We start from the raw sequence: 45,973 nt of genomic DNA, 5'->3' as shown, positions 1-45,973 counted from the left end.
GCTTATCAGTGAGCGAGGAGAATTTGGAAAACAGGGCTTTTGCAGACATCGAAAGACAGGAAAAACCCTGATTATACAGGCTGTTTCTTGATGGCGCTGTTCAATTGGTGATCATGTTTTTGCCCTGCGATGAAGAGGCACTGGAAATATATAAAGCCGACCAGTTTGAAGCTCAGCTACTGGAATCCCTGAAAAGCCCGCACATCATTGGTTTCGAAGGCTTCGAAGCCAGCGAAACACCCACTGAGTACATCACGTCATTACATATGCAGGATGGAGGAGTCAATGCAACGGAAGCCGCTAAAAGTATGGCAAACTATCTGTCAACGGCGATATTGAAACAATGGGCTGAAGATCTGGCCAGAGGCCTTGCTGTTCTTAGAAAAAACAAAGTCATGCATCGGGACATCAAGCCAGACAACCTGCTTGTTCACCCAGAAGACGGCAAGCTAAGAATCGCTGACCTGGGCAATGCCTTCGAATATAAAGATGCTTTTCCCAAGGACCCCACAGGTACAGGAATGTATGCGGCCCCAGAAACACTGAAGGGAGAGCAGCAGGGATTTGAAGCCGACATCTACTCTGCGGGAATGTCTCTGATCAGCATATTCATGGACGCCGGTTTAATCGATCTGGGCACCTGGCAGGAATTTTACAAGTGTCGTGAGGAGCAACGCCCCATTCCTTTAAAACCAGAGTATCAGAAAGACGAGACCGCCAGGCTGCTCGTAGAAACGAGCCAGCGAATGATCAGCAAAGACCCACAAAAAAGGCCCAGCGCAGACAAGCTTGTGCAAATTTTCAGTGCTGAAGGCACTGGTTCCAGCAATGATGAGTAAACAGAAAGATGTTGCATAACTGTGACAAGATCAATAAGTAGGACGAAAAAACCACCACTTCTTTATGACTTTCTTGCACGAAAGTTATGATTTCAGTATATATCTTGGTCGCGACCCCGTTGTACACCCCGTATTTTCGCCATAACAATAAAGCCCTTGGAGCCCCAGAAGTATGTTAAAGCGATTATCGATTCTTGTTTTACCCCTCCTGCTGACCGTTGGAACCGTCAACCAGGCATCAGCATCCCTCTCAATGGATAACTTTCGCCTGACCATCCTGACGGAAAACTACCCGCCCTTTAACATGAGCATCGCCGACAAAAATTTTGCGCGGGAATCGGAGATCGACGGGATTGCTACCGACATCGTTCGGGAGATGATGAAAAGAGCCAGCATTGACTACACCATGACCCTTCGTTTTCCCTGGAGCAAAGTCTACAGGCTTGGGTTGACCAACAAAGATTTTGCCGTTTTCTCCATGGCACGCCTGCCCGAGCGCGAAGATAAGTTCAAATGGGTTGGACCGCTGATCGTCAATAAATACAAAGTCTTCTCTCTGGCCAGTAAAAAAATCACCATCAAAAACGTGCAGGATCTGAATAAATACAAAGTGGCCAGCGTCAAAGGCCATGCCGTCACCAGCCTGCTTAAGCAGCAGAAAATCAATTTTGAAGAGAGCCTCAAGGAAGACGCCAACGCCAAAAAACTGGAGCGTGGACAGATTGACCTCTGGGTGACCGGTGAGTTCAGTGGCTTTTATTACGCCCAGAAAGACGGCATTCCCCCGATCAAGCCCGTCTTTGAAGTGGGCAGTACCAATGATTATCTGGCGCTGAATCCATCGGTTCCCGACGCCGTTGTCCAGAAACTCCAGGCGGCACTGGATACCATGAACAGTGATGGGACGGTTGAAGACATCATGAGTGCCTATCGCTGATCGTCACTGAGCTGGATAGAAGGCAGGCTTGTGCTCACTAAAGAGACAGCCTGCCACTGTCCTGCATCAAACATTTTCCAGAAAGCCCCCTGAGCCTGAACCACTGCCCTTCCAAATCAATGACAACCTGCTTTTGATTCTATATACCTCAGCCCACTCTTCTCTCAATAAAAAAAGTGTGTGGAGCTGTAGAAGTATGATCAGACCCTTCATGTTGCTCGCTGTGTCGCTGTTTCTATTGCCGATCCTGACGACCCCTGCCTGGGCATCAGGGCCAGAGAGCAGGCTGCAATTTACGCTGCTTACAGCCAATGCACCTCCCTACAGCATGACATCTGATCACAAAAAATTTGCCAGAGACGGGGAGATTAAAGGGATCATCGCCGATATTGTGCGGGAAATCATGGCCAGGGCGGAAGTAGACTATTCCATGACCTTGCAGCTGTCCTGGGAAAAAACGTTGAACCAGGCCATGATGAAACAGCATTACGCCGCTTTTCCTGCGGTCCGAACATCAGAACAGGCAGCCCTGTTTAAATGGATCGGTCCACTGGTTACCAATAAATACGTGGTTTTTGCCCTGAGCAGTAATCCGGTGGAGATCAGCAGTCGTGAAGACCTTAAACAGTACCGGTTGGCGGTTATAAAAGATCATGCTGTGACGACAATGGTCGACAAAGACGCACAACTGGAAGAAAGCCTGACGGAGGAGGCCAGCCTTCAAAAGCTCATCCGTGGCCAGGCCGATCTCTGGGTGACCAGCGAGGCAACCGGGTATTATGTTGCCAGAGAATTCAGCCAGCACACTTCCATTCAGCCAGTGTACACGCTTGGCAAGCTGGAGGAATACCTGGCTCTGAACCCGCTGACCTCCATACCGGAAACGCGCAGGCTGCAAAAGGCACTGATCGGAATGAAGAAAGACGGCACTGTCGACAAGATCATCGACCAGTACCGCTGAACTGAGCGCCTCTCAACCAGATTTCCTGATTGAGAGGCGCAATATCTATACGTTAAGAGCCCCCTCAGGCAAAGGCAGGAAGCTCAGCAGCTTGCTACTGAAGCCATTAGCCAGGCTTGGAAACAGGCTCTCCGGGCTCTTGGTATACCCAAACCAGGCCGCCAGTGTCGCATTGACCTGATCCGCGGCAATTTCAGGAATAATACGACCATTGTTATAGTCATATTCACTGCCAGGGTTGAGGTCGGGCCAGCGGCCATGAGCCTTATGGCCCTTTACCGCCCCACCCATCACCAGTTGATGCCCTCCCCAGCCATGATCCGTTCCCGTTTCATTGGGGATAATCCGGCGCCCAAAGTCCGACATTGTAAAGGTGGTCACCTGATCCGACAGTTTCTGTTGCTCCATATTCAACTGGAAGGCCGCCATGGCTTCTGCCAGCTGTCCCAGCAGGGATTCATGCTGCCTGGCCTGACTCTTGTGGGTATCAAAGCCACCCAGCCCCAGGAAAAAGATCTGCTTCCGATGCCCCAGGCTCTCACGAATCCGGATCATCCGGGCCACCAGCCCCAGGGTTTGCCCCAGACTGGAGTCTGGAAAATCCTGATAGTCGTCTATGGCATCCAGATACCCTTTCAGCTCCTCAAGCTCATGGTAACGGCGCTCCGATGTAGCTGAGTAGTTGGACTCAAACAGATTGCTGAACTGGGAGGTAAAATGCCTTTGCATTGCTTCATAGCGCTCGGGGGTGTCCAGGCCACTGTAATTGCCAGGCTCATCCTTGGTCATGGTCAGCTGCTCCAGGGTATCGGCCCTCAGCCACTTTGACTCACCATTAAACGAGATCACCGGCGCAATGTTATTGCTCAGCAACATCGAATCGACCATACGCCCCGCCCAGCCAAACCGCTCATCAAGGTCTGCAGAGCCTGATTGCCAGAGCGTCTGCTGATGATTGTGGGCCATCAGAAACTCCGGAAGCACAGGATTTTCCCTGCCCCCGATGACCGGCTCCACCAACTGACCCGAGTTCACCATCACAGTGGCATTGCCAGCCTGAAAGGCCGGTTTCAGTGCCGCCATGGCCGGATGCAATCCCAGGGAAACACCATTGTCGGTTTTCAGTCCAGTCTCCACCAGCTGATCCGCCGGTATGGCAATTTTCGGACGTATGCTGCGATAGAGATCGTACTCCTGGCTGCTGGTGGGAATCACCATGTTATAAGCGTCATTCCCACCAAACAGGAAAATGCAGACCAGCGCACGATAGTCATTGCCGCTGGCATGGGCATTGTTGAACCCCGTCAGCGAGGGGGCCAGCAGTGTTCCCCCCATGCAGGCACTGCCTTTTATGAATTTTCTGCGTGTTATTTTCATACCCTTATCCCTGGCATCTGAATTCCGGTGAACATTGCACGGCAAATAATGTATCCCTGATTTTTCGGTCCGTGGAATAACCGTTAGCTTCGCCGTTTTTCAACATATTGGTCAGAAACTGATTCAATGCACTGGACATCAGCCCCCCAAAGAAACGCTCATTCAGCAGGTTCAAATAAACCGGTATATCATCCACCTTCTGTTCAAACGGAGTGCGGTCCCAATGCCACTTTCTCGACGAACTGCCGTTATGGCGATAAATCACTTCCCACATGCGGTTACTCATGGTCCGTGCCACCCCCATGCTGATGATTTTGAACTCCGGAGCTACCAGTTGAAGGTCATAAATTTCGCCCTTGGGGGCATAATCCGGCTCGTAAAAATTGAAGACACTGTTTGCACGAAGGGGGGACTGACCAAAGTTATTGCCGTACCAAAGCCCAGGGAAATCCCACCAACGTTTTGAATCATTGCTTTTCACGTCGAGCGCCCGGGCCAGATTGGCCATGGCGATCACCGGCTCCTTCAACTTGCCAAAATTGGTGGAGGAGCGACCCGTCTTCTGGTGATCCGACATACCCCGCCGTTTCAGGACATCCTCATCCAGCAGAATGGCTTTAAGTACGGCCTTGAGATCACCGCGAATCCCCTGTCCATTATCCTTGAAGGCTGCCGCAACCCGGTTGATGTAGAGGCGCCTGGGGTTACTGATGGTTAAACGACGAATCAACAGTGTTGCAACAAACTGAGGGGTATTGGGGTGGTTGAACAACATATCCATGGCCTGGGACAGATCCTGTTCCGCGGTCTGACCCGCCGGGAAAACCTCACCCAGTACCGCCTTTTCCTCCGTATCATGCCAGTTGGGAAACGCATACATGGGCTGGTAATAATCCTCTCTGCGCCAGCCGGTGAATACTCTGGCCAGCTCCTCCACATCCTGCTGGGTATAGACAGGGATTCTTTTCCCATTGGCATCCAGTTTAAGCTGGCCACTGCTGGTAAGCTTCCAGAGCCCGATGGTAAACAGCTGCATCACTTCCCGGGCATAGTTTTCATCCGGGCGTGAGTTGTTGGTTGGGTTGGCCTTACGACTGCCCTCCATAGTCAGAAAACGGCCCATGGCCGGACTGAGGGTCACCGCCTCCAGCAGGTCACGGAAGTTGCCAAAAGCGTGCTCCAGCAGCAAATCATAATAGGCGGCCAGCGCCTCTCCAGCCGGGCCTCCAGAAGGCGATACCACAAAAATCTGGCTCAGGGCGTAAGCCATTCTCTGACGCAGTTGATCCCTGGCGTACATAACACGGTGCCACCAGACACTGATTCGACCCTGCTCATTGGCGGAAATACCACTGATTTCAGCATATTCCCGATTCATGGCCAGGTGCAGTTCCGGCGGGCTTTTAAATTGCGCCTCCAGCCAGGCTTGAGGCCCCTGGGCCATCAACTGATCCACCTCACCCTCTTTCGGGCCATAAGTCCCATGATAAAGAAACCGGGCTGCCTGGCCACGGTTCTCAAAGTTCACAGTCACTTTTGTCACTCCTCATAGATACAATACATACCCAGAACAATGCACCGTTAATGACTTAAACAACCATGCATACTCTTTTCATCAGCCTTGAGCAGACAGTGCAGCTGTTCCAAAAACAGAAAAACCTGCGGCACACAAAATAAAGTCCTTAATCCAGTCATTCTGGATAACCGAACAGGCACTCCATAACTGAAAAATGGAAACACCACCTTTGGGATACATATAACGACTTCAAATGACTTTTTTTTATTTCAAAATGTGAAACTGATCAAAAAACCAACATTTATTTATGGTTACAAAAACACTGTCGTTGAAATTTATCGAAACACTAACCATACAGTCGAAACATTTAATTTAATTTCGACACCCGCCAGCATCCAATTGAAATAAAATCCCATAAAAAAATGCTAATACAGCTGAAACACAAAAATGAATTTCGACATAATCCATTTCACCCCCTTTAAACATCCGGTACGTTTTAATTAATCAACCCCCACTTCAGCCAACTTTTACCTCAAAGCAGTCTGCCTTTCCCTGTTTTTGAGTGGTACTGAGCACACTGCCGCTCTTTCACCATGGGCCTGTGTAGTGGTGCAATGGATCTTCAATGAAGAGAGCCTTTACCACTACTGGATGGACCGCAAAATCTACGGCAACCTGCCGGAGGAGTTGCAGCTCTGGGCAGAGGAAAACACCCCGGTACTGTCAGGCCTGTAGCTGGCCTGCTCAACTATGCCCTGGGAATGGTGGACTGGTATGAAGTAACCGTGGCGATCCGGGAGGCTGACTAACCCGGCATCCCAGGGAAGCGGAGCGCTTATGGCGGGATTTACGAAAATAACAACCCTTTACCGGCGGTTGTTTCTTTCGGAAAGAACCGGTTTTGTTTCGCGGCATAAAGTACGGATAAAAACCGTTTCCGGTTTTCTTCGTAAACGGTAGAGAAGGCAGGGTGTGGCCTTGGACACGGCTTACCTTATACTACAGGCCCTCAGGGCCACACGCTGCCAAGCATACCACCCGATGCGTTCTTTTGCGGACTGGGTGCGCAGGCGGCTTGTGCCGTAATGGAACGTGCCAGCCCTCGGGGTCTAAGATTGGCTTGATTGACCACAGGGTTATCTGATCAGCATAGAGGGAGAGTTCTTTGGTTTTTTTGCATTTGACGAACAACGTTATTGTGCATATATTTACCTTTAATGAACAATGATGTTATGCACACAAAACATGTATGGCAGTTGAATTCAGAGACAAATGGTTGGAGTCCTTTTATGAAAATGACAGGCAGGACAAACGGATACCAAAGAAGCTTGAATCAGCGCTGTTCAGGAAAATACAAATCCTGGATGGAGCCTGCAAAGAATCGGATTTAAGGATTCCACCGGGAAACCGCTTTGAACATTTGACCAATAATCTCAGCGAATGGTGTTCGATCCGGGTCAACAGACAATACCGACTGGTATTCAAATGGATTGATGGCGTAGCGGTAGACACGCACCTTGATCCGCACACGTACAGGGGATAAGGCTATGAGAGCAACCAAGAGGAGACCTGTATCCGTAGGTGACATGCTGAGGATCGAATTCATGGAGCCGATGGAGCTGAAGATTGTTGATCTGGCCGAGGCCATGGGTGTTCACAGAAATACAGTCGGCAATATCCTGAATGGCAGGACGGTGCTGACGGCACCACTGGCCATCAAACTGGCAGCAGCTTTAGGCAATACGCCTGAATTCTGGCTTAATATCCAGCATGCCTGCGACCTATGGGACACCAGAAACCGATTTAACGAGGAGTCGAAGACTGTCAGGCCTGTCACTGCCTTCAAAAGACAAAGTGCTTAGTCCATCAACCGGCCCCCATTGCCAAACCCGAAGCGTGGTCACCCAGAAAAAAGACCAGCGCTACCCCCAAAAGCTTCCGCCTGAGCGGGGATGACATTGCCAGCCTGAAGCAGGTCACCGAGGCGGTGAACGGCGTCAGCCACTCAAAGGTTTCAGAAACCAAGGTGGCGAAGGCGTTGCTGCAACTGGGCACGCAACTGCCGCCGAAGAAGGTGTTGAAGGCTTTAAGAGAGATACTTTAAACGTTACTTTTGTAGTGCTTTATTCGATACCTGATTCAATCAACCTTTCCAGGGGAGCAACTTGTACTGAGCGGAAACTGTCGCTGCTGGAAAAACGCTTGTCATTGAGTGACTGCACTACAACCTCCCGATGCTTTCTTACCCAGGGCGCCTGTTGTACTTTTCCATCGGTACCGGCCCAAACCCTGGATACACGCAATTGAGCAAGCCCCTGACTACCCGCCTTATGGTAAAGGATGAATACTTCAGGAACATCCCCGGCATCCTCAGCCCTTGGAGGGAAAGCATGGCCATCGTCAGCAAGCCAGTCAGAAAGAAAAGCGCTTAATTGCCCGGCGTCCTTAAATAACTCTCCTCCAGTACAGACCCATGGTTCTTGTGTGGACTGATCCCCTTCAGGCGGCTCAAGAAACTCTACAGAGAAATAGATCTTTACTTCCGGTGGCACCATAGGCTGGCCATCAATAAACACCTTATAACAGGCATCAAACTTTAAAGACCTGAGGCCATGCTCCCACTCATAATTAATCCAGTCGGTAAATTTACGCCACAGCACCCCCATCTCAGCATCAAACCTGACGGGATGGAATTTCCAGACACAGGTGATGTCATCCAACGGGTATCGAACCTTTATGGTTTTACAAACCGGACTGGTATTTTCAATATGTATCTCCGAATCAGCACCATAAGTAGCAGGAGTAAGCACTCGGTTGGCTATTTCTTTAATGTCTTTAAAGACATCTGATAGACCCTGCCTGAATACCTTTTTTTTATCAGAATTGATGACTAACCATTCCGATTTGAAGCGACCCGCTCCATCTGAAATAGCCTCAACATTCTCACCTAATTGCCGTGCAATGCTTGTAGCCTTGTGGAGAGTTGTACAACCCGCCTTCTCAATCCGCTGATACTGTCGATGAGAAACCCCTGCTTTTTCTGCAACCTGCGCTTGGGAAAGTCCGGCCTTGTCGCGATAACGTTTCAACACCATTGGGTTAACTTTGTAAGACTCCTGAGCCATGGGTCGCACCTGCTGAAGTGAATTGAGTCATTAGTTTAGACAATAATGATGTCGTTTAAAGTGACATCATACGACCTCATTAAAACCAGAACCCTACTTCAGCTTTCTCCCCATTCATCGCAGTCGTAAGCCCAAAACTTCTCCTTTATTTCCCGGCGCTCTGTACGCCAGTATTCCATCTGCCGGGCAGAACACCCTCTGTTTTTATTTTCATGGAACCATTGTACCTCAACAGCATTGATTGCAGGGGGTTATTGCATGGGGAGTAATGCTTCAGAAAAACCCGGGCAAGCAGGATAAAGCCCGCTAATAAAGCATAACTTCCAAACCACAAGACAGTTGTTTTTACTGGAAAAAACCACCAGATCGAAGAAAAAACCAACCCTCAACACCGACCCAGGAAAAAGGATAATTTATTGATCTATGCCAATACTTTCCTGGGGAAAAGCTGATTCCATGAGTTAGCCGCTTTTTGCCGAACAAAAAGTGTACTTCTGTATGCTCGCTGTATCGCAAGAGCTGTGGTTACCGATCGTTTTCCTACCCGGACATCGATCGTGACAAGGGCCGATCCAAGCCCATTATTCAGCTGGGCATGGTTTTTGCGTTTTAGCAGGAGCACCGTGCAGTGTAGGTACATGGATAGAAGTGCCTCCAGCGACAAAACCACAAACAATAAATCGTCTTTGCTTTACAACAGCTTGAGATAGCTCTGGCAGATAATTAACTGGCAAAAGACAGCATAAATAAGGGGTAGTAATGTCTTTGAAATCAACACCCGTCAAACGCCTCAAGGCTGGGTTTCTGGCGGTATCCATCGCCTTGTCCGGAACCTTCTATACCGCTCCAAACAACCTGGCCGAGGCCGCAGGAACCCTGACCATCGCCAGTATGGGCGAGCCCGCTTCCCTGGACCCCCACTTTATTTCCGGCACCTGGGAAAGTTACATTGTTGGCAACCTTTTCCTGGGGTTGACCACAGAAGCTGCCGATGGCTCCATCATTCCTGGTGCCGCTGAAAGCTGGAGTGTTTCTGACGGCGGTAAAGTCTATACCTTCAAAATCCGCGACCACCAATGGTCCGACGGGCAGCCAGTGACCGCCAGTGACTTCCTCTATGGCTTCCAGAGGATTCTCAAGCCGGAAACCGCCGCGGGTTATGCCTCACTGCTTTACACCATCAAGAGCGCTGAACAGGTCAATACCGGCAAAGCAGGTCCGGAAGCCCTCGGTGTCAAAGTGATTGATGACAACACCCTTCAGGTCACCCTTGAAGGCCCTGCACCGTATTTTATTGCCCAGCTGGCCCACTACACCGCCTACCCCGTACCCACTCACAAGATCAAAGAGCTGGGTAAGGAATGGGCTAAAGACAATAAAATGGTCAGTAATGGTGCCTACACCCTGGCTGAGTGGACTCCGAACGCCCGGATCCGACTGGAGAAAAACCCGAAATTCTACGACGCCAGCAATGTATCTCTGGATGAGCTCGTTTATTACCCACAGGAAGACCGGTCAGCGGTTCTGAAACGGGTTCGTGCCGGTGAAGTGGACATCGCCCGGGACTTTTCTTCCTCCGACCTGAAGTGGCTTCAGAAAAACATGCCGGGCTATGCCCGCATTGCCCCTTATCTGGGCGTGTACTATTACCCTCTGAACATGAACGACGAGGTCCTGAAGGACCAGCGGGTGCGTCAGGCCCTGGCCATGACCATCAACCGGGAAGTGCTCACGGACAAGGTTCTAAAGACCGGTGAAATTCCCGCCTATGGTTTTGTGCCTCCGGGGACCGGAACTTACGGCAAGCCTTCTGAAGTCAGCTGGAAGGACATGCCTTATGCCGAGCGCATCAAAGAAGCCCGGAAGCTGCTGGAAGCCGCAGGCTACAGCAAGTCCAACCCTCCCACCCTGAAGCTCAGCTACAACACCTCTGAAAACCACAAAAAAGTGGCCATTGCCGTTGCTGCCATGTGGAAGAAAGCGCTGGGGGTGAAAACCGAGCTGTATAACTCTGAAGTCAAGGTACATTACGCCAACCTGAAGACCCGTGACTTCCAGGCGGCCCGGGCTGGCTGGATCGCCGACTATAACGATCCCCAGAACTTCCTCAACCTGATGGAGAGCCGGAACACGTCCAACAACTACAGTGACTACAATAATGACCAGTTCAATACCCTGATGAAAAAAGCAGAACTGGAAGTGGATATGGACAAGCGCAACCAGTATATGCGCCAGGCTGAATCCATCGCCATGGAGGAAGTGGCCAACATTCCTATCTACTACTACGTGTCCAAAAACCTGGTCAATCCTAAAGTGAAGGGCTGGATTGACAACCCCAGCGATACCCATCGCGCCCGTTACCTGTCCATAGACTAATAACAATGGAACCCCGGCTGCCATGAGAAACGGTCTCCCCCCTCTCTGGCAGCCCTGTTCAGCCTCCAGCACTAACTACAGCGGTGGGCGGGGTTACTTCTGCCCTTTCCACCCTGATTGAGCATCAAGTGCTGGCTGGCGACGGTTCCCACAGGAAAGAGCGCAATTATCCATGTTCACCTATATTTCCAAGCGTCTGCTGACGGCAATCCCGACGCTGTTGATCATCATCACCCTTGCGTTTTTCATGATGCGCATTGCCCCCGGGGGCCCTTTTGATGCCGAGCGGCAACTGCCACCGGAAATTGAGGCCAACATCCTCAAGGCATATGACCTGGACAAACCTCTGTATCAGCAATACTTCATTTATGTGAGCAAGCTGCTTCAGTTTGACTTTGGCCCCTCCTACAAATTCCGGGATTTCAGTGTTACGGAACTGATCATGACCGGTCTTCCCGCCAGCATCCAGATAGGGGGGACCGCCATTCTTCTGGCAACCCTTATAGGAATCAGTCTCGGAACCCTGGCCGCCCTCTATCAAAACCAGAAAACGGACTACGCCATTATGGGTGTCGCCATGACGGGAATTGCCATTCCCAACTTTGTCATGGCCCCGATTCTCTCCCTGGTTTTCGGAGTGTATCTCGCCTGGCTACCCGTCGCCGGATGGGGAGAGGGTGCTGCCCGAAACCTGGTGCTGCCAGTGATTTCCCTGGCGCTGCCACAAATTGCTTATATAGCACGGCTGACCCGGGGCTCCATGGTCGAAGTGCTGCACTCCAACTACATCCGGACAGCCCGAGCTAAAGGTTTGCGGGAACGACTGGTGGTTGTCCGCCATGCCATCAAGGGCGCACTTTTGCCGGTGGTCTCTTATCTCGGCCCTGCTACGGCGGCGGTCACTACCGGTTCCGTGGTGATTGAGTCCATTTATGACATTCCCGGCGTCGGCCGCTATTTCGTCAATGCCGCCCTCAACCGGGATTACCCGCTGGTGATGGGAGTGGTGGTGTTCTATGCCACTCTGATCATTGTGATGAACCTGATCGTGGATGTGATCTACAGCTTCCTGGATCCGAAACTGAGGGTTAATGGATGAGTTCCCTGGTCAAACCCAACGATGCCCTGGCATCCATGAATACCCACCATCAGGAAGAAGTCGCTGGTCGTTCACTCTGGCAGGACGCCCGCATCCGGCTGATGCGCAACCGTGCGGCAGTGGTGTCCATGGTCATTCTGGCCATTATTACCCTGATGGCAGTTTTTGCCCCCCTGCTATCATCACACCCCTATGATGAAGTTTACTGGGACTTCATCCAGGTGGGCCCCAATTTTTCCGAAGGGTTCTGGTTCGGCACTGACGAGAATGGTCGTGACCTGTTTATCCGCACACTTTACGGTGCCCGTGTCTCCCTGATGGTAGGGCTGGTAGCCACCTCAGTGTCTCTGGTGATTGGTGTTACCTATGGTGCCGTTGCAGGCTATATGGGTGGCCGGATCGACAACCTGATGATGCGCTTTGTGGATATCCTCTACTCTCTGCCATTCATGTTTTTCGTCATCATCCTGATGGTGATTTTTGGCCGCCATATTTTCCTGATCTTCGTGGCCCTGGGGGCGGTTGAATGGCTGACCATGGCGAGAATTGTCCGGGGACAGACCCTGGCTCTCAAGAAAAAGGAGTTTATAGAGGCCGCCCACGCCAGCGGGGTATCCAATGCCAAAATCATTTTCCGGCACATTGTGCCCAACATTCTTGGACCGGTGATCGTCTATATGACGCTGACCATTCCCCAGGTGATTCTGACTGAAAGCTTCCTTTCATTTCTGGGCCTGGGTGTGCAGGAGCCCCTGACCAGCTGGGGCGTACTGATCTCCGAGGGGGCAAAAGTGATGGAGAGCGCTCCGTGGATGCTGGCATTTCCGGCCACGTTCCTGGCGGTAACTCTGTTCTGCTTTAACTTTATTGGTGACGGTCTGCGTGACGCACTGGACCCCAAGGATCGATAACACCATGACTGCTTTTAACGACAACTTCATTCTGGAAGTTAACAACCTCAATACCCGGTTTGATACTCCGGAGGGTGAGGTTTCCGCTGCCAACAACATTAATTTCACCCTGGAGAAGGGCAAAAGCCTGGGGGTGGTGGGAGAGTCCGGCTCCGGCAAAACCCAGATCTTCATGGCCATCATGGGGCTGCTGGCAAAAAATGGAACCACCACGGGGGAGGCCCTGTTCAAAGGACAGAACCTGCTTGGGCTGCCCACTGCTGAGTTGAACAAAGTCCGCGGCGTATCACTTTCCATGATTTTCCAGGACCCAATGACCTCCCTGAATCCCTATCTGAAAGTCTCCCGGCAGATGACCGAGGTGCTGATTGAACACCAGGGAATGAATAAAAAGGAGGCCCTGGAACGATCCATCCAAATGCTGGAAATGGTGGGTATCCCTGAAGCACGCAAGCGTGTACACATGTACCCCCACGAGTTTTCCGGAGGCATGCGCCAGCGGGTGATGATCGCCATCGCACTGCTTTGTGAGCCTGACCTGCTGATCGCTGACGAACCAACCACCGCCCTGGATGTGACCATTCAGGCCCAGATTCTTGAGCTGCTGCATAACCTCAAGGATGAGCTGGGTATGTCCATTGTCATGATCACCCATGACCTGGGGGTTATTGCCGGTATGTGCGACGATGTTATGGTGATGTACGGCGGCAGGGTGGTGGAGACTGGATCGGTCAGGGACATCTTCAGTGATGCACGCCACCCTTACACTCAGGGGCTGCTCCAATCCATGCCACGCATTGACGGCAACCACAGCCAAGACCTCTACGCCATCGCCGGTCAACCGCCTAACCTTCAGGCTCTGCCCAGTGGCTGTGCCTTCCGGCCACGATGCCAGTACGCCGATGATCACTGCCGTACCAGGCAACCCATCACCCGACGGCTTTCCCAGCGAACAGTTGCCTGTCACCGAATCCCTATGGAGGAAGCGTCATGAGCGAACCTATTCTCAAGGTGGACAACCTGAAGGTGCATTTCTCCGTGGACACTGGCACCTTCTTTACCCGCAAGAGCACACTGAAAGCGGTGGATGGCGTCGACTTTGAGCTGTACGAAGGGGAAACCCTGTCCATTGTCGGAGAGTCCGGCTGCGGAAAGTCGACCCTTGGCCGGGCAGTGCTCCAGCTTCTGCACAACACCGATGGCAAGGTGGTCTGGATGGGACAGGACATCACGGGCCAGTCCCCCAAAGCAATGCGACCACTGCGAAGGGAGATGCAGATCATTTTTCAGGACCCCCTGGCCAGTCTTGACCCCAGAATGACCATCGGGGAAATCATTGCCGAACCTCTGGTCACCCACCACCCTGATTTGCCAAAAGAACAGGTCAGGGACCGGGTTCGGGAGATGATGGACATTGTTGGCCTGCTGCCCAGGATGATCAACCGCTACCCCCACGAGTTTTCCGGAGGCCAGTGCCAGAGGATTGGCATTGCCCGGGCAATGATTCTGCAACCCCGGGTGATTGTCTGTGACGAACCGGTTTCAGCCCTGGATGTGTCCATTCAGGCCCAGATCATTAACCTGCTTAAAGAGCTCCAGGCCAAATTTGGTCTGTCTCTGTTGTTTATCAGTCATGATCTGTCCATTGTGCGGCACATCAGCCATCGGGTAATGGTGCTCTATCTCGGGAATGTGATGGAGGTGGCGGAAAAGGATAAGCTCTATAACTCGCCACGACACCCTTATACACAGGCATTGATTTCGGCGGTTCCTGTGCCGGATCCGGACCAGGAGGCCCATAAACAGCGGATTGTCCTCAAGGGCGACCTGCCCTCTCCCATCAAGCCTCCCTCCGGCTGTGTTTTCCGCACCCGCTGTCTTTATGCAGACGGCGATTGCGCAACGACAAAGCCCATACTTGAAACCTTGCCTGAATCAATGTCAGGCTCAAATGGGAGGCATCAGGTGGCTTGTCATAAACAGAGAGTGATAAACGCCGGGGCATAATGCCCATAGCAAAAGAAAAAAGGAATACCGAATGAAGGGTATTCCTCTGGATAAAGAAGCAGGCCTGAACCTGGGAGGTTAACCACAGTCATTCAGAGGGTTTGGCTCAGGCCTGCAATTCGTAGAAAGAGGAAGTCTTCTATTTTTCTTCCTCAATCAAAAGCTCCAACATACTGGAAAAAGCCATCATTGCTTTCCGGGTATCTCCATCGCCCATCTCAGCACTGATTACGGTGGAGATGGCTTCATGAACATCCAGCAATACCTGTATACGATGCTCAGCACACTGTATTTTACAAATGTCTTCCAGAAGGTTACTGTCAATCACTTCCATCACTTTTTCAGGAGTGTCTACAGCAAACAACAGGATTGGAATGATATCCATACTGCCTTCCTTGATACAACGTCGGATAGCAGGGTAAATGGTCTTATTAAAATCCGTTTCTGTCGGTATATCTTCAATATCCACAAGTTCTTCAAGATCCACGATTTCTTCTTCAATGGAGTCCATCGGAGCCATTTTCTCCATTTTTGATGGTATCCATTCTGGCTTGGGCATCAACTCACCCGACAGCCTATTCTGCTTTTCCAGCAGGCGGTATTCACCATTGTCCGATACAGAAGGGGCTGATGGAGTACGCACTGCTTTCAGCATCTCTGTTGAAACATGGCTTAATTCATCCAGAGCTTCAATATTTTCTTCATAATCATCATAAGCAATGTCTGCCAACCTGGGGGTCATCATTTCCTTCGAAATTTCACTCAGTTCATTGAGCATTGTGCAGTTTTCCGGATAGTCATCGTATTTTTTCTTTGCCTGATTCACATCATGACTTTTTGAAACATCAGGACTGTTTTTTGTTGCCTGCACAGAGTGGATGGCTCTCTGCTCTTTAAAATCCTGATATTTTTGTTTATGCAGTGCACAACCCATGATATTCAAATTGGATTGTTCCATATCAGAAATATTCACGCTGCGCATTTTATAATCAGCGATTTTCTCTGTATCTATACCCTTTGATTGCACAAAGTACTTTAAGCTTTCAATGGTTGTCATTATTTTCATGATTAATCTCCCTGGATTTATCCATCTGACTGGCTCCATTATCTATATCTCAACAAACCTGGCTATTAGACCTTTTTCCAAACCTAAAACAACCCTTTATAAAAAGGGAAGTAATACTTTGGTATAAATAAAAACGGAAATGGAAGATGAACCGGAACGATCAGAGTTTAACTTTCGAAAATAGTTAACTTTTAATAATAGGAGCGTGAGTGTTCAACCTACTACTTTCGTAGCCCCTGAAGAAAGAAAATGCCAGACAGAAACCTGCCTGGCACAGGGTCTGGAAAATCAACCTTTACTGGCCTGAAGCGCCTGCTCAATATCAGCAATAATATCGTCAATGTGCTCAATGCCAATGGATAACCGGACCATATCTTCAGTGACCCCTGCAGACTCCAGCTCCTGGGGACTTAACTGCCGGTGCGTGGTGGAGGCGGGATGGCAGGCCAGGGACTTGGCATCGCCAATATTCACCAGCCGCAGAATCATTTGCAGTGCATCAATGAATCGAGCACCCGCTTCCTTGCCCCCCTTGATGCCAAAGCTCAGAATGCCGGATGCCTTGCCTCCCGTGATCTTCTCTGCCGTTTCCCGGTATGGGCTGTCTTGCAGTCCCCCATAGTTCACCCAGTTTACCTGGGGATGGTCATTCAGATAAGCGGCCACTTTTTCCGCATTTTCACAGTGGCGCTCCATGCGAAGAGCCAGTGTTTCCAGCCCCTGCATCAGCTGAAAGGCACTCTGGGCCGCCAGAGCCCCCCCGGTATTCCTCAAGGGCACAACCCGGGCCCGGCCAATAAAGGCGGCCTCTCCCAGAGCTTCGGTATAAACCACGCCATGGTAGGACGGGTCTGGCTCATTGAGAATGGGAAAGCGCTCTTTATTCGCCACCCAGTCAAACTTGCCACTGTCCACAATGACTCCGCCTAATGTGGTGCCATGGCCACCTACATACTTGGTCAGGGAATGGACCACAATATCAGCGCCATGATCAATTGGACGACAAAAAACAGGCGTTGCCACGGTGTTGTCCACCACCAGCGGCACACCATGGCGGTGGGCAAGTTCAGCCAGTTTCTGGATATCCACAATATTCCCTGCCGGATTACCAATGGATTCACAGAAAACCGCTCGGGTGTTCTCATCAATCAAGGCTTCCAGGGCTGTGAAATCGTCATGGGAAGCAAAACGCACCTCTATGCCCTGGCGCGGGAAGGTATGGGCAAACAGGTTGTAGGTACCGCCATAGAGCTGACTGGTGGAAACAATGTTACAGCCCGCATCAGCAATGGTCTGGAGCGCATAGGTGATGGCAATCATGCCTGAGGCCACTGTCAGGGCACCAATCCCTCCCTCCAGTGCCGCCAGCCGGGATTCCAGCACCGCATTGGTTGGGTTCATGATCCGCGAATAAATATTGCCTGGTACTTTCAGGTCAAAGAGATCAGCACCGTGCTGGGTATCATCAAAGGTGTAGGACACGGTCTGGTAGATGGGCGTAGTGGCGGCACGGGTGCTTGGGTCACCTTCATAACCGGCGTGGAGTGCGAGGGTTTCCGACTTCATGGCAAAACTCCTGATGACTGGCGGTTTATCATTGTTCTGTGTAGCTGCAAAAGCGCTCCACATCATACACTGAGTTGCTCATAGACAGCCATTCTCCCGGATGACTCCTGTCTTCCAGGCTAGATATAATGCCCTCATGGTCTATCAACTCCGCCCTTATCAGAAAGATGCTGTCAACAGCGTTATCCGACATTTTCGCCACTCCAGCGATCCTGCACTGCTGGTGCTGCCAACCGGCGCAGGCAAAAGCCTGGTTATTTCAGAACTGGGGCGGATTGCCCGTGGGCGAGTGCTGGTGCTGGCCCATGTTAAAGAGCTGGTGGAACAGAATCATGCCAAATACCAGAGTTATGACCTGGAGGCTTCTATCTTCAGTGCCGGGCTGGGCCTTAAAGAGACAAAAAACCAGGTCATCTTTGGCAGTGTGCAGTCCGTGGTCAGAAACCTTGATTCGTTCCAGAGCGGTGCCGATGAACTCCCATTCACCCTGCTGGTCATTGATGAGTGCCATCGGGTATCCATGGAGAAAAACTCCAGCTATCACAAGGTGATTGATCATTTCAGGCAACAGAATCCCAACCTGAAAGTGCTGGGCCTGACCGCCACCCCTTATCGCCTGGGTATGGGCTGGCTCTACCAGTATCGTCATGCCATGAACGGCCATGACAAGGGAACCGTGCGAACCGAAGACCCGCGTTTTTTCAGGAACTGCCTTTTCGAGCTGCCGCTTTCCTATATGGTAAACAACGGCTATCTGACGCCTGCCCGCATCATCGATGCCCCCATTGTATTCTACGACTTCAGTCAGCTGACCCAGGACCGCTTTGGCCGTTACCGCGAAAAAGACCTGAACACCCTGCTGCAGGATAAAACCCGGGCCACTGAACAGATTATCCGGCAAGTCATCAAAGAAGCCGCGGAACGAAAAGGCGTTATGATCTTTGCCTCAACCGTTGACCATGCCCGTGAGATCATGGGCTACCTGCCAGACCAGGAAGCAGCCCTGATTATTGGTGATACACCGGCCAGGGAGCGGGACCGGTTAATCCGGGCATTCAAACAGCAGGAACTGAAGTATCTGGTCAATGTTTCTGTGCTCACCACCGGTTTTGATGCTCCCCATGTGGATTTGATTGCGATTCTCCGCCCCACAGAGTCTGTGAGTCTCTATCAACAAATTGCCGGACGGGGCCTGCGGCTGTCACCGGATAAACAGGATTGCCTGATCATTGATTACGCGGGCAACCGTTTCAGTCTTTTCAGCCCGGAGGTGGGCAGCCCAAAACCGGATTCCCGGGCAGTGCCCGTCACTGTACCCTGCCCGGCCTGCGGCCATGAAAACAGTTTCTGGGGACTGGTGGACAACGATGGAGACCTGATTGAGCACTATGGACGACGCTGTCAGGGTTTTGAAATCATTGAAGACACAAATGCCCATAGTGAAAGAAAAACCGTTCAGTGTGACTTTCGTTATCGATTCAAAGAATGCAACCAGTGCGGTGCCGAAAACGATATTGCTGCCCGAAAATGCCACCAGTGCCAGAAACCCATGGTGGACCCTGACCAAAAACTCAGGGATGCCCTGAACCTGAAAAACTGCATGGTGATCCGCTGCTCCGGCATGGAGATGCAGGCAGACCAGGACAAACAGGGCAGGGCACGAATAAAAGTCATCTATCACGATGAAGACGGTGCCGAGCTGAGTGAGTTCTTCCGGCTGGACACCCCCTCACAGCAAACCGTTTTCTACCATCAGTTTGGCAAGCAGGCATTGGTCAATCGGGCAGAACCCTTCAAGGCCTCATCTGTGGATAATGTTATCCACAACCGGAAAAAATTCCGCAAACCGGACTTTGTCATCGCGCAAAAAGAAAAGCATTACTGGAAAGTGCTGGACAAGCTGTTCGATTATGAAGGGCAATACAGGAAAGCATTTGAACCATGAAAGTCAGTGTCACCTATACCATTACTGGTCAGGCTCAGAACCACATCAACCAGTTGATGGCCAGGCACAGCCCGAAATTTACCGCAGTGATCTGGTCGGCCTCCCTGTCCTGTCTGTTCCTTCCGCTACTGGTGTTCAGGGACAGCCTCAGTACCATTCTGCTATCAGGGCTGTTTGGCTCTGCGTTCATCACCTTCTGGATTCTGCAACTGGCACTCAAATACGCGGTGCTCAAACGGTACAGCCTTCATTATCAGCCCGAACTGGAGCTGGAAACCCGGACCCTTGAGCTTCAGGATTCCGGCCTGCACATCACTTCATCGCTGGTAAAGCCCGCAGCCCAGCCCTATCAGCAGGTAAAAGCGGTCACTGTGGAAGACAACATTATTATCATCAAAGGCAAAAGCGGGTGGATGGAGCTAATCCCCAGGGACCAGGTGACCGAGGGAAACTGTGGGCTGCTGGTCGATGAGTTATGCCGTAAAGCCGGAATCCGGGCAGAGTCCCCCACTTCGGAGAAATAACCCTTTTTAGACCGACTCCCCAGCCAGAAAGCGGGTGATCATTGAGCCCACAGGGTGTCGGTCATCAGGCTGGCCGATCCGGCCAATCACCCGATCCGTCAGCTCAGCTCCAGCCTTATCCCGGATCCGCTCACAGACCGTTATAAAAAAATCATCAGTAAATTCAGGGTGGGACTGCAGGGTCAATATCGAATGGCCCTTTCGGGTAATGGCATGGACACAGAAGTCTGAGCCCGCCACGATCGAGAACCCGTTAGCCGGCTCAATCACCTGATCCTGATGTACTGCCAGAACCTTGAGGACATCGCCAAGACCGAACGCTCCAATCCCGGCTTTCAATGTCACCGGGTAGGCTCCCAGCCCCCAGCCACCGGAATATTGTTCAACCCGGCCACCCAGGGCTGCATGAATCAGCTGATGACCAAAACAGATCCCCAGCAGCGTTGAGCCCGCCTGATCCAGCTCCACCACAAAGGATTTCAACCGCTGAATCCAGTCGAGCGAGTCGTATACCGCGGATTTGCTGCCACTGATTATCCAGGCATCACAGGTGTCAGTTGAAGGGGGGAATTGTTGCTCGTAGCAACGCCAGACAGAGTACTTCCATTGCCCGGGCATGGTTTGCTCCACCATGACCCGATAGTCGTTATCGTAGGTTCCAAAGCGGGGAATGGCTTCAGGAGGATGGTCATCACACAGCAGAATACCCAGGTGTTTCATCTAAACCCTATTCCCTTGAATATGTTCACCCTGATAGGTTAATAAAACCTGGACAGGCTGTCAGCTAGAGAACAGCTGACCAGGCTTTATCCAAAAAGGTACCTGGTATATTTACCGTTACTAAACCATTGTCCCAACGAGCCCAGAACACTGTTGCAAACAGAGCCTACAGTTGAGTTACTCTGAACGTCTCCAGCTGCTTCTACCGGGTCACCACCTTCAGTATTGGAAGCTACTGTATTGGAAAGCTGGTCACCCACTGCCTGCTGCTCATCTTCTACTTGAAGTTCAGAGGGCATATTCTCGATAATTTCAAAAGTCTCCTCATCCCTTACATCCTCTGAGGTCTCCTGCAATTCTGGCGCTACCTCTTCTACTGAGTCTGGAGCAGACTGGGGGGCACTTCGACCGTCATTGTCCTCATCACTATTACCAGCTGAGGTTTCTCGCTGCTCTGCAGTCATCTCTTCTACTGAATCAGGAGCAGCCTGTGAAGCACCTCGGCAATCATCGTCCTCATCATAGAGCATGTCATCCAGGTCAGTTTCCTGGAGCGTTGGCTCCCTGTCTTCCGCTTCAACGGCCTTCCTTAGCTCAACAGCCTCCTTGCTGTCATCTTGCCAAAGGCGGGATCCATTACTGACCAGAACCGTATCCTGATCATCAGGATTATCTTTCAGGTCCATAGTGGTGATATTACGGTTCTGATAATCCTCCGCCTTTTCCACAACATAATCTTTAACCTTTTTTCCCCCAACAACACCACCTCCTCCAGCAGCGCCACCAACGGCCTTACCAATAGCAGGAAAGTAAGGAGCAACATAGCCGTTTACAGCAACCGTAATGCCCCACTGAAAGAATTTGCCCTTAACCACCAGGCTAACCGCTGAACCAACCAGGGAAGGGCCATACGTTACAGCAAGTCCGGCTCCGGCAACGCCACCCAGGCATACACCAGCACCAACAGCACACTTCATTCCAGGACTCATATCCATAACGATGTCTCCCATATTTCTTATTTAAACTCTTTATTCAACCGTTCAGACCCTGACCTTCACGGAAAGTTCAAACATTCTTTCCTTCTATCTGTACCCGCAAAGCCCATACTTCAATAGCCTGGCTGAGAAATCTTCTTTATTTAATGCTTGCTCTTTGGTCAAAGGACTCTATAATGAGAATCATTCTCAACAAGCGCCGATATACCACCCCTGACCGCAAGTCAGGAAACATTCTCAAAACCCACCAACGGAGGTGACTGCCACTGATCAAACATCCAGACCTGACTTAACTGGCTGATGCCAGTGATTCGCAAATCCTCATCATTTACGGCCTGGCTTTCAGGCCGTTTTTTTATCCCTTCTGCCATGGTCTGTGGTTCCAGGGGCTTCCGCTTTTTCTATTGATATGTACTTTAGTCTTATTTTTACCCGGATTGACTGACCAGAGTGTCAGCCGTACTGACACTGCTCCTCCTGCTTACACCGTTACCTTCAAAGCAGAAAATATGGGGCTCACACAGTTTTCTGTAATAAGTAACTAATGATTCGCTTTCGTTCTGGAATAACAAACAACTATTGAAACTTCTAATGGAAATACAGTCTATAAATAACAACCCACCAGTCTATTAATGAGGTTTTGTAATGGTGTATACATTTTTACGATACAGTTTTATTTTTCTTATTCTCTTCACATCCCAGCTGCATGCCAGGTATGAAGATTATGACTCAGAAACCAGGCCAAAAATTTGCTGGAAGAAAGAATCGGAGGGTACTAAAAAAGGAGACATATGTAAGATGTACAAGTATAACAAGCACCTTTTGGGCGTTGTAGAACTAATCAATAATCAACCTGTCTGTCATCGTGAATTTGATTCTGATGACATTAAGTCACCTCAGTTCGAGTTTCTTCATAACATGAATCACTATACGCTTCAAAATGAATTCCCAAGCGTCAGAGAAGAGACATTTATATCAAATTACAACCCCTGCTATCCTGGAAACTGGGATAGACCCATGCCTGAGAAAACTTCGGATTCAGACCCAAGTGACCCCTATAAAGTGTGTTTAAAGCCTGATGAATATGATGGCCATCAAATTGGTCTTCAGGACTCCGCAGCAGTTTGTCATAGCTTGGGAGGAAAAATATACAGAGGTGTGGCTGAATCAGAACAATCCATTAACTGCACAGAAAAGTGTTCATGGGTACCAAAAGGATGTGCATGGGCACGGAGAGGAGTAGTCACTATTAATCACGGAAGGAAGTCTCTTACTGAATGTTTCGATATCGCAATGGGGCGCGGCGATAAATGTGTGTCTCACGATAATTACAGCTGTGGAACGGGTGACAATCTGAACGATGGTGATTGCGCAAACGGAAAAAATCATGCCTATGAATGGGTTTGTGTTAATGTCTGTACTCCAAAATAGATACAGCTCTCAGCCGTCATGAAACGAGTAAATACGGAAAATGATAAGATCTTCAACAACCAGATACGAAAAGGACATTACTGCAATATACAACCACTACATTATAAACAGCATCGCCACCTTCGAAGTCGACCCTGTTGACTCTGAAGAAATGGCCAGGAGAGCCCAAAAAGCGCACCTGTTTCTGGTGGCTGAAGAGCACAATGAAGTGCTTGGCTATGCCTATCTGGCAAAATATCACGCCCGGCAAGCCTACCGTCATACCGCTGAAGCCTCGGTTTATCTCAAACCCGAGGCTCAGGGAAAAGGCCTTGGCCGACAGCTTTATCAGGCACTGTTCGACCAGGCCCCTCAGTATGGCATTCGGGAAATTGTCAGTATTATCGCGCTTCCCAATGAAAGCAGCGAGCAGCTTCACCGGAAAATGGGGTTTAAAAAAGCCGGAGTGCTTGAGCGCAGCGGTTATAAATTTGGTCAGTATATTGATACCGCTTTCTGGCAGTTGTCGTTAGCTTGAACCAGTGTTTGTTGAAAATGGCTGACCTAAGGGTCAGCCTCTCTCTACTTTTCAGTTAATGGTGATGAGTGTCATGGTCATGAGCTCCAAAGGTCATCACGTACTGAAGCGTAACGATGTTGTCGTCGATCGGATGAAAGCCATCGCCCTGTTGATGGGTATACTGCAGGCGCACAACGGACCAATGGGAGTGGCTCCAGGAGACCATCAGCTCGGTTTCTTTCAACTGTTGCCGATGCGGTTCAACGGTGGTCAGGGCCTGCTGCCCTGAGAATTCACCATAACGGATCCCCCCGGCCCATTGAGGGTTAATCTGATAGACACTGCCAAGATACCAGCCATCATGGTAATTTTTCTCCAGTGGTAGCTCAGTGACTTTGTCTGCCCTCAGATACTCCCCGGAAAGGGTCAGGCTGTTACCCCTATCATGCTCACCGGTCCACTTCCAGGCCATGTCCACGCCATAAAGTTGCTTACCTGTATATCGGGCAGTATGGCTGTGGCCATGGTCGTCTTTGTGTATTTCGTGAACATGATCATGACTGTGTTCGTCATCGTGATGGTGCATTGAGGGTAAAGGCGAAAGGCCATTACGGTTTCGAAGATAACTCAGTCCAACCTGCCAGCTGTGGCTCTCTCCAAGATCTCCGCCGATTTTGGTATAACCCGTGAAAACCCCTACTGATTCTGGATTAGCAAGTTCATGAGCCCTCATTTTTCTGCCGCTGAAGGCTTCTGCTCCAATCCTCCAGCGAAGATCTACTGGCATCACCAGCTCAAAGCCAACGCCATCGTCGTAATAGTGTGATCCCAGAAGCGCACGATACACAGCAGGTCGATCCGTAAAAGCGTCCTCATGCACATGCTGACTGTTCAAATACCCCACCCCGGAAAAAAACCGTCCAGCCCTTACTGAAACGCCTGCCGGAAGCGAAAGTGTCTTGATAAAAGCCTCCTCAAGCTCAAACTCAGCTTTATGATCATGCTGGTGCACCACTCCGGTCAATGTTCCATAGAACAGGTCATCAACAGGTGAACGGATGCTTAACTCTGTGTGCCCCAACCCAAACCCTTTGTCCTTTTCACTCAGGGCCTTTGTCCCGGACTGATAATACCCATCCAGTATCAGGCTGAACTCGGGGTCAAACAGACTGTCGGCAAGGGCAATGGAACCAGACAGAGCCAGGGGAAAGGCCAGCAACCCTGAAAGAGAGCGGCCTGTACTTTGTAACATCCATCTTCTGGTTTTACGGCTATTGATCATCGATTTTACCCAGCGTTTCAATGGCTAAGGTAAATTGTTATAGTATAACATTGCACTTTTGCCAGAAGATGAAGTCGGTAACGATCAACACTGTTTCACAGCCCCGGATAAAAGCGGCCCCCCTTTCAGAGCCAATCAGAGAAAGGGGGAGAGAAAGCGATTTGGAAGGAGTCAGGCCGTAAAGCAACCAATCAGACAAGCAGGGTCAGGCAGCCGCTTCACCAGGGATAAGGTGCACATCCCTTTGTGGGAAAGGTATTTCAATACCGGCCTCATCCAGAGCCAATTTGATCTTTTCATGAAGTTCAAAAAAAACATCCCAGTAGTCAACCGACTTAACCCAGGGGCGCACCACAAAATTGACAGAGGAGTCCGCCAGGGCACAAACACCGATGGTCCAGGCAGGACTTTTCAGCACCCTGGCATCGTCTTCAAGGACCTTCTGAACCACTTCCCGTGTTCTCTTTAAATCAGCGGAGTAACTGACTCCTATAGTGAGATCCACTCGCCTCTGTCCCGTACGGGTGTAGTTGATGATGTTGTTACTGAGAATATTGTTGTTTGGCACCACGACCATTTTGTTATCCGGGCTGATCAGTGTTGTGGTGAAAACATGTACCGCTTCAACCTTTCCGGAAACTCCTCCCACCTCCACAAATTCGCCCATTTTCAATGGACGGAAGATGATCAGCAGAACACCGGCAGCAAAATTGGACAGCGACCCTTGCAGTGCCAGCCCTATTGCCAGCCCGGCAGCACCGATAACAGCCACCAGAGAGGCCGTTTGTATCCCAATCCGGCCAAGAGCGGCGGCAATCACAAAGGCCAGAATCAGGTATTTCATCAGATGGCTGACAAAACTGGCGATGATGCCGTCCATATTCCTCTTCAGCATGACCTTTTCCATCGTTCTGCTGATGAGACGGGCAACATAAATCCCGATAACCAATGTCAGTATGGCTGCCACCAGATTGACCGAGTACTCAATAAACAAGCCCTGGTTGTTATGAAGCCAGTGGGCAGACTGATCCAGAATTTCAGTATCCATGGGAACTCCTTGCTGAAAGCAGAAGCTGAACAAGTGGGAAGCAGTAAGGTAAGCAATAGAAAGAAGGGGTTACACCTGGAATTTAGTGGACAGTGATCGCTTTTTCCAACGCGGTTAAAATAGAGGGTTAATGTCCGGAATCAATCATCACAGACCCGGAGTTGATCCATGCCACTGGTATCTCCCCCCCCCTCAGAATGCCCCGCCATTTTGATCTTCAGTCTCATGTTATTGGCCGAGTTGGCATGACGAAGCGCCTGTTCCGCTGAAATCCGACCCGCCTTGAACAGACTGAACACGGCCTGATCTGTGGACTGCATACCCTCTTCTGCAGAGCGCTCCATCAGCTCATTGATTTCATCGATCCGCCCTTTCTTGATCAGCTCTGCCATGGCCGGGGAGTTTAATAGCACTTCATGGGCAGCCCAGACAGAGTCACCCTTTTCTGAAGGAATCAACTGCTGTCCGATGACCGCCCGGATGCTGAGAGACAAATCAAGAAGCACTTCAGAGTGCTGTTCCTGGGGGAAAAAGTGAATGACCCGCTCAAGAGCCTGGTAGGCATTGTTGGCATGGAGGGTTGCGATACACAGGTGCCCTGTCTCGACGAAATCCATGGTGTGCCTCATTACCCTGGGAGAGCGAATCTCTCCAATCACCACCAGATCAGGCGCCTGTCGCAGAGCATTAGCAAGCCCTTCCTCATAGCTGGTGGTATCAAGACCCACTTCACGCTGGGTCACAATGCACCCCTGATGGCTGTGGATAAATTCAATGGGGTCCTCAATGGTGATGATGTGCCCTTTGCCCTGTTGATTCCGATGATTCACCAGAGCGGCCATTGAAGTGCTTTTACCTGAGCCTGCGGCCCCGGTGATCAGGATCAACCCCCGTTCCTGAAGAATCTGGTCACCCAGATGAGCGGGAAGCCCCAGCTCATCCATCGTCGGGATATGGTGGTGGATACGACGAACCACCATCCCTGGCTCGCCTTTCTGGAAAAAAGCACTGACCCGGAAACGTCCCGCCTCCCCATGCTGGAAGGCGTAATTACTCTCCAGACATTGACAGAAAGACTGGTATCGATCACCGCCCATGAGCTTTTGAAGGGCCAGCTGAACCTGCTCGCTGCTTAAAGGGTTGTTGCCGGCAGCCACCAGCTGATTGTTAATCTTCAGGCAGGGGGGATAGCCCACCGTAACAAACAGCTCCGAGCCATTGCGGTCAGCCAGCAGGGACAGGGCTTTATTGATATCCACAGTAAAGAGAGCCTTCTGCATAACACAGGGTTTCAGGACCTCCTACTGTTGTCGGCCCCGTCAGGCCTCCCTTAATGCCAGGCAGATGTCCTCTTCCAGGTCTTCCGGCTTGGTGGTAGGCGCATAACGCCCCATCACTTCACCCTTGCGGTTCAACAGAAACTTGGTGAAATTCCATTTGATTTTCTGGGTACCCAGCAGCCCGGGCGCAGCCGTTTTAAGGTCTTTATACAGCGGTGTAGCTCCCTCTCCATTCACCTCTATTTTTTCAAAAACGGGAAACGTAACACCGTAGTTCTTTTCACAGAAAGCGCCAATTTCACCGCTGTCCCCGGGCTCCTGACGACCAAACTGGTTACAGGGAAATCCCAGAATGACCAGTCCCTGATCTTTGTATCGATTATGGAGATGCTCAAGCCCCTGATATTGAGGCGTAAAACCACACTTACTGGCCGTATTGACAATCAGAACCACCTTGCCCTGGTAATCTCCAAGAGACTGAAGCTGGCCATTGAGCAGTGGCATGGTGTATTTCTGCAGTTCCATCGTATGAACCTCAGCAGCAATTTTTAATTATTGTAAGTACAGATGCCTCATCTGCACGGTGGAAAATCACCTTGAATAACCGTTTGCTTTCCTGTTTTTCTCTCGCTATGAGCATCTGTTTACCATTTTTTCAGACAAGATTTCCAGAAAGCAGCGTTAAACACCCCCTAAAAAAATCACCAGAACGCCACAGCCCAGTGCCAGAAACCTTACCCCTCTCTGCCTGAAAGGACCAATAACACCAGAAGCCATTAAGCCGACGCCCGCCGTCAGTTTAGCCAGAGCCAGTAGCGCCAGCCATGGGTGAGTTGTCAGTTCCAGCAGAGAAGGGTTGGCCACAAACCCCAGAGGAACAACAAACAACCCTATCCCTATCTGCATGGACTTTATCGCCACCGGCAACCAGGGGGTATCCGCAATCCCGGCAGCAATAAACACATTGCCACAGACCGGAGGAGTAATGGTACACAGCAGGGCATACCAGAAAATAAACAGGTGGGCATGCAACTCAGGCAGCCCAAGGCCTGTCAAAGCGGGCGCGGCCACAGAAGAAGCAATCACATAAGCGGCAGTGGTTGGCAGCTCCATCCCAAGCACCAGGCTGGCCATTCCTGTGAGAATCAGGGCAACCCAGAGGTTTCCTCCCGACGCAGAAAAAATCAGCGATGTCAGTTTGATCCCAAGTCCGGTCATATGAAAGACCGCCACAATCAAGCTGGCGCAAAAAAGAATCGCGGCAATCCCCGCCACCTGCCTTGACCCTGCCACAACTCCCTGGGCAAAGCGCTCCCACCAGCCCATTGGCTGCCAACTCCCTTCCGGGTCCATCAGCAACAAAAGCCAGGTGATAACAATGGCCACCACCGCAGCAAACGCGGCGGTGTAACTGGTAAACACCAGCATGTAAAGAATCACTCCAAACGGCAGGACAAAACAGGGAACGGTTTTGACCAGGCCTTGCCACCGTGGCAGCTCATGGGGGGCCAATGGTTTCAGATCAAGCTTGAGGGCAAACAGGTGAACCCCCAGCCATACCGTAATAAAAAACAGCAAAGCAGGAAAAAAAGCCGCCACCATTACATCGGTATACCGAACTCCCAGCAGCTCAGCCATCAGAAAGGCACCGGCTCCCATCACCGGGGGCATGATCTGCCCTCCCGTGGAAGCGGTATTGGCGGAGGCCACACCGGAAATGGTGCCGTATAACGCGGAAGAAACCACTGCCACTTTCGCTTCACCCGCCCGGAAGCGGCCGGCCAACCAGGTAGACAACGCCATAAACCCCTGCCCCGTTGCCCCAGTGCTGATAAAAGCCCCCAGCAAGACAAAGGGAGCAATCACCTCCGCAGAACTGACCATTAACGGGGACCATAGCCCCCCCTCACTGAAAGCCAGTGTTCCCAGAAAGTAATTGAGCGGAAGTCCCCCATGGCCCAGTTGTCCTGGCAGCCAGTGTCCTGACAGGCCATAAAGCAGAGCCAGTGAGGCAATCAGTGGGAGCACCCATCCTATGGTTCTTCGGGCCATTTCCAGAACTACCAGAACCAGAACAGCGGCAACAACATACTGTTCGCTTCCCTCGACCGAACCAAACTGCCGGGTCAACACTGGATAATGAATGACCACATAGGCGGCTGACACCAACCCCAGCAAACCCAACGTGATTGAACCAGCTCCTTGTTTCTGATCCCTGAATCGGTCACTGCCGGGAGCCATCAGAAATACCCATGGCAGGGTCAGCATCAGATGTAATGGCAGAGTCACCAGGCTGGGCAGCAACCCGGCAAACACCAGATAGAGATGAAACCCCACCAATGCAAAACCGGGCAATAGTCGCCATTTCGAGCATGAACAATTGTTCATCAACGCATTGAGGCCGGTATCGTCACACCGGTTTCGTCATAGTATCTCAGGGCTCCCCGGTGCACCCGCGCTCCCATCCTGTTGATCTGCTCTGGTCTGACGGCTTTCCACCAGCTGTTTTTCCCGGCAGCCCCAGACTTCCACTCCCAGAAAGCACGGGTGATCCGGTACGCGGTGTGATCATCCATCTGCGTGGTGACATAGGCTCCCACCGGCGTTCCTACGGTCTCAATATCCTGACTCTGCCCCCGGTAGGTCAGAGCTGGAATGGTGACCGGAGCCGATTCGGAATCCAGTGCCAGAATCCTCTCCCGTTCCCGGGATGTCAGAGACAGCAGCCGAACGGGCGTTACACTGGCCAGTTCACTGATCTGGGGAGAGGGGTATGAAGAACAGCTGATAAATCCATCCACTTTGCGGTTTCTCAGTGCCCCGGAAGCCGCTGAAATTTCTACAGAAACGGTATTGACCTTCTCTTCCAGGCCCAGCGCTTTCAACACGGCTTTAGACCGTTGCTCACAGAAACTGCCAACCCCGCCGGGAATCAGGTTTTTTCCCGCCAACCCAGCCATTGAGCGAATCCCGCTGCGCTCTGAAACCACAAAGTGAACCGTAGTGGAAGGCATTACAAACAGTGATCGAACCGGATCCGTCAAACCACTGCCCTCATAATCCAGGAAAGCGCCCCGCCGGTTTCTGGCTTCGTCAATCAACGTTGGGGGAGAGGTAAACAGAAAGTTGCCGGAACGAACCAGGGCTTCCCTGACATTTTGAATAGAGCCCTGGCTCTCTTCCACCGTCGGCTGGATGGTACCTTCGCTTCTCACCTTTATCACTTCAGACAGTTGCACCATCATTGCATAGTAAGAAGTGGATGCCTTGGCGGACTTCATGGTCAGCCGTACCACATCCGACCGAGCAGTGGTTCCTGCCATGAGGGACAGCAGGGAACAAGCCATTAGAAGCCACCTGAAAAGGCGATAAAAGTGACGCCCCAGCCTCAATATCAGCAGCCCTGTAGAAGCCTTTGACGCAGTCATGAAGTGCCTTGTTAACCTGCAGTATGCGGAGTCGATTAATAAAATAGATGACGCCCACTGACGTCGTTAAAAAACTGTCGATCCAAACCTTGCCAGCCATTATTAGTGTCAAAAAAAGATCAGAAGTTCATCATAATCAAGATAAATAACTGGCTATCACCCCCTTATATTGTTTTGTTCTCAGTTAAGCGAAAAAAACCAGTAATAAATCCTTTTTTCAGTTGTCAGCTTCCTTTCAGACATCTTCACTTTTTATTACTGCCCAACCAACAACACACGTTGGAAGGGCCCATTATTTCTGATGATGAACGGGAGAGAATCATGAAAAAGATCATTTTATCCGTAGCCACCTCTGGCATGCTTTTACTGAGCGCCAGCGCCATGGCAGACCGGGATTATGTCAGCGAAGCCATGAAAAGACACGGTGTAACCTCAACACCAAAAACTCTGTTTTCGGTCATCAGCACACGTTCTTCCATGAATGAAGCTGTGGTTCCGACTATGAGAGAAAAGCGTGCCGCCCACAAAGCAGAATGGATGGAAAGAAAAGGCAGCTAAGCTTTACCCAGTACCCGTGTGGTTCCACTGTGAGCCACACCATTTATTCATTCTCAAGGGGCTTTCTTAGCTTCCCCTCCCGCTTAAACAGAACAAATGTTCAATAAAATCCAGTCAACAAACCGCAGAACCTCTTGGGAAGTTTGTAGTCTAAACTCACAAATCCCTTATCAAGTACCCTAAAGCCATGCAGTTAGTATCCGACTTTCTGGAAGAATTCCGAAGCTGCCTGCTTCAGCTGAACCCTGACCAGCTTCTGGCCATGAACATGCCCGATGACATTACCGGGTGGGGCATTACCCGTGAGGATGACTTCAACAGCCTCGATAGCCTGTATCCCCGGATGCAGCACCGCTGTCAGCTGGTGGAACAGGCCGACATTGAGCTGGAACCGCTGGATGCCTTTGGGAATGGCCATGCAGCTGTGGTTATCTGTCAGTACAAACGCAAGTTAATCCTCAAGAGCGGAAACCGAATTAAAGATGACAATCTTCGATTCAGCTTTTACCTGGTTGAATCCAATGGTGCCCTGAAAATTCGCCATGCCCATTTAAGCAAGCCCTGGCCTGCGGGCCTCGACTGTCCCAGCGATCCCACTCCTGTCCGCTCCGACTTTGGACAGCCTGCCAGCCCCGTTCGACTCAATGAGGCCCAGATGAGACCTTTTATGGAACATTTGCAGAAAAAGGTCGCTTATACCGAATCCACCAATGTGAAGGGGCTTGCCAGCCTTCAACATCATGGTAATAGCAATGTCTTCTGGCCAATGCAGGGGGCAGAGCTGCGGGGCAATGAGCAATATCGCCGGTATCTTGAGCAGCTCAGTGAACAGTACCCGTCCCCTTTTCTAAAATATTATCAACCTGTCGTTTTTCAAAACCACTCCCTGGCCTGCCTTTCCGCTTATGCGGAGGCGGGTTATCAACTCGACGGAGTCCGACATACCCTTTCTCCCATGAGAGTCAGTTACTTTCTCCAGGAACAGGATGGCCAGTGGCTTTGCCGACACAGCCACTGGTCCCTGCCCTTTGGTGAAGGAGCGTTTTGAGTCGGGTTTTGTGTTGTGCTTCACTTCGTTCAGCAACAACCTGCATGGCCTAATGCCCTCCGGTTGAAGGCTGGAGAGTCAAAGGAATACGGCTCTGAAAGTCCTTCATACGAAAGAGTGGAGGGTCTGGAAAATACTGGTTTGTCCAGTTCAGGAGAAGGGTTTCCCATCCCCTCAGGCTGTCGCCGCTGTCCTCGGGCAGTTCTGAGATCAACTTCTGGTGTATCAGGCGCAAAAGAGTGGATGAGTGATGGCCTGTAAGATGCAGGCAGATTCCAATCTTGGCCAGTAGTTCAGAATTCGCCTCCTTGAGAACGAACTCAGGATAATCCCGGAAGTATCGGGGCACCCAGGCCACCAGTGAGTCATTCACAGGCTCCTGGAGAAAATCACTGGCCGCAAGCACCAGATGAGTCATGGCTTTCCATTTATGGTTTAACTGCTCTTTCGGTAATTTTTTATCCAGATGGTCAGGGTATACCCTCTTGAAGGCATCTATATAAAGCCTGCGATAATCACCAAGCCCCACATTCATCAGGGCATACACCTGTTCTGCCTGGTTCGGGGCAAACCGGCGGATAACCTCGGCAGACTGCAGGCCAGGACGAAAATCAAAACCACTGATGACCTTCTCCAACCGGTCACCGGCATTGCCTTTCAGCTCCAGAGAAGAGTAATGGAGGCGATTCAGTTCTGGCAGAACCATAAAACTGTAGAAGACATAGTCCTGAAATAAGCCAAGATCGTCGTCTTTCTTCAGCCATCCCGCATCCAGGGCAGCTTCCTTCCGGAGCCGGTTATTCCTGAGGCTGTGGCTGAATTTCAGCAAGCGGTCAGAGGCAATATACAAGTCTGCAGTGGCGGTGTTCAGCCAGACTTTATTACCCGTAATCCGGTAAAGCATTCTGGCGTATTTCCCCTGCTCATCAAGAGGCGCGGTATACAGAGAGCCTGCCAGACGCTCCATTAACGTATCTGCAACATTCTCATCAACATTTTTAACCGCAGTTTTAACAGCAGCGCTGCCCTGCCCCTCAAAGCCCGGTGTTATCCACAGCAATGAAACAAACACCAGAGCCAGCCCTGCAAACCTGCCCCCCAACCTCTTCATAAACCGCAACCAGATAGTGAACCCTTGCATCAGTTTAGACGGGCTAAACCGATTTCAATGGGGATTCACGACACTCATTTACTGATAGCGCCACCTCTGTGAGTGCTTGAGTAATTTATGGCCACACAGCATATGAACCACCTTCACCGCTGCCGCAGTCAACATAATCAATACCCCCATGGCGGCAGCGGGACCGTTCTGACCCGCGTCTTCCATATTCATTACGGCAACCGAAGCGGGCATGATGTCCGCGGAATAGAGGAACACGACCGCTGACGTTGTTGTCATGGCATTCACAAACAGATAGATGGCTATGTCCATCAGCGCAGGCATGCAAACCGGCAACGACACTTTCAGAAAGGCTTTGTACTGGGGAATTTTTAATGACGCGGCTACCGACTCAACTTCCGCAGGTAACTTTTTCAAAGCCGCCTGGGCGGTCAGATGCCCAACGGTAAAATAGTGAGCAACGGTGTTCATTACCAGCAGAGCCATGGTGCCATAGAACACTCCCAACGGATTCCCCGGAAGATTAAAGAAGAAGATGTAGCCAAGCCCCAGCACCATCCCCGGAACCGCCACGGGCAACATGGCCATTGCCTGAATACCGCCTCTCAGCCAGGCGGGCATTCTGGTTTTTTCAACGTTATAGGCTGCGACAAAAATAATCATCGTACCGACAATGGCCGTACCAAAAGCCAGTTTGACGGAGTTGAAAAAGGGAGCCCAGCCCTGGGCGCTGAACGCTTCAAAATCGTAGTTCTGCAGAGACAGCTCCAGGTTCCATGGCCAGAAAGTGACCAGAGACCCATAAACCGCCATACCAATGATGGACAGGATCGCCAGAATAATCAGGCTGCAGACCACCAGGAAAATACCGTCTCTCAGGGGACTGGGGTCCGGCTGATAAGTCACGGAACGGGAGCCAAACAACTCTTTCTGTTTTTTCTGAACCCTGCGGTCCACCATAAAAGCAAGAATGGCAGGCACCAGTAACAGCACGCTGGTGACCGCCCCCATGGCAAAGTTCTGCTGTCCCACCACCTGCTTGTAGATATCCGTTGCCAGTACATTGTATTGCCCACCAATCACCTTGGGCACACCAAAGTCCGTCACCACCAGCGTAAACACTACGGCCGTCGTACTGATCAGCCCGAACTTTGCGGCGGGCAGAGTCACCGTCATAAAGGTACGCAGTGCCGATGACCTCATCACCCTGGCCGCTTCATAGAGCCTGGCATCCGACGTAGAAAGGGCCGTGTTGAGAATCAGCAGGGCATGGGGAAACGTCCAGAACACCAGGCCGATGACAATACCGGTGACCCCATAGATGGAATGCCCCATGAGCAGGTCCCTGGCAACCCCCTGATTACCGAACAGGTAAATCATACTGATCGCCGGTAACAGCGAAGGGGCAAGAATCGGCAACATACCCAGCACTTTAAAGAAGGGCTTGAAGGGCATACAGGTCCGGGTAAGGCCATAGGCAAACAGAAAAGCCAGCGACACCACCAGTGCAGTCACCACTGCACCAACAGTCAGTGTGTTGGTAATGGACTGGGTCAGTGCGGCACTGCCCAGATACTCCATAAAATTGGTCAGGCCGATATACTGCCCTTTATCATTCTGAACACTTCTTGCCAGCATCGCCAATAAGGGCAACAGCAGGGTACCAATGAGATAAAGAAAAACGGCGCCAACGCTGACACCCAGCACCCACTTTTCCGGCTTGAATGCCAGCCGGAACAAGGGCTTCTCAGACTGAATGGTGCTGACACTGGAGGTTGTTATTGTCATGGTCAGTCCCCTTTATTCCGCTGGAAAAACATGTATGTGCTGTTCCTGAATCACCAGCCTGGACTCACAACCAGGGTGCAGCCCAAGACCGGCCAGCTGATGAACAGGGACGTCCACCTTAATGGGCTTCCGGGTTTGCCAGCCCAGAGGCGTGCACTGGGCACGGACAAAGGTCCCCTGAAACTCCATGTTTTCAATCTGGACAGGGAGCTCTGTGGCCCCCTGGCCAAACGCCAGGTCTTCCGGACGAATACCCAGTAGCACCCTGCCGCTGCGGCTTTTTTGTGGTGCCAGGGCCAGAGGCTGATTTCCCAGTAGCGTCTGGTTGTGATCCGTCACGGTTCCGTCCATAAAGTTCATGGAACCCACAAACTCCGCCACAAAACGGGACGTCGGATGCTGGTATATCTCTCTGGGGGACCCCACCTGCTCAATACGACCATGGTTCATCACCACAATGCGATCGGCCATGGCCATGGCTTCCTCCTGATCGTGGGTGACCATAATCGTGGTAATACCCAGGCGTTTCTGCAGGGAACGAATGGTTTCCCTCAACCGGACTCGGACTTTAGCGTCCAGGGCTGAGAGCGGCTCATCCAGCAATAACAGCCCTGGAGAAAGAGCCAAAGCCCTGGCCAGGGCAACCCTCTGCTGCTGGCCACCGGACAGCTGGTTGGGAAATTTATGACCGGCCTCCTCCAACCCGATGGTTTCCAGCCATTCCTTCACCACTGAGTGGACTTCCTGGCGTGACCGCCCCTGGTTTTCCAGGCCAAAAGCAATGTTGCCAAACACCGTCAGATTGGGAAACAGGGCATAGGACTGAAAGACAATGCCAAAGTCCCTTTGCTCCGGTGGCAGATGCGTACAATTGACCCCGTTTTGCCAGATCTCTCCCTGATCACTGCCTTCAAGGCCAGCAACCAGCCTCAGTAGCGTGGTTTTACCGCACCCGGAAGGGCCAAGAAAGCAGATAAACTCCCCCTTCTCAATGGCAAGAGAGATGTCTTCAAGGGCCGTAAATGATCCGAACTGCTTACCCAACTGACGGATAGAGAGAAAAGCTGACATAGACGGAGGGGTCCTTTTTCACCGGGATGTTTTAACGGGGACAGTTCAGGCTGTACGACTGACAGAGGCAGTGGGATTCTCTGTCAGGGTCATCAAAAGACGACCCTGACCACCCAATCAGGATTTTGGCTCAGACTTATGATCGAAGCGCTCAGACCACTCCTTCAGCACCGCCTTTCGGCCCGTGGCCATGGCGCCGAAATCCATGGAGACCATGGCGCTTTCCACATCGGGATAGTTGGGAACCGGCTTGTGGATATCCTTGTGGCCCACCACCGCATAAGCCTGGGCATATTGCTCATTGGCTTTTGCCGTCAAACTCCAGTTAACCAGTGTTCTGGCCGCTTTCTCTCTGGGGGTTCCCTTTACGAGACCCACGGACTCAACATCCCAGCCAATGCCACCTTCAGGCATGATCAGAGCCAGAGGCGCACCCTTGCTTTTCAGCTGGGCACCGCGAATTGCCTGGGAAATACCAATGGCAACCTCTCCCATGGCGGCCTGGACACAGGGCTTGGAACCAGAATGGGTATAGTGGGCAATGTTCTTGTTCAGTCCGGTCATGTAGTCCCAGGCTTTCTCTTCACCCATGCTTTGCAACCAGGCAGACACCTGCATATAACCGGTACCCGAGGAGGCCGGGTTGGGCATGGCAATATGACCTTGATACACCGGCTTTAACAGGTCCTGCCAGGATTTGGGTTTGGGCAGGTTTTTGGCTTTGGCCACCGCCTCGTTGTAACAGACCACATTGAAAAATGCCTGGTTGCCAAACCAGGCCTTTCCAGCTTCCGGGTCTACCAGCTCTGCCTTGATTTCACTCAGACCTTCTGGCTTATAGGCTGCCAGAACTCCTTCCTTTTTCAGCAATGCCATACTGGAACCCGCCAGCCCCCATACGACATCAGCCCGGTTATTATTTTTTTCCGCCAGCAGCTTGGCGGTCATAACGCCCGTGGAGTCCCGGACCCACTTGATGCGAATATCCGGGTGCTCCGCTTCAAAGGCTTTTTTGTAGCGGGCCAGCAGGTCCGACTCAAAAGCGGTATACACGGTCAGCTCTTCGGGAGCCGCATTGGCACCCATGCTGATAATGGAGGTGACTGCCAGCGCCAGTGCACTCCGTGCAGGGAATAAGCCTTTAGCAGATAAAAAGCGTTGCCTGTTCATGGTCAAAGATCCTCAGACCGGTGGTAGCCAAAATCTGGTACAGACCAGATGGGTTACAAGGATCGTAGAAAGATTAGATGACCATGGTGTGACAGCTTTTTTGCAGAATTATGAAATTAACAGGCAAAACTATTCGCTTCGAGGTTAAAACTTCTAAGATATATCCTCAATACTGTACAACAATTAATCACCCTCCATTTTATGTTTCATCCCTGCTATGGTGACGATGATGAGGTTACTTATAATAAAATTATTCTTTTTTATGCTTCTTTCTTTTAGTTCATTACTATACAGCGGCTTTTCGTACTATGGAGTAAGAGATCGGGCAGTAAAAAATGGTAAATATGTTGGATCAGTAATATGCGACGACGAGCTACATACAGCCACTGTATTCATTTACCTTCAAAGACATCAAGGCCTCTACCCAGGCATTTTAAAAATAACTGCAACCCGGTTCCAACCAAGCAACCTGATTGAAATTGAATGGTTTGATGTCGGTAATGTTATAACCATAAATGATCCACGTGCTGACCCAAACAAACCATCACATCCACATTCAATCGTTACTCCAGAAATTCTTAATTATATGGTAACTAACACTGGAGGAAAGGTTAACTTCCATTACCCGCAGGCATCCGAACAACGAACACACAATTTAATCAAGCGTTACGATGATGAATTCAGGAAAAATCAAATACTTCATGGAACTGCAAAAATTGCACTTTATAGAAACCAGTGGGTTCAACAAATATTTCTGGGGAGATTTACATTAATACCAGTCTATGCCCATAACCTCAGAACACATACAACCCATGAACAGCTAACCACACACAACTTGCGAAAACTGCTGGAAGGGCTACTCATTTTACTCAATTTTGAAAGTGCACTCCCCGTGTATCAAAACATTCTTGAACATCATCAATCCAACGTTTTCACTCATCACTCAAGATACAAGCCAGAGCCAATGGCCAGTGCACCCCAGCCTTGTTTATCATATCCCATGCCTGAAGTTCATAACCCTCTTGAAACCGTACAGGAAGGAATACTAATTCATAATCATTCAGGTACTTATATCCAATTACCCCAGGGAATTGTTCCAGTTCAATACCTGGTCGGACAACCACTGTTCTTTGCACCTCCCCCGCCAAACTGCAAACCCTTCCAGGATCCTCCATATCACCCCCCCTATGGAGAAGGCGGAGGGGCTGGTAGCAGTGCTGGAATGAGTTATTAATAGTTTCTGATGACTATACCCGTGGGTCCATAGAGTTATCGGGTCTCAGCCGTGATCACCACTGCATCCTGTCGCCAGTACTCAAAATCGCAGTCAATCACCCGGCTCTTCTGATCCAGATTGACCCGGGTCACCAGCAGGCCTGAACTGCCCGGCGTCACTTTCAGGTGCTGTGCTGAGTCCCCATGAAGGCCAACCGGATAGAGTTGAAACCGGACATGGCGGTACTCCATTGCGTAGTTTTCACGGTAAATATCTGAGAGCGACCGCTCAAGGTCCTGCTCCAGCAGCCCGGGAAACCCTTCCGGGTTAATGTAGTTTTCTACATACAACACCGTTCGGGCATCCACGGAACGGAGCCGCTGCAATCGATAAACCGGGGTAAGAGGCTGCAGCCCCAGCATCCTCTGTACTTTAGCGATTGCCGGAACCTGTGACGCCTTTAACAGCCGGGTTTCAGGTGTCCGCCCCTGGTCAGTCACCATGGTATGGAAGTTGACGTTTCTGGTCGGGTCATAGACCAGCCTTTCGGGAGAAACAAACCAGCCCCTCCGGTCTTCCCGATAAACCAGACCATCCGCCTCCAGAGAAGACAAAGCCTCTCTGAGGGTCACCCGGGTGGTGCCAAAACGTTCACTGAGCAGGCGCTCAGAAGGAAGCCTTACACCCGGCTGAAGCCCGCCTTTGTCGATCTGCTCACACAGCGCCTGTCGGATCAGTTGATACTGGTTGCTTCCATGGTCCATATTCATTCTCAATAAGCTCTTAATGAGCAACAGGGGACAGCTGGATTCTGAGGGGAGGCCACCTGGAGTTCAAGGCAGGTAACCTTATTACCGGGATTCCAGGCTTCGATCACCAATATCCAGAGCTTCATCAATACCGGCAATGACCCAATCAAGCTCCTCACGGGTCACCACCAGGGGAGGCACTACCCAGACCCCAAACTTATCCCCGGGAACATAGATGTTCTTCTCATGGAAAAGAAAGTCGGCGATCTCTTTTACGACGGTCGTTGAATATTTCTCAGTATGCTTCCTGAGTGGCTCCCGGGTTTTTCGATCAGCCACCAGCTCCAGGGTCCAGAACAACCCCAGCCCTCGAACATCGCCAACACAGGGGTGCTTGTCTTTCAGCCGGTGCAGGCGCTCACCCAGATAATCACCCAGCTCCCGGGTTCGCTCCAGCAGCCCCTCATCATGGAGCACACGAATACTCTCAAGGGCCCCGGCGGCAGCCAGAGTATGACCGGAAAAGCTCTGGCCATGGCCAAAAATCTGCTCATCGAAAGCGCCACTGATTTTTTCCGAAAAAATGGTCGCCGCCAACGGTGCATACACCCCCAGGGCTTTTCCCATAACAATGATGTCCGGCTCAATATCATAGTGCTCAAAGGCAAAAAACCGTCCTGTCCGTCCCATCCCGGTCATGGTTTCATCCACAATCAGCAGAATGCCCCACTGGTCACAGAGCGCCCTCAGCTTTTTCATATAGCCGGGTGGAGGAGGGATGATGCCATTGCTGCCCACCACCGTTTCCACCAGCATGGCCGCCACCTTATTGGAGCCACCTTCCTGCTCAATCAGGTAATTCAGATAATTGATATTGCGATCGACGCCTTCCGCCCCCTCCCCAAACAGGTTCCGGTATTCATCCGCATCCGGAGCAAACACCACGCCGGGAACCGATAAAGGTTCCATAAACCAGCGCCTGGGATCTCCCGATACCGAAGCCGCACCGGATGTTGATCCATGCCAGGAACGGTACCGGGAAATAATTTTGTAGGGAAAAGGGTACTGCATGGGGGCATCCACATGGGCTCCGGACGCTCCCATAACTTCGTTGTACTTGTACATCCTTGCCGCTTTGATCGCCGCCTCTACCGCAGCGGCCCCACTCTGGCTGAAGTAGACCTTGCGATTGGAGCTGCCCGGTGCCAGTTCAGCCAGAGTCCGAGCCAGTTCGGCCGTGGGTTCAGTGGCAAAGTCGTCGGTCACATACACGACTTTCTCCATCTGTTTCTGCATGGCTTTCATCACTCTGGGATGACGAAAACCCAGGTTGATGCATTCATGGGCACTTCTCAGATCAAAAATACGCCGCCCATCGGTGGTCTCAATCCAGCAGCCTTCCGTTTGTTTCACCGGCAGTGGCTGATAATCGCCCTGACGACTCCAGCACTGCATGAAATGCCGCTTCTGCACCTCGGCAAATGATCCCATTCTGTGGACTCCTGAACATCAGACAAAATTGGTATAGACCGGTTTATCCACAGATTGTATTCACAGTCTGATGACCATTTTGTGACAAAGCACTGCGAAACCAGCGTGAGCCAAACACACGACGCTCCTTCAATATGAATTTTTTATGAAGATTGAATGGGCTGTATTTACAGGGCGGCCTCCCCATTTCATGATCCGGAAACTGGTCTATACCAAAACGGCTGCAACCCGACACGATCATCAAGAGGAACAGGCATGAAAGCCACAGATAACCCCTATCTGTTACTGACTCCCGGTCCATTATCCACTTCCCGCACCGTGCGGGAATCCATGCTGAGGGACTGGTGCACCTGGGATGATGACTACAACCAGGGCATCGTGGAAAAAATTCGCTCTACCCTGGTTTCCCTGGCCACTGACACCCCCGGCTATAGCTCGGTTCTGATGCAGGGCAGTGGTACCGCTGCCGTGGAAGCCACCCTGGGTACGGTGATCGGCAACAATGACCGGCTGCTGGTGATCAATAACGGCGCCTACGGGGCCCGCATGGCGGAAATCGCCGGATATCTGAACATTGATCACCAGGTGTTGAACTACCGGGAAACCCAGTCTCCCACAGCAGAAGACATTGACCGGGTTCTGGCAACCCATCAGGACATCACCCATGTGGCCATGGTCCACTGCGAAACCACAACGGGCATGCTCAATCCCCTGGAAGCCATCGCCCCGGTGGTTAAACAACACCAGCGGCAACTAATCATTGATGCCATGAGCAGTTTTGGGGGCATCCCCATGGACATTGGCAAACTGGGCATCGACTATCTGGTCAGCTCCGCCAACAAATGTTTTCAGGGAGTGCCGGGCTTCGGGCTGGTCATTGCCCGTGAGGAGCAGCTTGCCCAGTGCCAGAACCAGGCCCGATCCCTCTCCCTGGATCTCTATGCCCAATGGCGCTGCATGGAGATCAACCATGGAAAATGGCGGTTCACCTCCCCCACCCATACGGTCAGAGCCTTCTATCAGGCACTGGAAGAGCTGCATCAGGAAGGCGGGGTCTCCGCCCGGCACCAGCGCTACCTCAATAACCAGAAGCGTCTGGTTCAGGGGCTGGAGGAACTGGGCTTCCAGTGCCTTCTTCCCCGGAAACTCCACTCTCCCTTTATCACCTCCTTTTATTCACCGGATCATCCGGATTACGACTTCAAGCGGTTCTATCAGAAACTGAAACAACAGGGCTTTGTGATCTATCCCGGCAAGGTGTCCGATGCCGATTGTTTTCGCATCGGCACCATCGGCGAGGTCTATGCCAGTGATATTGCCCACCTGATCCAGGCCATTGCCAGCAGTATGTACTGGGAGAACCCATCCCATGATCAATAAACTGAACACGGAAGGGGACATCAACATCACCGAAGCCCGTGCCCGCTGGAAAGCCAGTCTGGATCACCAGCCTACCCTGGAGTGGCTGGAAGAAGACGCCCGTTGTTTTCTCCATCAGTCCATGTCCACTCCCTGCCTGGATGTTCTGACCGCTGCAGAAGGTATTTATATTGAAGGCGCCCGTGGCAAACGGTACATGGACTTTCACGGCAACAATGTTCACCAGCTCGGTTACGGCCACCCTTACGTGGTCCAGCGAATCCGGGAACAACTGGACACCCTGCCGTTCTCCCCAAGGCGATTCACCAACCCCACGGCCATTGACTGCGCCCACAAACTGGCCAGCCTGTGCCCGGACGACCTGAACCGGGTGCTGTTTGCCCCGGGCGGCACATCGGTGATTGGCATGGCGTTAAAGCTGGCCAGAGTGGTCACCGGCAACCATAAAGTGGTGTCTCTCTGGGACTCCTTTCATGGCGCTTCCCTGGATGCCATTGGCGTCGGCGGCGAGGCCTGTTTCCGGGAAGGGATGGGGCCCCTGACACCCGGCGTTGAACGTATTCCGCCACCGGTCCGTTACGGGGGGGTATGGCCAAAAGACGACGGCTCCGATGTTCACTATGCGGACTATCTGGAGTACGTCATTGAAAAAGAAGGGGGCGTCGGGGCGTTTATTGCCGAAACCGTCCGCAATACCGACGTTCAGGTGCCCAGTAAAGCGTACTGGCAGAGAATCCGTGATATCTGCGACCGTCACAATGTACTGCTGATCATTGATGAAATCCCCAACGGCATGGGACGCAGCGGTGAGTGGTTTACCTTCCAACGCTACGACATTACCCCCGATATCCTCTGCATCGGCAAAGGGCTGGGGGGAGGCGTGGTGCCCATGGCCGCCATGATCACCCGGGACCGGTTTAACGTCGCGTCGTCCATTTCCCTTGGGCACTACACCCACGAAAAAAGCCCTGTAGGCTGTGCCGCAGCCCTGGCCACCATGGAAGTGATTGAGCAGGAACAACTGCTGCAGAAAGTAAAAGACGATGAACGCTTTATGCGGGATCGCCTGCACACCCTGAAAAAACGCTACCCATTAATCGGGGATGTCCGGGGCATAGGGCTGCTATGGGGCATTGAGCTGGTGACCTGTGGGGACCAAATGCCCACAGCAAATAAAGAATACAGGGCCTGCCATGAGGCGGAACAGGTGCTTTACCACTGCCTCAATGCCGGGCTCAGCTTTAAAGTATCCCAGGGCAATGTGCTCCAGTTGAGCCCTCCCCTGACCATTAACAGAAACGACCTGGAAAACGCCCTGAACATCCTGGAACAGGGCATCTCCCACATCAGCAAAGGCATGCAACCATGAACCAGAACCCTCGCATCGAAGCCGTGATTCTCGACTGGGCAGGCACCGTCGTAGATTTTGGCTCCTGGGCACCCACCTCCATATTTGTTGAGGCCTTCCGGCAAGCCTACGGTTTTGAGGTTTCCCTGGCTGAAGCAAGAGCCCCCATGGGACTGGGTAAATGGGATCACATCAAAACCCTGGGAAACCTTCCCGAAGTGGCAGAACGGTGGCAGGCACAGTTTGGGCAACCCATGACCGATGGGGAAGTGGACGCGACTTACCAGACCTTTATGCCCCTTCAGAAAGCCAAAGTGGCGGAATATTCCGACCCCATTCCCGGGGCTCTGGAGACCATTCACCAGCTGCGCAGCCAGGGCATCAAAATCGGATCCTGTTCCGGCTACCCCAGAGAAGTTATGGAGATTCTGGCACCCGCCGCCGCCGTTAAAGGCTATTGCCCGGACGCCATTGTTGCCAGCGATGATCTGAAAGCCGGCGCCCGGCCAGGACCCTGGATGGCGCTGCAGAACGTCATTGAGCTGAGCGTTGGCTCAGTCCACCACTGCCTCAAAGTAGACGACTCAGCTCCAGGCATCACCGAAGGGCTGAACGCGGGCATGTGGTCCGTTGGGCTGGCGCTATCAGGAAATGAAGCCGGCCTGACCCTGGCGGAATACCAGGAGGCTTCAGAGTCATTGAAATCTGAAAAAAGAAGGATCGCCACCGACAAACTAACGACAGCGGGTGCCCATTATGTGGTGGATACCCTTGTTGAACTGCCTGAAGTGATCATAGACATTGAACAGCGCCTGCTGAAGGGAGAAAAGCCCTGAGTCAGAGAGTTGAACATTAAGCCCCTGTCGTTCTGCTGTTGGCCAGAATGCTCTCCATTGGCCAGCAGCATCGCCTCTCTACAAACACTGCGTATGCTCGTTATGCGCTCCCTATCTGCAGCCCCTGGGCGGTGAGGCAGGTCAATATAATGTCAATTTTCAGTATGGTACGATAGCTCAGCTTTATGCAGAAGATCGCAGTGTATACAAATGATCCACCCTTCCTGAGTAGTCTTGAAAATGGTCGGCCGTGCGGTAGCGTGTGTGGTTTTTTTTGAAGTTCTGACTCAGCCATTAACTGCTTACTATAAAAGTGGGTGTCGTTTTTTTGCTTTTTTCTGTTATTGCTTGCATATCCATTTTCGCAACCGCTAACAATGAGTAATATTGAAAATATATTATGCAAAATGGTAGAATTTTCTTTTACATCAAGCAGTTATAATGCATGTAAATTTCGTAATATATCTCATTTTGAGTTAATAATGCCGGCATTAGAGGGATATCTCTTAATCTGAGTTTTTTGGCCCCTAATATTCAATATTACTCGGTTTGAGATCTAATAGCTGTTAGCCTTTATGAAAGTTAAGTTCAAAATTTTACGCTATATAAATGTATTCTTAACAGCAACGCTACCATTCTTGTGTGCAGCGGTATTCACTTTGCCGAATCTACTGATGGGCGGGCATTGGGGGGAACTAAATTGGCTAATGCAACCATTAGCGGCACTATCATTAGTTTTGGCTCCTATTACATGGTCAATATTTGTTCTCATGGGTATAAGCTGGGCTCATGACAAAAAGCTTCATAAATCAATTCCTATTATGGGGCTGGCAATTGGGCCTATAAGTGCACTACCTTGGGTTAGCTTTTTAATTCCAGTAATATTTCTTTTACCAGCTATTGTCCTGGCTGTTCGTCTTGTAAACTTTCATCTAGGTAGGTAAGTAAATGAACCAAAAGGCTAACAAGCGCCTGCAATCTGACCTCCGGCCACTGTCACCTTTTGTGCAAAACCCCGCACAAAAGGCGCCATTGGCCTCCGGCAGTTGAGGCGGGCGTTATACGCAGGAGTTACCCACGAATTGTGGACACCCCGCTAAGTTAGATTACAGTCTAACTGGGAGGTGTATCATGAGCCGATATAGAAACCCTGCTTATACCGAAGAGTTCCGAAAAGAAGCTGTTCGTCTGGCAGGCTTACCAGACCACAAAGCTTCTGCTGTTGCTGAACAGCTCGGTATCAGCGTACAGCAGATCTACAATTGG

43 protein-coding genes are annotated in these 45,973 nt (G+C 51.2%); 23 read left to right on the top strand and 20 right to left on the bottom strand.

Translation table 11 applies throughout. From position 1 onward, the window contains the following. Positions 1–113 precede the first annotated feature (113 nt). The 3 genes from ACNRUY_RS13095 (at position 114) to ACNRUY_RS13085 (ending at position 2,737) form a co-directional block, all read left to right on the top strand. The gene (locus ACNRUY_RS13095; RefSeq protein ID WP_488112091.1) at positions 114–839 is read left to right on the top strand and encodes a protein kinase family protein; all 726 of its coding nucleotides are present in this window, start codon (positions 114–116) and stop codon (positions 837–839) included. A gap of 172 nt (positions 840–1,011) precedes the next feature. Then, positions 1,012–1,776, top strand: coding sequence for a substrate-binding periplasmic protein (locus tag ACNRUY_RS13090; protein ID WP_488112089.1), 765 nt, complete (start codon positions 1,012–1,014; stop codon positions 1,774–1,776). A gap of 196 nt (positions 1,777–1,972) precedes the next feature. Next, complete coding sequence (locus tag ACNRUY_RS13085) at positions 1,973–2,737, top strand: substrate-binding periplasmic protein (protein WP_488112088.1); 765 nt, start codon at positions 1,973–1,975, stop codon at positions 2,735–2,737. Between the two features lie 45 nt (positions 2,738–2,782). On the opposite strand, the gene ACNRUY_RS13080 is transcribed toward ACNRUY_RS13085, so the two are convergent. Together ACNRUY_RS13080 and ACNRUY_RS13075 are read right to left on the bottom strand one after the other, a co-directional pair. Beyond that, positions 2,783–4,114 (bottom strand): DUF1501 domain-containing protein, encoded by a 1,332-nt coding sequence (locus tag ACNRUY_RS13080; RefSeq protein ID WP_488112087.1) that lies wholly within the window; start codon positions 4,112–4,114, stop codon positions 2,783–2,785. A 4-nt stretch (positions 4,115–4,118) separates the two neighbouring features. Then, positions 4,119–5,648 (bottom strand): DUF1800 domain-containing protein, encoded by a 1,530-nt coding sequence (locus ACNRUY_RS13075; RefSeq protein ID WP_488112086.1) that lies wholly within the window; start codon positions 5,646–5,648, stop codon positions 4,119–4,121. A gap of 588 nt (positions 5,649–6,236) precedes the next feature. Here ACNRUY_RS13075 and ACNRUY_RS13070 point away from each other — a divergent pair. From ACNRUY_RS13070 to ACNRUY_RS13060, 3 genes are all read left to right on the top strand, one after another. Next, positions 6,237–6,365, top strand: a complete 129-nt coding sequence (locus tag ACNRUY_RS13070) for a hypothetical protein (protein ID WP_488112085.1) — start codon at positions 6,237–6,239, stop codon at positions 6,363–6,365. Between the two features lie 514 nt (positions 6,366–6,879). Next, positions 6,880–7,173, top strand: coding sequence for a type II toxin-antitoxin system RelE/ParE family toxin (locus ACNRUY_RS13065; RefSeq protein ID WP_488112084.1), 294 nt, complete (start codon positions 6,880–6,882; stop codon positions 7,171–7,173). A gap of 4 nt (positions 7,174–7,177) precedes the next feature. Beyond that, on the top strand, positions 7,178–7,492 hold the full coding sequence (locus ACNRUY_RS13060) for a HigA family addiction module antitoxin (protein ID WP_488112083.1): 315 nt from the start codon (positions 7,178–7,180) through the stop codon (positions 7,490–7,492). Between the two features lie 261 nt (positions 7,493–7,753). Here ACNRUY_RS13060 and ACNRUY_RS13055 read toward each other — a convergent pair whose 3' ends face one another. After that, positions 7,754–8,755, bottom strand: a complete 1,002-nt coding sequence (locus ACNRUY_RS13055; RefSeq protein WP_488112082.1) for a helix-turn-helix transcriptional regulator — start codon at positions 8,753–8,755, stop codon at positions 7,754–7,756. 759 nt (positions 8,756–9,514) lie between these two features. Here ACNRUY_RS13055 and ACNRUY_RS13050 point away from each other — a divergent pair. The 5 genes from ACNRUY_RS13050 (at position 9,515) to ACNRUY_RS13030 (ending at position 15,148) form a co-directional block, all read left to right on the top strand. Beyond that, positions 9,515–11,131, top strand: a complete 1,617-nt coding sequence (locus ACNRUY_RS13050) for a peptide ABC transporter substrate-binding protein (protein ID WP_488112081.1) — start codon at positions 9,515–9,517, stop codon at positions 11,129–11,131. A 172-nt stretch (positions 11,132–11,303) separates the two neighbouring features. After that, complete coding sequence (gene oppB, locus ACNRUY_RS13045; RefSeq protein WP_488112080.1) at positions 11,304–12,230, top strand: oligopeptide ABC transporter permease OppB; 927 nt, start codon at positions 11,304–11,306, stop codon at positions 12,228–12,230. Next, positions 12,227–13,141, top strand: coding sequence for an ABC transporter permease subunit (locus ACNRUY_RS13040; RefSeq protein ID WP_488112079.1), 915 nt, complete (start codon positions 12,227–12,229; stop codon positions 13,139–13,141). Before oppB ends, ACNRUY_RS13040 begins: the two co-directional genes overlap by 4 nt. 4 nt (positions 13,142–13,145) lie before the next feature. After that, positions 13,146–14,135, top strand: a complete 990-nt coding sequence (locus ACNRUY_RS13035) for an ABC transporter ATP-binding protein (protein WP_488112078.1) — start codon at positions 13,146–13,148, stop codon at positions 14,133–14,135. After that, a complete protein-coding gene (locus tag ACNRUY_RS13030) occupies positions 14,132–15,148 on the top strand; it encodes an ABC transporter ATP-binding protein (protein ID WP_488112077.1) in 1,017 nt (338 codons plus the stop codon). The genes ACNRUY_RS13035 and ACNRUY_RS13030 overlap by 4 nt, the downstream gene beginning before the upstream one ends. A gap of 139 nt (positions 15,149–15,287) precedes the next feature. Here the strand turns inward: ACNRUY_RS13030 and ACNRUY_RS13025 are convergent, their stop codons facing one another. Further along, positions 15,288–16,253, bottom strand: coding sequence for a hypothetical protein (locus ACNRUY_RS13025; RefSeq protein WP_488112076.1), 966 nt, complete (start codon positions 16,251–16,253; stop codon positions 15,288–15,290). 249 nt (positions 16,254–16,502) lie between these two features. Next, positions 16,503–17,780 carry an O-acetylhomoserine aminocarboxypropyltransferase/cysteine synthase family protein gene (locus ACNRUY_RS13020; protein ID WP_488112075.1) on the bottom strand — a complete coding sequence of 426 codons (1,278 nt, stop codon included), beginning with the start codon at positions 17,778–17,780 and terminating at the stop codon, positions 16,503–16,505. 136 nt (positions 17,781–17,916) lie between these two features. Here ACNRUY_RS13020 and radD point away from each other — a divergent pair, with 136 nt between their 5' ends. Beyond that, complete coding sequence (gene radD / locus ACNRUY_RS13015; RefSeq protein ID WP_488112074.1) at positions 17,917–19,725, top strand: DNA repair helicase RadD; 1,809 nt, start codon at positions 17,917–17,919, stop codon at positions 19,723–19,725. Next, on the top strand, positions 19,722–20,249 hold the full coding sequence (locus tag ACNRUY_RS13010; protein WP_488112073.1) for a hypothetical protein: 528 nt from the start codon (positions 19,722–19,724) through the stop codon (positions 20,247–20,249). Before radD ends, ACNRUY_RS13010 begins: the two co-directional genes overlap by 4 nt. 6 nt (positions 20,250–20,255) lie before the next feature. Here the strand turns inward: ACNRUY_RS13010 and ACNRUY_RS13005 are convergent, their stop codons facing one another. The 3 genes from ACNRUY_RS13005 to ACNRUY_RS12995 all read right to left on the bottom strand — a co-directional run bounded on the left by ACNRUY_RS13005 (position 20,256) and on the right by ACNRUY_RS12995 (position 22,335). Further along, positions 20,256–20,969: a type 1 glutamine amidotransferase gene (locus ACNRUY_RS13005; RefSeq protein ID WP_488112072.1), complete on the bottom strand. Its 714-nt coding sequence runs from the start codon at positions 20,967–20,969 to the stop codon at positions 20,256–20,258. An 86-nt stretch (positions 20,970–21,055) separates the two neighbouring features. Then, positions 21,056–21,964 carry a hypothetical protein gene (locus ACNRUY_RS13000; RefSeq protein ID WP_488112071.1) on the bottom strand — a complete coding sequence of 303 codons (909 nt, stop codon included), beginning with the start codon at positions 21,962–21,964 and terminating at the stop codon, positions 21,056–21,058. Positions 21,965–22,188: 224 nt separating this feature from the next. Beyond that, the gene (locus ACNRUY_RS12995) at positions 22,189–22,335 is read right to left on the bottom strand and encodes a hypothetical protein (RefSeq protein WP_488112070.1); all 147 of its coding nucleotides are present in this window, start codon (positions 22,333–22,335) and stop codon (positions 22,189–22,191) included. A 427-nt stretch (positions 22,336–22,762) separates the two neighbouring features. Here ACNRUY_RS12995 and ACNRUY_RS12990 point away from each other — a divergent pair, with 427 nt between their 5' ends. Beyond that, entirely contained in the window at positions 22,763–23,395 is a 633-nt protein-coding gene (locus ACNRUY_RS12990; RefSeq protein ID WP_488112069.1) for a hypothetical protein, read from the top strand. 40 nt (positions 23,396–23,435) lie between these two features. Then, a complete protein-coding gene (locus ACNRUY_RS12985) occupies positions 23,436–23,912 on the top strand; it encodes an N-acetyltransferase family protein (protein WP_488112068.1) in 477 nt (158 codons plus the stop codon). Between the two features lie 55 nt (positions 23,913–23,967). On the opposite strand, the gene ACNRUY_RS12980 is transcribed toward ACNRUY_RS12985, so the two are convergent. The 6 genes from ACNRUY_RS12980 to ACNRUY_RS12955 form a co-directional block, all read right to left on the bottom strand. After that, complete coding sequence (locus ACNRUY_RS12980; RefSeq protein WP_488112067.1) at positions 23,968–25,146, bottom strand: hypothetical protein; 1,179 nt, start codon at positions 25,144–25,146, stop codon at positions 23,968–23,970. Between the two features lie 235 nt (positions 25,147–25,381). Next, a complete protein-coding gene (locus ACNRUY_RS12975) occupies positions 25,382–26,224 on the bottom strand; it encodes a mechanosensitive ion channel domain-containing protein (protein ID WP_488112066.1) in 843 nt (280 codons plus the stop codon). A gap of 140 nt (positions 26,225–26,364) precedes the next feature. Beyond that, on the bottom strand, positions 26,365–27,504 hold the full coding sequence (locus tag ACNRUY_RS12970; RefSeq protein ID WP_488112065.1) for a PilT/PilU family type 4a pilus ATPase: 1,140 nt from the start codon (positions 27,502–27,504) through the stop codon (positions 26,365–26,367). Between the two features lie 39 nt (positions 27,505–27,543). Continuing rightward, the gene (locus tag ACNRUY_RS12965) at positions 27,544–28,029 is read right to left on the bottom strand and encodes a glutathione peroxidase (RefSeq protein ID WP_488112064.1); all 486 of its coding nucleotides are present in this window, start codon (positions 28,027–28,029) and stop codon (positions 27,544–27,546) included. A gap of 156 nt (positions 28,030–28,185) precedes the next feature. Beyond that, positions 28,186–29,892: a TRAP transporter permease gene (locus ACNRUY_RS12960; RefSeq protein WP_488112063.1), complete on the bottom strand. Its 1,707-nt coding sequence runs from the start codon at positions 29,890–29,892 to the stop codon at positions 28,186–28,188. After that, positions 29,892–30,851, bottom strand: a complete 960-nt coding sequence (locus ACNRUY_RS12955; protein WP_488112062.1) for a TAXI family TRAP transporter solute-binding subunit — start codon at positions 30,849–30,851, stop codon at positions 29,892–29,894. Before ACNRUY_RS12955 ends, ACNRUY_RS12960 begins: the two co-directional genes overlap by 1 nt. A gap of 186 nt (positions 30,852–31,037) precedes the next feature. Here ACNRUY_RS12955 and ACNRUY_RS12950 point away from each other — a divergent pair, with 186 nt between their 5' ends. Further along, a complete protein-coding gene (locus tag ACNRUY_RS12950; RefSeq protein WP_488112061.1) occupies positions 31,038–31,490 on the top strand; it encodes a hypothetical protein in 453 nt (150 codons plus the stop codon). Positions 31,491–31,677: 187 nt separating this feature from the next. Further along, on the top strand, positions 31,678–32,538 hold the full coding sequence (locus ACNRUY_RS12945; protein WP_488112060.1) for a nuclear transport factor 2 family protein: 861 nt from the start codon (positions 31,678–31,680) through the stop codon (positions 32,536–32,538). Positions 32,539–32,587: 49 nt separating this feature from the next. Here the strand turns inward: ACNRUY_RS12945 and ACNRUY_RS12940 are convergent, their stop codons facing one another. The 4 genes from ACNRUY_RS12940 to ACNRUY_RS12925 all read right to left on the bottom strand — a co-directional run bounded on the left by ACNRUY_RS12940 (position 32,588) and on the right by ACNRUY_RS12925 (position 37,687). Further along, positions 32,588–33,649, bottom strand: a complete 1,062-nt coding sequence (locus tag ACNRUY_RS12940; RefSeq protein ID WP_488112059.1) for a DUF3541 domain-containing protein — start codon at positions 33,647–33,649, stop codon at positions 32,588–32,590. Positions 33,650–33,727: 78 nt separating this feature from the next. After that, positions 33,728–35,446, bottom strand: coding sequence for a putative 2-aminoethylphosphonate ABC transporter permease subunit (locus ACNRUY_RS12935; RefSeq protein WP_488112058.1), 1,719 nt, complete (start codon positions 35,444–35,446; stop codon positions 33,728–33,730). A gap of 12 nt (positions 35,447–35,458) precedes the next feature. Next, positions 35,459–36,517 carry a putative 2-aminoethylphosphonate ABC transporter ATP-binding protein gene (locus ACNRUY_RS12930; RefSeq protein ID WP_488112057.1) on the bottom strand — a complete coding sequence of 353 codons (1,059 nt, stop codon included), beginning with the start codon at positions 36,515–36,517 and terminating at the stop codon, positions 35,459–35,461. Positions 36,518–36,634: 117 nt separating this feature from the next. Further along, positions 36,635–37,687 (bottom strand): putative 2-aminoethylphosphonate ABC transporter substrate-binding protein, encoded by a 1,053-nt coding sequence (locus ACNRUY_RS12925; protein ID WP_488112056.1) that lies wholly within the window; start codon positions 37,685–37,687, stop codon positions 36,635–36,637. Between the two features lie 226 nt (positions 37,688–37,913). Here ACNRUY_RS12925 and ACNRUY_RS12920 point away from each other — a divergent pair, with 226 nt between their 5' ends. Continuing rightward, entirely contained in the window at positions 37,914–38,921 is a 1,008-nt protein-coding gene (locus ACNRUY_RS12920) for a hypothetical protein (protein WP_488112055.1), read from the top strand. Between the two features lie 35 nt (positions 38,922–38,956). Here the strand turns inward: ACNRUY_RS12920 and phnR are convergent, their stop codons facing one another. Further along, entirely contained in the window at positions 38,957–39,673 is a 717-nt protein-coding gene (phnR, locus tag ACNRUY_RS12915) for a phosphonate utilization transcriptional regulator PhnR (protein WP_488112054.1), read from the bottom strand. A gap of 81 nt (positions 39,674–39,754) precedes the next feature. Further along, positions 39,755–41,143 (bottom strand): aminotransferase family protein, encoded by a 1,389-nt coding sequence (locus tag ACNRUY_RS12910; RefSeq protein WP_488112053.1) that lies wholly within the window; start codon positions 41,141–41,143, stop codon positions 39,755–39,757. Positions 41,144–41,398: 255 nt separating this feature from the next. Here ACNRUY_RS12910 and phnW point away from each other — a divergent pair, with 255 nt between their 5' ends. From phnW to ACNRUY_RS12885, 5 genes are all read left to right on the top strand, one after another. After that, on the top strand, positions 41,399–42,523 hold the full coding sequence (phnW, locus tag ACNRUY_RS12905) for a 2-aminoethylphosphonate--pyruvate transaminase (RefSeq protein WP_488112052.1): 1,125 nt from the start codon (positions 41,399–41,401) through the stop codon (positions 42,521–42,523). After that, entirely contained in the window at positions 42,513–43,892 is a 1,380-nt protein-coding gene (locus ACNRUY_RS12900) for an aspartate aminotransferase family protein (protein ID WP_488112051.1), read from the top strand. Before phnW ends, ACNRUY_RS12900 begins: the two co-directional genes overlap by 11 nt. Then, positions 43,889–44,707, top strand: a complete 819-nt coding sequence (gene phnX / locus ACNRUY_RS12895; RefSeq protein WP_488112050.1) for a phosphonoacetaldehyde hydrolase — start codon at positions 43,889–43,891, stop codon at positions 44,705–44,707. Before ACNRUY_RS12900 ends, phnX begins: the two co-directional genes overlap by 4 nt. 575 nt (positions 44,708–45,282) lie before the next feature. Next, positions 45,283–45,651 carry a hypothetical protein gene (locus ACNRUY_RS12890; RefSeq protein ID WP_488112049.1) on the top strand — a complete coding sequence of 123 codons (369 nt, stop codon included), beginning with the start codon at positions 45,283–45,285 and terminating at the stop codon, positions 45,649–45,651. A 187-nt stretch (positions 45,652–45,838) separates the two neighbouring features. After that, positions 45,839–45,973, top strand: a 135-nt coding sequence (locus tag ACNRUY_RS12885) for a transposase (RefSeq protein WP_488112090.1), incomplete at its 3' end; no start/stop codon positions are given.

The organism is Endozoicomonas sp. Z74 (assembly GCF_057680865.1).
Note: the sequence above shows the minus strand (reverse complement) of the source record. Positions and strands in the feature narration are given on the sequence as shown.

Excerpts from the sequence above, each read along its gene's own strand:
- ACNRUY_RS13095 (WP_488112091.1), top strand. The coding sequence starts at position 114 with ATGTTTTTGCCCTGCGATGAAGAGGCACTGGAAATATATAAAGCCGAC.
- ACNRUY_RS13090 (WP_488112089.1), top strand. The coding sequence starts at position 1,012 with ATGTTAAAGCGATTATCGATTCTTGTTTTACCCCTCCTGCTGACCGTT.
- ACNRUY_RS13085 (WP_488112088.1), top strand. The coding sequence starts at position 1,973 with ATGATCAGACCCTTCATGTTGCTCGCTGTGTCGCTGTTTCTATTGCCG.
- ACNRUY_RS13080 (WP_488112087.1), bottom strand. The coding sequence starts at position 4,114 with ATGAAAATAACACGCAGAAAATTCATAAAAGGCAGTGCCTGCATGGGG.
- ACNRUY_RS13065 (WP_488112084.1), top strand. The coding sequence starts at position 6,880 with ATGGCAGTTGAATTCAGAGACAAATGGTTGGAGTCCTTTTATGAAAAT.
- ACNRUY_RS13060 (WP_488112083.1), top strand. The coding sequence starts at position 7,178 with ATGAGAGCAACCAAGAGGAGACCTGTATCCGTAGGTGACATGCTGAGG.
- ACNRUY_RS13055 (WP_488112082.1), bottom strand. The coding sequence starts at position 8,755 with ATGGCTCAGGAGTCTTACAAAGTTAACCCAATGGTGTTGAAACGTTAT.
- ACNRUY_RS13050 (WP_488112081.1), top strand. The coding sequence starts at position 9,515 with ATGTCTTTGAAATCAACACCCGTCAAACGCCTCAAGGCTGGGTTTCTG.
- oppB (WP_488112080.1), top strand. The coding sequence starts at position 11,304 with ATGTTCACCTATATTTCCAAGCGTCTGCTGACGGCAATCCCGACGCTG.
- ACNRUY_RS13040 (WP_488112079.1), top strand. The coding sequence starts at position 12,227 with ATGAGTTCCCTGGTCAAACCCAACGATGCCCTGGCATCCATGAATACC.
- ACNRUY_RS13035 (WP_488112078.1), top strand. The coding sequence starts at position 13,146 with ATGACTGCTTTTAACGACAACTTCATTCTGGAAGTTAACAACCTCAAT.
- ACNRUY_RS13030 (WP_488112077.1), top strand. The coding sequence starts at position 14,132 with ATGAGCGAACCTATTCTCAAGGTGGACAACCTGAAGGTGCATTTCTCC.
- ACNRUY_RS13025 (WP_488112076.1), bottom strand. The coding sequence starts at position 16,253 with ATGGAGCCAGTCAGATGGATAAATCCAGGGAGATTAATCATGAAAATA.
- ACNRUY_RS13020 (WP_488112075.1), bottom strand. The coding sequence starts at position 17,780 with ATGAAGTCGGAAACCCTCGCACTCCACGCCGGTTATGAAGGTGACCCA.
- radD (WP_488112074.1), top strand. The coding sequence starts at position 17,917 with ATGGTCTATCAACTCCGCCCTTATCAGAAAGATGCTGTCAACAGCGTT.
- ACNRUY_RS13010 (WP_488112073.1), top strand. The coding sequence starts at position 19,722 with ATGAAAGTCAGTGTCACCTATACCATTACTGGTCAGGCTCAGAACCAC.
- ACNRUY_RS13005 (WP_488112072.1), bottom strand. The coding sequence starts at position 20,969 with ATGAAACACCTGGGTATTCTGCTGTGTGATGACCATCCTCCTGAAGCC.
- ACNRUY_RS13000 (WP_488112071.1), bottom strand. The coding sequence starts at position 21,964 with ATGGATATGAGTCCTGGAATGAAGTGTGCTGTTGGTGCTGGTGTATGC.
- ACNRUY_RS12995 (WP_488112070.1), bottom strand. The coding sequence starts at position 22,335 with ATGGCAGAAGGGATAAAAAAACGGCCTGAAAGCCAGGCCGTAAATGAT.
- ACNRUY_RS12990 (WP_488112069.1), top strand. The coding sequence starts at position 22,763 with ATGTACAAGTATAACAAGCACCTTTTGGGCGTTGTAGAACTAATCAAT.
- ACNRUY_RS12985 (WP_488112068.1), top strand. The coding sequence starts at position 23,436 with ATGATAAGATCTTCAACAACCAGATACGAAAAGGACATTACTGCAATA.
- ACNRUY_RS12980 (WP_488112067.1), bottom strand. The coding sequence starts at position 25,146 with ATGTTACAAAGTACAGGCCGCTCTCTTTCAGGGTTGCTGGCCTTTCCC.
- ACNRUY_RS12975 (WP_488112066.1), bottom strand. The coding sequence starts at position 26,224 with ATGGATACTGAAATTCTGGATCAGTCTGCCCACTGGCTTCATAACAAC.
- ACNRUY_RS12970 (WP_488112065.1), bottom strand. The coding sequence starts at position 27,504 with ATGCAGAAGGCTCTCTTTACTGTGGATATCAATAAAGCCCTGTCCCTG.
- ACNRUY_RS12965 (WP_488112064.1), bottom strand. The coding sequence starts at position 28,029 with ATGGAACTGCAGAAATACACCATGCCACTGCTCAATGGCCAGCTTCAG.
- ACNRUY_RS12960 (WP_488112063.1), bottom strand. The coding sequence starts at position 29,892 with ATGAACAATTGTTCATGCTCGAAATGGCGACTATTGCCCGGTTTTGCA.
- ACNRUY_RS12955 (WP_488112062.1), bottom strand. The coding sequence starts at position 30,851 with ATGGCTTGTTCCCTGCTGTCCCTCATGGCAGGAACCACTGCTCGGTCG.
- ACNRUY_RS12945 (WP_488112060.1), top strand. The coding sequence starts at position 31,678 with ATGCAGTTAGTATCCGACTTTCTGGAAGAATTCCGAAGCTGCCTGCTT.
- ACNRUY_RS12940 (WP_488112059.1), bottom strand. The coding sequence starts at position 33,649 with ATGAAGAGGTTGGGGGGCAGGTTTGCAGGGCTGGCTCTGGTGTTTGTT.
- ACNRUY_RS12935 (WP_488112058.1), bottom strand. The coding sequence starts at position 35,446 with ATGACAATAACAACCTCCAGTGTCAGCACCATTCAGTCTGAGAAGCCC.
- ACNRUY_RS12930 (WP_488112057.1), bottom strand. The coding sequence starts at position 36,517 with ATGTCAGCTTTTCTCTCTATCCGTCAGTTGGGTAAGCAGTTCGGATCA.
- ACNRUY_RS12925 (WP_488112056.1), bottom strand. The coding sequence starts at position 37,687 with ATGAACAGGCAACGCTTTTTATCTGCTAAAGGCTTATTCCCTGCACGG.
- ACNRUY_RS12920 (WP_488112055.1), top strand. The coding sequence starts at position 37,914 with ATGATGAGGTTACTTATAATAAAATTATTCTTTTTTATGCTTCTTTCT.
- phnR (WP_488112054.1), bottom strand. The coding sequence starts at position 39,673 with ATGAATATGGACCATGGAAGCAACCAGTATCAACTGATCCGACAGGCG.
- ACNRUY_RS12910 (WP_488112053.1), bottom strand. The coding sequence starts at position 41,143 with ATGGGATCATTTGCCGAGGTGCAGAAGCGGCATTTCATGCAGTGCTGG.
- phnW (WP_488112052.1), top strand. The coding sequence starts at position 41,399 with ATGAAAGCCACAGATAACCCCTATCTGTTACTGACTCCCGGTCCATTA.
- ACNRUY_RS12900 (WP_488112051.1), top strand. The coding sequence starts at position 42,513 with ATGATCAATAAACTGAACACGGAAGGGGACATCAACATCACCGAAGCC.
- phnX (WP_488112050.1), top strand. The coding sequence starts at position 43,889 with ATGAACCAGAACCCTCGCATCGAAGCCGTGATTCTCGACTGGGCAGGC.
- ACNRUY_RS12890 (WP_488112049.1), top strand. The coding sequence starts at position 45,283 with ATGAAAGTTAAGTTCAAAATTTTACGCTATATAAATGTATTCTTAACA.